Annotated in this window: 52 protein-coding genes and 1 pseudogene; 38 read left to right on the forward strand and 15 right to left on the reverse strand. The window is 70.9% G+C overall.

The genetic code is table 11. The features are described 5' to 3' along the window. Positions 1–243, forward strand: a pseudogene (locus HF999_RS16090) (hypothetical protein); the annotation flags it as partial. A gap of 89 nt (positions 244–332) precedes the next feature. Next, positions 333–1,697 (forward strand): DUF1731 domain-containing protein, encoded by a 1,365-nt coding sequence (locus tag HF999_RS16095; RefSeq protein ID WP_168546863.1) that lies wholly within the window; start codon positions 333–335, stop codon positions 1,695–1,697. 3 nt (positions 1,698–1,700) lie between these two features. Here the strand turns inward: HF999_RS16095 and HF999_RS16100 are convergent, their stop codons facing one another. From HF999_RS16100 to HF999_RS16115, 4 genes are read right to left on the reverse strand one after another with little or no spacing between them, the layout of a single operon-like run. Then, positions 1,701–2,501, reverse strand: a complete 801-nt coding sequence (locus tag HF999_RS16100) for an ABC transporter permease (RefSeq protein WP_168546864.1) — start codon at positions 2,499–2,501, stop codon at positions 1,701–1,703. A 12-nt stretch (positions 2,502–2,513) separates the two neighbouring features. Then, positions 2,514–3,434 carry an ABC transporter permease gene (locus tag HF999_RS16105; protein ID WP_168546865.1) on the reverse strand — a complete coding sequence of 307 codons (921 nt, stop codon included), beginning with the start codon at positions 3,432–3,434 and terminating at the stop codon, positions 2,514–2,516. 5 nt (positions 3,435–3,439) lie between these two features. Then, on the reverse strand, positions 3,440–4,624 hold the full coding sequence (locus HF999_RS16110) for an ABC transporter substrate-binding protein (protein ID WP_168546866.1): 1,185 nt from the start codon (positions 4,622–4,624) through the stop codon (positions 3,440–3,442). Beyond that, on the reverse strand, positions 4,621–5,664 hold the full coding sequence (locus HF999_RS16115; protein WP_168546867.1) for an ABC transporter ATP-binding protein: 1,044 nt from the start codon (positions 5,662–5,664) through the stop codon (positions 4,621–4,623). The genes HF999_RS16110 and HF999_RS16115 overlap by 4 nt, the downstream gene beginning before the upstream one ends. A gap of 147 nt (positions 5,665–5,811) precedes the next feature. On the opposite strand from HF999_RS16115, the gene HF999_RS16120 reads away from it, so the two are divergent. The 7 genes from HF999_RS16120 to dnaE all read left to right on the forward strand — a co-directional run bounded on the left by HF999_RS16120 (position 5,812) and on the right by dnaE (position 16,545). After that, positions 5,812–6,585 (forward strand): FadR/GntR family transcriptional regulator, encoded by a 774-nt coding sequence (locus HF999_RS16120; protein WP_168546868.1) that lies wholly within the window; start codon positions 5,812–5,814, stop codon positions 6,583–6,585. Continuing rightward, positions 6,582–7,289 carry a PDC sensor domain-containing protein gene (locus tag HF999_RS16125; RefSeq protein WP_168546869.1) on the forward strand — a complete coding sequence of 236 codons (708 nt, stop codon included), beginning with the start codon at positions 6,582–6,584 and terminating at the stop codon, positions 7,287–7,289. Before HF999_RS16120 ends, HF999_RS16125 begins: the two co-directional genes overlap by 4 nt. A gap of 65 nt (positions 7,290–7,354) precedes the next feature. Then, positions 7,355–7,987 carry a TetR/AcrR family transcriptional regulator gene (locus HF999_RS16130; protein ID WP_168546870.1) on the forward strand — a complete coding sequence of 211 codons (633 nt, stop codon included), beginning with the start codon at positions 7,355–7,357 and terminating at the stop codon, positions 7,985–7,987. After that, complete coding sequence (locus HF999_RS16135) at positions 7,984–9,717, forward strand: ABC transporter ATP-binding protein (protein ID WP_312854165.1); 1,734 nt, start codon at positions 7,984–7,986, stop codon at positions 9,715–9,717. Before HF999_RS16130 ends, HF999_RS16135 begins: the two co-directional genes overlap by 4 nt. Continuing rightward, positions 9,714–11,543 (forward strand): ABC transporter ATP-binding protein, encoded by a 1,830-nt coding sequence (locus HF999_RS16140; protein WP_168546871.1) that lies wholly within the window; start codon positions 9,714–9,716, stop codon positions 11,541–11,543. The genes HF999_RS16135 and HF999_RS16140 overlap by 4 nt, the downstream gene beginning before the upstream one ends. Positions 11,544–11,646: 103 nt before the next feature. Next, positions 11,647–12,903, forward strand: a complete 1,257-nt coding sequence (locus tag HF999_RS16145; protein ID WP_168546872.1) for a serine/threonine-protein kinase — start codon at positions 11,647–11,649, stop codon at positions 12,901–12,903. A 78-nt stretch (positions 12,904–12,981) separates the two neighbouring features. After that, entirely contained in the window at positions 12,982–16,545 is a 3,564-nt protein-coding gene (gene dnaE / locus HF999_RS16150) for a DNA polymerase III subunit alpha (protein WP_168546873.1), read from the forward strand. Positions 16,546–16,566: 21 nt separating this feature from the next. Here dnaE and HF999_RS16155 read toward each other — a convergent pair whose 3' ends face one another. Continuing rightward, a complete protein-coding gene (locus HF999_RS16155; RefSeq protein ID WP_168546874.1) occupies positions 16,567–16,818 on the reverse strand; it encodes a hypothetical protein in 252 nt (83 codons plus the stop codon). Positions 16,819–16,898: 80 nt separating this feature from the next. On the opposite strand from HF999_RS16155, the gene aroC reads away from it, so the two are divergent. Genes aroC through aroB form a run of 3 tightly spaced genes read left to right on the forward strand, consistent with a single transcriptional unit; the run spans position 16,899 to position 19,828 of the window. Next, the gene (aroC, locus tag HF999_RS16160) at positions 16,899–18,104 is read left to right on the forward strand and encodes a chorismate synthase (protein ID WP_376766497.1); all 1,206 of its coding nucleotides are present in this window, start codon (positions 16,899–16,901) and stop codon (positions 18,102–18,104) included. Further along, entirely contained in the window at positions 18,104–18,712 is a 609-nt protein-coding gene (locus HF999_RS16165) for a shikimate kinase (RefSeq protein WP_168546875.1), read from the forward strand. Before aroC ends, HF999_RS16165 begins: the two co-directional genes overlap by 1 nt. A 3-nt stretch (positions 18,713–18,715) precedes the next feature. Then, positions 18,716–19,828 carry a 3-dehydroquinate synthase gene (gene aroB, locus HF999_RS16170; RefSeq protein ID WP_168546876.1) on the forward strand — a complete coding sequence of 371 codons (1,113 nt, stop codon included), beginning with the start codon at positions 18,716–18,718 and terminating at the stop codon, positions 19,826–19,828. A gap of 4 nt (positions 19,829–19,832) precedes the next feature. Here aroB and HF999_RS16175 read toward each other — a convergent pair whose 3' ends face one another. Continuing rightward, on the reverse strand, positions 19,833–20,138 hold the full coding sequence (locus HF999_RS16175; RefSeq protein WP_168546877.1) for a hypothetical protein: 306 nt from the start codon (positions 20,136–20,138) through the stop codon (positions 19,833–19,835). Beyond that, positions 20,135–20,812 (reverse strand): TetR/AcrR family transcriptional regulator, encoded by a 678-nt coding sequence (locus tag HF999_RS16180; protein ID WP_168546878.1) that lies wholly within the window; start codon positions 20,810–20,812, stop codon positions 20,135–20,137. Before HF999_RS16180 ends, HF999_RS16175 begins: the two co-directional genes overlap by 4 nt. Positions 20,813–20,921: 109 nt before the next feature. Here HF999_RS16180 and HF999_RS16185 point away from each other — a divergent pair, with 109 nt between their 5' ends. From HF999_RS16185 to nusB, 5 genes are read left to right on the forward strand one after another with little or no spacing between them, the layout of a single operon-like run. Next, entirely contained in the window at positions 20,922–21,374 is a 453-nt protein-coding gene (locus HF999_RS16185) for a nitroreductase/quinone reductase family protein (RefSeq protein WP_168546879.1), read from the forward strand. A 40-nt stretch (positions 21,375–21,414) separates the two neighbouring features. Further along, positions 21,415–21,951 (forward strand): YceI family protein, encoded by a 537-nt coding sequence (locus HF999_RS16190; protein ID WP_312854166.1) that lies wholly within the window; start codon positions 21,415–21,417, stop codon positions 21,949–21,951. Positions 21,952–21,982: 31 nt separating this feature from the next. Then, complete coding sequence (locus HF999_RS16195) at positions 21,983–23,083, forward strand: M24 family metallopeptidase (RefSeq protein WP_168546881.1); 1,101 nt, start codon at positions 21,983–21,985, stop codon at positions 23,081–23,083. Positions 23,084–23,097: 14 nt separating this feature from the next. Beyond that, complete coding sequence (gene efp / locus HF999_RS16200; RefSeq protein ID WP_168546882.1) at positions 23,098–23,661, forward strand: elongation factor P; 564 nt, start codon at positions 23,098–23,100, stop codon at positions 23,659–23,661. After that, positions 23,662–24,171, forward strand: coding sequence for a transcription antitermination factor NusB (gene nusB / locus HF999_RS16205; protein ID WP_168546883.1), 510 nt, complete (start codon positions 23,662–23,664; stop codon positions 24,169–24,171). Between the two features lie 5 nt (positions 24,172–24,176). Here nusB and HF999_RS16210 read toward each other — a convergent pair whose 3' ends face one another. Then, positions 24,177–26,174, reverse strand: coding sequence for an FAD-dependent oxidoreductase (locus HF999_RS16210; protein WP_168546884.1), 1,998 nt, complete (start codon positions 26,172–26,174; stop codon positions 24,177–24,179). A 69-nt stretch (positions 26,175–26,243) separates the two neighbouring features. Here HF999_RS16210 and pyrR point away from each other — a divergent pair, with 69 nt between their 5' ends. From pyrR to HF999_RS16290, 16 genes are all read left to right on the forward strand, one after another. Next, a complete protein-coding gene (pyrR, locus tag HF999_RS16215) occupies positions 26,244–26,831 on the forward strand; it encodes a bifunctional pyr operon transcriptional regulator/uracil phosphoribosyltransferase PyrR (RefSeq protein WP_168546885.1) in 588 nt (195 codons plus the stop codon). Next, on the forward strand, positions 26,828–27,784 hold the full coding sequence (locus HF999_RS16220; protein ID WP_168546886.1) for an aspartate carbamoyltransferase catalytic subunit: 957 nt from the start codon (positions 26,828–26,830) through the stop codon (positions 27,782–27,784). The genes pyrR and HF999_RS16220 overlap by 4 nt, the downstream gene beginning before the upstream one ends. After that, positions 27,781–29,094, forward strand: coding sequence for a dihydroorotase (locus tag HF999_RS16225; protein ID WP_168546887.1), 1,314 nt, complete (start codon positions 27,781–27,783; stop codon positions 29,092–29,094). Before HF999_RS16220 ends, HF999_RS16225 begins: the two co-directional genes overlap by 4 nt. Next, complete coding sequence (locus HF999_RS16230; RefSeq protein WP_312854167.1) at positions 29,091–29,585, forward strand: PH-like domain-containing protein; 495 nt, start codon at positions 29,091–29,093, stop codon at positions 29,583–29,585. Before HF999_RS16225 ends, HF999_RS16230 begins: the two co-directional genes overlap by 4 nt. Continuing rightward, a complete protein-coding gene (gene carA / locus HF999_RS16235) occupies positions 29,582–30,733 on the forward strand; it encodes a glutamine-hydrolyzing carbamoyl-phosphate synthase small subunit (RefSeq protein ID WP_168546888.1) in 1,152 nt (383 codons plus the stop codon). Before HF999_RS16230 ends, carA begins: the two co-directional genes overlap by 4 nt. Next, positions 30,733–34,062, forward strand: coding sequence for a carbamoyl-phosphate synthase large subunit (carB, locus tag HF999_RS16240; protein WP_168546889.1), 3,330 nt, complete (start codon positions 30,733–30,735; stop codon positions 34,060–34,062). The genes carA and carB overlap by 1 nt, the downstream gene beginning before the upstream one ends. Then, entirely contained in the window at positions 34,059–34,853 is a 795-nt protein-coding gene (gene pyrF, locus HF999_RS16245; protein WP_168546890.1) for an orotidine-5'-phosphate decarboxylase, read from the forward strand. The genes carB and pyrF overlap by 4 nt, the downstream gene beginning before the upstream one ends. Before the next feature lie 24 nt (positions 34,854–34,877). After that, positions 34,878–35,360: a cation:proton antiporter regulatory subunit gene (locus HF999_RS16250; RefSeq protein WP_168546891.1), complete on the forward strand. Its 483-nt coding sequence runs from the start codon at positions 34,878–34,880 to the stop codon at positions 35,358–35,360. Further along, on the forward strand, positions 35,357–36,568 hold the full coding sequence (locus tag HF999_RS16255) for a cation:proton antiporter (protein WP_168546892.1): 1,212 nt from the start codon (positions 35,357–35,359) through the stop codon (positions 36,566–36,568). The genes HF999_RS16250 and HF999_RS16255 overlap by 4 nt, the downstream gene beginning before the upstream one ends. 316 nt (positions 36,569–36,884) lie before the next feature. After that, positions 36,885–37,199, forward strand: coding sequence for an integration host factor, actinobacterial type (gene mihF / locus HF999_RS16260; RefSeq protein WP_168546893.1), 315 nt, complete (start codon positions 36,885–36,887; stop codon positions 37,197–37,199). A 6-nt stretch (positions 37,200–37,205) separates the two neighbouring features. Next, positions 37,206–37,802 (forward strand): guanylate kinase, encoded by a 597-nt coding sequence (gene gmk / locus HF999_RS16265; protein WP_168546894.1) that lies wholly within the window; start codon positions 37,206–37,208, stop codon positions 37,800–37,802. Positions 37,803–37,872: 70 nt separating this feature from the next. Then, complete coding sequence (gene rpoZ, locus HF999_RS16270) at positions 37,873–38,145, forward strand: DNA-directed RNA polymerase subunit omega (protein WP_068520856.1); 273 nt, start codon at positions 37,873–37,875, stop codon at positions 38,143–38,145. 11 nt (positions 38,146–38,156) lie between these two features. Next, a complete protein-coding gene (coaBC, locus tag HF999_RS16275) occupies positions 38,157–39,395 on the forward strand; it encodes a bifunctional phosphopantothenoylcysteine decarboxylase/phosphopantothenate--cysteine ligase CoaBC (protein WP_168546895.1) in 1,239 nt (412 codons plus the stop codon). 43 nt (positions 39,396–39,438) lie between these two features. Then, positions 39,439–40,662 carry a methionine adenosyltransferase gene (gene metK, locus HF999_RS16280; protein WP_168546896.1) on the forward strand — a complete coding sequence of 408 codons (1,224 nt, stop codon included), beginning with the start codon at positions 39,439–39,441 and terminating at the stop codon, positions 40,660–40,662. A 14-nt stretch (positions 40,663–40,676) separates the two neighbouring features. Beyond that, a complete protein-coding gene (locus HF999_RS16285) occupies positions 40,677–42,668 on the forward strand; it encodes a primosomal protein N' (RefSeq protein WP_312854168.1) in 1,992 nt (663 codons plus the stop codon). A 70-nt stretch (positions 42,669–42,738) separates the two neighbouring features. Further along, positions 42,739–44,559, forward strand: a complete 1,821-nt coding sequence (locus HF999_RS16290) for a neutral/alkaline non-lysosomal ceramidase N-terminal domain-containing protein (protein WP_168546897.1) — start codon at positions 42,739–42,741, stop codon at positions 44,557–44,559. An 11-nt stretch (positions 44,560–44,570) separates the two neighbouring features. Here HF999_RS16290 and HF999_RS16295 read toward each other — a convergent pair whose 3' ends face one another. Genes HF999_RS16295 through pdhA form a run of 3 tightly spaced genes read right to left on the reverse strand, consistent with a single transcriptional unit; the run spans position 44,571 to position 48,004 of the window. Continuing rightward, on the reverse strand, positions 44,571–45,854 hold the full coding sequence (locus tag HF999_RS16295) for a dihydrolipoamide acetyltransferase family protein (RefSeq protein ID WP_168546898.1): 1,284 nt from the start codon (positions 45,852–45,854) through the stop codon (positions 44,571–44,573). Next, positions 45,851–46,855 carry an alpha-ketoacid dehydrogenase subunit beta gene (locus tag HF999_RS16300; RefSeq protein ID WP_168546899.1) on the reverse strand — a complete coding sequence of 335 codons (1,005 nt, stop codon included), beginning with the start codon at positions 46,853–46,855 and terminating at the stop codon, positions 45,851–45,853. Before HF999_RS16300 ends, HF999_RS16295 begins: the two co-directional genes overlap by 4 nt. A gap of 3 nt (positions 46,856–46,858) precedes the next feature. Then, entirely contained in the window at positions 46,859–48,004 is a 1,146-nt protein-coding gene (gene pdhA, locus HF999_RS16305; protein ID WP_168546900.1) for a pyruvate dehydrogenase (acetyl-transferring) E1 component subunit alpha, read from the reverse strand. 131 nt (positions 48,005–48,135) lie between these two features. Here pdhA and HF999_RS16310 point away from each other — a divergent pair, with 131 nt between their 5' ends. Beyond that, entirely contained in the window at positions 48,136–48,624 is a 489-nt protein-coding gene (locus tag HF999_RS16310) for an Lrp/AsnC family transcriptional regulator (protein ID WP_168546901.1), read from the forward strand. 49 nt (positions 48,625–48,673) lie between these two features. Here the strand turns inward: HF999_RS16310 and HF999_RS16315 are convergent, their stop codons facing one another. Then, complete coding sequence (locus HF999_RS16315) at positions 48,674–49,558, reverse strand: LysR family transcriptional regulator (protein ID WP_312854169.1); 885 nt, start codon at positions 49,556–49,558, stop codon at positions 48,674–48,676. Positions 49,559–49,729: 171 nt separating this feature from the next. On the opposite strand from HF999_RS16315, the gene HF999_RS16320 reads away from it, so the two are divergent. Continuing rightward, positions 49,730–50,380, forward strand: a complete 651-nt coding sequence (locus HF999_RS16320) for a hypothetical protein (RefSeq protein ID WP_168546903.1) — start codon at positions 49,730–49,732, stop codon at positions 50,378–50,380. Positions 50,381–50,457: 77 nt separating this feature from the next. Here HF999_RS16320 and gdhA read toward each other — a convergent pair whose 3' ends face one another. Both gdhA and HF999_RS22645 read right to left on the reverse strand, forming a co-directional pair. Then, positions 50,458–51,801, reverse strand: coding sequence for an NADP-specific glutamate dehydrogenase (gene gdhA / locus HF999_RS16325; protein ID WP_168546904.1), 1,344 nt, complete (start codon positions 51,799–51,801; stop codon positions 50,458–50,460). Between the two features lie 52 nt (positions 51,802–51,853). Next, positions 51,854–52,912 carry an alpha/beta hydrolase family protein gene (locus HF999_RS22645; RefSeq protein WP_168546905.1) on the reverse strand — a complete coding sequence of 353 codons (1,059 nt, stop codon included), beginning with the start codon at positions 52,910–52,912 and terminating at the stop codon, positions 51,854–51,856. 149 nt (positions 52,913–53,061) lie between these two features. Here HF999_RS22645 and def point away from each other — a divergent pair, with 149 nt between their 5' ends. Genes def through HF999_RS16345 form a run of 3 tightly spaced genes read left to right on the forward strand, consistent with a single transcriptional unit; the run spans position 53,062 to position 55,891 of the window. Continuing rightward, complete coding sequence (gene def, locus HF999_RS16335; RefSeq protein WP_168546906.1) at positions 53,062–53,601, forward strand: peptide deformylase; 540 nt, start codon at positions 53,062–53,064, stop codon at positions 53,599–53,601. Then, the gene (locus HF999_RS16340; protein WP_168546907.1) at positions 53,601–54,536 is read left to right on the forward strand and encodes a methionyl-tRNA formyltransferase; all 936 of its coding nucleotides are present in this window, start codon (positions 53,601–53,603) and stop codon (positions 54,534–54,536) included. The genes def and HF999_RS16340 overlap by 1 nt, the downstream gene beginning before the upstream one ends. Next, positions 54,533–55,891: an RsmB/NOP family class I SAM-dependent RNA methyltransferase gene (locus tag HF999_RS16345; protein WP_312854170.1), complete on the forward strand. Its 1,359-nt coding sequence runs from the start codon at positions 54,533–54,535 to the stop codon at positions 55,889–55,891. Before HF999_RS16340 ends, HF999_RS16345 begins: the two co-directional genes overlap by 4 nt. Positions 55,892–56,448: 557 nt before the next feature. Here HF999_RS16345 and HF999_RS16350 read toward each other — a convergent pair. Then, positions 56,449–57,402, reverse strand: coding sequence for an LGFP repeat-containing protein (locus HF999_RS16350; RefSeq protein ID WP_210733876.1), 954 nt, complete (start codon positions 57,400–57,402; stop codon positions 56,449–56,451). Positions 57,403–57,541 lie beyond the last annotated feature (139 nt).

The raw sequence follows: 57,541 nt of genomic DNA on the forward strand, positions 1-57,541 counted from the left end.
CCGCGCGGCGCGGCAGTGGCCCGCGTGAGCGCCGCGCGCCTGCGGGCCGGCGTCCCCGCGGTGGTCGGCGCGGTGGTGCTCGGCACGGGTGACGCGCTGCGCGCCGTCGCCGGGCGCCCCGGGGTTCGGTCCGTGCAGGTCATGCCGAGCGACGGTGCCCGCTTCGGGGTCTCCGCCCTGCTCCCGTCCTCCATCGACACCGCGGCCCCCGGCCCCGACGACCGGCCGGTGCCGCGGGCGTGACACCCGAACCTGCGACCGATCTCACCATGTGAGAGTTCTCTCCGTCGTCGTGCATTGCTTCCGCGCCATCGCGAACTAGCGTCGTCGGTATGGGAACAGTGCATCGCAGCAGTGGATTCATCGCCCTTCCGGCCCGCGTGTTGTGGGACGTGCTCGTCGATCCGGAGCGTCTCCCGCGCTGGCAGCCCTTCGTCGTCTCGGCGGCGCTGCGCGACCCCGTCGCGCTCGGCGCCCGTCTCGACTGGATGCCGGACCTGCGCGCCGCGTGGATCCATCGCCGCTTCGCGGCACCCGCGACGGTGGCGGAGTTCGTGCCGGAGCGTTCCCTCGCGATCAGCCAGCCCGAGCCGGCCGGGACCACCGTGCTCCGCTGGACGCTGACACCGCGGGACGGCGGCACCGTCGTCGAGCAGACCGTCACGGCCGACGGCGTCTCCGGGCCGTTCTTCGGCCGCCTGGTGGCCCGACGGTTCGCCGCCGATGCCGACACGGCCCTGGCGCGGCTGGCGATGCTCGCCGGTCCGCCGCGCGCCGAGGATCCGCTCCACGTAGTCATCGCGGGCGGCACGGGCGCGCTCGGTCGCAGGGTCGCGGCCGACCTGGTGCGCCGCGGTCACGCCGTGACGATCCTCACCCGGTCGATCCGCGCCGACGTCCCGTACCCGCAGGTCACGTGGGATGGGCGCACCGTCGGCGCCTGGGCCGCGGTGCTCGACGCACCGAACACCGCCGTGATCAACCTCGCCGGCAAGCTCGTCGACTGCCGGCCGACGGCGGCCAACATCGCCGCGCTGACGGCCAGCCGCGTCGACGCCACGCGGGCCCTCGTCGACGCGGCCCGCGGCCGCGGCGTCCGGCGGTGGGTGCAGGCGAGCACCACCGCGATCTGGAGCGACGCGGGGGAGCGCCGGTGCACCGAGGACACCCCGCTGCCCGAGCCCGGCCTGCCGCAGATGACCGGCGTCGCGCGAGCGTGGGAGGAAGCGGCCGCCGATGCCGATACCGCACACCTGACCGTCCTGCGAACCTCGATCGTGCTCGATACCGACTCGCCGGCGATGGCGAAGATGGTCGGCGTCACCCGCGCCTTCCTCGGCGGCAGTCTCGGCGACGGACGGCAGTGGTTCAGCTGGATCCACCGCGACGACTGGCTCGCCATCGTCCGCGCGGGTCTCGGCATCGAGCCGGGCGTCGTCCTGCCCGACGGGGTGGTCGTCGCGGCGGCGCCGCACCCGGTCCGCAACGCCGACCTCATGGCGGCGCTCCGCCGGCACCTGCACCGTCCGGCCGCGCCGCCGACGCCCGCCCCGATGCTCGCGCTCGGCGCGATCGGGATGCGTAGCGACCCGGCCCTCGGCTTGACGGGCCGGCACGCCACCTCGACGGTGCTCCCCGGCGCGGGATTCGCCTTCCGGTATCCCGAGCTCGACGGTGCGCTGTCCGACCTGTTCTGACGCTCAGCGGCTCACGGAGGTCTCGCCGGACAGCTTCTGCGCCAGGTAGATCGGGATCACGGAGACCAGGATCAACACGACCGCGACGACGTTGACGATCGGCGCCTGGTTCGGCCGGAACAGGTTCTCCAGGATCCACACGGGCAGGGTCTGATCCGACGCGCCGATGGTGAACGTGGTCACGATGATCTCGTCGAAGCTCAGCGCGAACGAGAGCAGCGCGCCGGCGAGCAGGGCGGACCGCAGCTGCGGCAGCGTGACGGACCAGAAGGTCCGGAAGACGCCCGCCCCGAGGTCCGCCGAGGCCTCCTCGAGCCGCCCGTTCATCTGCGCCAGCCGGGCCTGTGCGTTGTTGAGCACGGTGATCATGCAGAAGGTGGCGTGCGCGACGATCACCGTCCAGATGCTGAGCGGGATGCCGAGTGCGGTCGTGAACATGTTGTTGAGCGCGATGCCGGTGACGATGCCCGGCAGGGCGATCGGCAGGATCGACAGCAGGTTGACGGTGCTCCTGCCGAAGAAGCTGTACCGCTGCAGGGCCAGCGCGAGCATGGTGCCGAGGACGAGCGCGATCACCGTCGCGCTGAGCCCCACCTTCACCGACGTGCCCAACGCCGTCAGGACGCTGTCGTTGTGCGCGGCCCGGCGCCACCATTCGAGCGTGAAGCCGCGCGGCGGCCACCCGAAGGCCTTGTCGGCGTTGAAGGAATTGACCAGGACGAGGAGCAGCGGCACGTAGATGAATGCCAGGACCAGGCCGGTGACGATGCCCAGGAACCACTTGGAGGCGCGGGAGAGGTGCATGACGATTCCTTGTCAGACGTTCTTGAGGGCGCCGGTGCGTCGCACCAGGAGGAGGTAGGCGAAGATCACCACGATCGGTATGAACGACACCGAGGCGGCGAGCGGAAGATTGTTCGCCGCACCGACATTGGTGTAGACGATGTTGCCGAGCATCTGCGTGGTGCCGCCCACGATCTGGGCGGTGATGTAGTCGCCCATGGACAGCGAGAACGTGAAGATGGTGCCCGCGATGATCGACGGGACGAGCAGCGGCAGCAGGACGGACCGGAAGGTGCGCCACGGGCGCGCCCCGAGGTCGCCGGACGCCTCGAGGAGGGATCCGGGGATCCGCTCGAAGCCGGCGTGGATCGGCAGGATCATGTACGGCAACCACACGTAGGCCAGGGTGATGATCACCGCCGTGAGGCTGTAGCCGGGGGAGTCCAGACCGAAGGGCTTGGCCAGCCAGGAGAACAGGCCGCCGTCGGAGACGATGGTGCGCCACGCGTAGACCTTCACGAGGTACGAGGCCCACAGCGGCATGAGCACCGCCGCCACCAGGATCTTCTGCCAGCGCCGCGGCGCGATCTTGGCGATGAAGAAGGCGATCGGCACCGCCAGCACGATGTCGATCACGGTGACCGCGAGCGCGACGGCGATCGTGCGCAGCGCGACCTTCTGGTAGACCCAGGTGCTCAGCACCGTCTGCAGGTTGTGCAGCGTCCAGTAGCGGGAGATGGTCCCGGTGAAGGCGTCCACGGTCCACAGCGCGGTCACGAGCAGAGCCACCAGGGCCGCCACGTAGACCAGCACCAGCCACAGCGAGGGCAGTGTGAGCAGGCCGGCCAGACGCAGGCCGGGGCGCCGGTAGAGCAGCGCGGACACCGGGTGGGAGCGTAGCGCGGGCGGCCGTGCGGTGGGATCCTCGGCGCGCTCGGGGGTTTCGACGGTCATATCAATCAGCCCTTGATCTCGATCCAAGCCTCGGTCCACGCCGAGTAGTCGATGCACGTGACGTCCGTGCGGCCGTCCAGACAGGCCGCGATCGGGGTGCGCCAGTACCAGATGCGGTCGGCGAACTGCTCGTCCTCGGCGCGGTAGGTGGTACAGAAGTCCTTGTCGCTGGTCTCGGCGCAGGCCTTCGAGTTCGCCGGCGCCTCGCCGAAGTACTCGGCCACCTGGGCGTTGACCTTGGGGCTCACGATGTAGTCGAGCCACTTGTAGGCACAGGTCTTGTGCTTGGACTTCGAGCTCACCATCCAGGTGTCCGACCATCCGGTGGCGCCCTCGCTCGGGAGGACGGTGTTCACCGGGGTCTTGTTCTCCTGGGCCAGATTCGCGCCCACCTGCCACGTGGTGCCGATGACCGAGGAGCCGCTGCCGAAGGCCTGCACCTCCTTGGTGACGTCCGACCAGTACTCGCCGACGTGCTTGCGCTGCTGCTTGAGCAGATCCACGGCCGCGTCGAACTGGGTCCTGTCGAGCGCGTACGGATTCGTGATCTTCAGGTCCGGGCGGTGCGCCATCAGGTAGAGCGCGGCGTCCGCGATGTAGATCGGCGAGTCGTACGCGGTGACCTTGCCGTTGTACTGCGCGGCGTCCTCGAAGACCGAGCGCCAGGAGGTCGGCGCCGGCGTGACCGCATCGGTGCGGTACATGAGCAGATTCGCGCCCCAGCCGTGCGGCACACCGTAGTTCAGGCCCTCGTAGGAGTTCCACGGCTTGTTCTTCAGGTAGCCGAAGACGTCCGCGTAGTTGGGTACGAGCGCGGTGTTGATCGGGTCCACGTTGCCCCCGCCGATGAGCCGCAGCGCCGCGTCGCCCGAGGCGGAGACCACGTCGTACTGGCCCGAACGCATCAGGGTCACGGCCTCGTCCGAGGTGCCGAAGGGCTTGAACTCGACCTTGCAGCCCGTCTGCTGTTCGAAGGGCGTCACCCAGTTGACCGCGGGGTCGTTGCCGCCGTCCTCGACGTAGCCGGGCCAGCCCAGGATCGAGACCTTCCCTTCGGGTTGACCGAGGGCCGCGAGCGGAGTGGTGGACCGGGTCGGAGGGGTGGTGCCGCAGGCGGAGGTGACCACGGCGAGCGCGCAGGCCGCGGCGGCGGCCCCGATGCGGATCGACCCGCGGAGCGTGCCGGTCACGCCGCGGTCTCCGGCAGCCAGACCACGTCATCGTCGGACCAGGAGACGAAGACCCGGTCGCCGGTCGTGAAGGACTCGGCGGCCTCCCGGGCGAGGGCGACGACCTCCGTGCCGTCCTGGAGTGCGACGTGGACGTGCGTGGCCGGACCGAGGTAGACGACGGAGGTGATCGCACCCTCGAGCGCGCGGCCCGAGCCGGCCGGACCCGCGCCGACCGAGAGGTTCTCCGGGCGCAGGCTGAACGCCTCGGAGCGCTGGTACATCGATTCCGCGGCCGCGGGCGCGAACAGGTTCGAGGTGCCGACGAAGTCGGCGACGAAGCGGCCCCTCGGGTTCCGGTACAGCTCGCGCGGGGTGTCCAACTGCACGAGGTGTCCGTCGTTGAAGACGCCGACCCGGTCGCTCATGGTCAGCGCCTCCTCCTGGTCGTGCGTGACGAACACGAAGGTGATGCCGAGGGAGCGCTGCAGTTCCTTCAGTTCCACCTGCATCTGCCGGCGCAGCTTGAGGTCGAGCGCGCCCAGTGGCTCGTCGAGGAGGAGGACCTGCGGGTCGACCACGAGGGCCCGCGCGATGGCGACGCGCTGCTTCTGCCCGCCCGACAGCTGGTCCGGGCGACGGTCCGCGAACGCTCCGAGCTGCACCCGGTCCAGCACTGCCCGCGCTCGCTCGCGGCGCTCGGAGCGCCCCACGCCGCGCACGCGCAGTCCGTACGCCACGTTGTCCAGGACCGACATGTGCGGGAACAGTGCGTAGTCCTGGAAGACCGTGTTGACCGCGCGCTCGAAGGGGGCCGTCGTCGTGACGTCGACGCCGCCCAGCTCGATGGTGCCCGAGGTGACGGCCTCGAACCCGCCGATCAGGCGCAGCACCGTCGTCTTGCCCGAGCCCGACGGGCCCAGCATCGAGAAGAACTCGCCGGCACGGATATCGAGGTCGAGGCGGTCGACCGCGAGGGTGTCGTCGTACTTCTTGACCACATCGCGCAGCCGGATCGCGGGGGCGTCGGGCGCGGCGCCGTCGGGGGTGGGGGTCGTCATGGGCGTTCCTTCGCGGGAGTCGATGTGATGGGCGTCATATCGCAAAACATATAAGACCATAGGTATGAAGTAAATGTTTTCCAGGAATCTGTCCGGTAATGTCCGAGTCCGGGTGTCCGACCGGGCGCGATGCGACGAGGAGGTGCGATGACGGTGCAGGTACGACCGCCGCGCAGCCTCGTCGGCGTGTTCTCGCCGGTGCGCACGACCGGCCTCGCCGACGAGGTCGCGGCCCGCATCTCGGGCGCCGTCGACTCGGGGCTGCTCGTTGCGGGCCAACGCCTGCCGACCGAGTCCGAACTGGCGGCCGTGCTCGGCGTCTCCGCGGTCACCGTGCGGGAGGCGCTCGCCCGGCTCCGCGCTGAAGGCGTGATCACCACGACGCGAGGTCGAACCGGCGGGAGTTTCGTCGCGGCCGACCCCGTGGGCGCGCTCGCGCGTGCCCAGGAGCGGCTCGCGGGTATGAGCAAGGTGGGACTGTCGGACCTCGGTCAGCACTACGAGGCGGTGACGGCGCACTGCGCCCGCCTCGCGGCCCGGCGCGCGGGTCCCGCCGACCTCGCCGAGCTGCGCGCGGTCATCGGACCCACGCCGGACGAGGGCGGGGGCGCGGCCGCGCTCGCCGTCGCCGCCCGGCGTGCGGAGTCCGAATTCGCGATCGAGGTCGCGACGATCGGGCGGTCCGCCCGGCTCGCGCACGAGGTGGTCCTGTTGCAGTCGGAGCTCGGTCCGCTCGCGTTGTTGCCCAACGACGACGAGGAGTACCGCCGCGCGGCGGAGGTCGCCCGCGGCGCCGTGTCGACGGCGCTCGCCGCGCGAGACCCCGACCGTGCCGGGGCCGCGATGCGGGCCCTCGTCGGACACGAGTTCGCATGGTTGATCGCCCATCGGGCCGAGGCGGAGGAGGCGAGTGGCACGTGACGGATCACGATCAGGGTGAGGTCGAGGCCCTCGCCGACTACTTCACGCACTTGGACAGGAGCCTGTCGGAGTTCCGCGCCGCGGTCTCGCGCGGCATCGGCGGGGCCGCCCGGGCGGGCGTGCCCGGCGCCGCGATCGACAAGCTCGTCCGGCCCGGTGCCGAGGCGCTGCTGCGGGCGGATGAGCTGGGCGTGGTGGGCGCCGGATTCGTCTCGGGCGACCGGCTCTTCGGTGACGGCCGTGGCTACATCGCCTGGTGGCAGGTCGTTCGCGAGAGCCGGGTCGACGCCATCGGCGACGCGGGCTTCGGCCCCGCCGACCGGTACGCGCGGTACGACTGGTTCCAGGCCGCGGTCGCGAACCCGGACGACCTCGCGGTCACCGGGCCGTACATCGATCTGCTCTGTACGGACGACTTCATCCTCACGCTGACGCGGGCCGTCGTGGCGGCGGAGCCGGACGGCGGTGCTGGACCGGTGGGCGTCGTCGGGCTCGATGTCACGATCGAGGGCGTCGAACGCCGTGCGCGTACCGCGCTGCGGCGCCTGGGGGAGCGGTCCGCGCTGCTCCGTGCGGATGGGAGGGTCGTCGCCGCCCGCTCACCGCTGTTGCTCGCCGGCGATTTCGCCGAGGTCGACGCCGGATCGGAACGGATCGCGGTGGGGCCGCAGCTGGTGCTCGTCTCCAGTGCGCGCCCGGCGTGAACGGGGTGGTTCGCGCTCCGCGAAAAGCATTGTGAGTGGGCGCTCATTTCTGTAGCCTCAAAGTCGTGCACGCGGCTAACGGTTCTCGGACGCGCGCGCCGCACCTGCCACAGGACGAGCGGCGCGCGGCGCTGATCGATGCGACCCGGGACGCGCTGCTCGAGTACGGCGCCGTTCCCACCACCAAGCAGATCGCGCAGCACGCCGGCGTCGCGGAGGGAACGATCTTCCGCGTCTTCGAGTCCAAGGAGGCGCTCCTCGACGCGGTCGTGCGCGAGTCCTTCGTGACGGGGGAGCTGTTCGACCGGATCGACGCGATCGAACCGGGCCTCCCGCTGCGCGAACGGCTGTACGCGTTCGTCGAGATCGTCCAGAACCGGTTCCAGCACATCTTCGGACTGATGGCCGCGCTCGGCATGGTCTCGCCGCCCCACGTCCAGGACGAGGACTCGCGGCTGCGGGTCCAGGAGGAGGGGCCCGCCCTGGTCGAGCGTCTCGCCGGGGTGATCGCCGGCGACGCCGACCAGCTCAGCGTTCCGCCGCAGGAGGCGATCCACCTGCTGCGGCTGCTCACCTTCTCCGGCAGCCACCCGCACATCAGCCACGGGCACGTGCTCTCGCCCCGCACCATCGTCGACGTTCTGCTCGACGGAATCTCAGCCCCCGCAGCCCCCGCCGCCGGAAGGACCATTCCGTGACCCTGATCCGCCTCATCGCCGCGCACCTGCGGCCCTATCGGCCCTGGCTCCTCGCAGTGGCCGTGTTCCAACTCGTCAGCGTCATCGCGAACCTGGTGCTGCCCAGCATCAATGCCAAGATCATCGACCTCGGCGTCACGCCCGGCGACACCGGCTACATCTGGCGCATGGGTGCGGTCATGCTGGGGATCACGCTGATCCAAGTGATCGCGGCGGGCGGCGCCACCTACTTCGCCGCCCGCAGCTCTATGGCCTTCGGCCGGGACACCCGCCGCTCCCTCTTCGGCGCGGTCGGCCGGTTCTCGGGGCGCGAGGTGTCGAAATTCGGTGCGGCGTCACTGATCACGCGCACCACCAACGATGTGCAGCAGGTGCAGCTGCTGGTCCTGATGTCGCTGTCGATGATGATCCAAGCGCCCTTCATGGCGGTCGGCGGCGTCTTCATGGCCATCCGGGAGGAACCTGGCCTGGCCTGGCTGATGGTGGTGGCCGTGCCCGTCCTCGGCGCCGTTCTGGGCGTGGTGATCGCGAAGATGATCCCCGGCTTCCGGCTCGTCCAGACCCGGCTCGATGCCGTGAACCGTGTTCTCCGGGAACAGCTCACGGGCGTCCGAGTGATCCGGGCCTTCGTCCGTGAGCCCGTGGAGCGTGACCGGTTCGACGGTGCCAACACCTCCCTCACGGACGCCTCGGTGCGCGTGATGCGGCTGATGGCGATCATGTTCCCGTGGGTCATGCTGGTGCTCAACCTCTCCACGGTCGCGGTCTGGTGGTTCGGCGCGCATCTCATCGCCGACGGTTCCGCGCAGATCGGCTCCGTCACCGCCTACATGCAGTACATGATGCAGATCCTCATGTCGGTGATGATGGCCACGTTCATGGTGATGATGGTGCCGCGCGCCTCGGTCGCCGCGGACCGGATCACCGAGGTCCTGTCCACCCCGCCCACCGTCGCGCCGCCGGAGCATCCGGCTCCGCTCCGGACGATCACGGGCGCCGTCGAACTGGACGCGGTGACGATGTGTTACCCGGGTGCGGCGCAGCCCGTGCTGCGCGATGTGGATCTGGCCGCGCGGCCGGGGGAGACGGTGGCGATCATCGGGTCGACCGGCTCGGGCAAGACCACCCTGATCAACCTGCTGGCGCGGCTGTTCGACGCCACGGGGGGCGCGGTCCGCTACGACGGCGTGGACGTGCGTGAACTGCGGTCGGATGCGCTGTGGGGCCACGTCGGCCTCGTGCCGCAGCGGGCGTACCTGTTCAGCGGCACCGTCGCCTCGAACCTGCGGTTCGGCAATCCCGACGCGACCGACGACGAGCTCGCGGAGGCGCTGCGGATCGCGCAGGCCACCGACTTCGTCGCCGAGCTCGGCGGTCTCGATGCGCCGATCGCGCAGGGCGGGACCAATGTCTCGGGCGGGCAGCGCCAGCGGCTCGCGATCGCCCGCGCGCTCGTCGCGAAGCCGGCGATCTACCTGTTCGACGACAGCTTCTCGGCGCTCGACCTCACGACCGACGCGAAGCTGCGCGCGGCCCTGCGGCCCTACACCCGTGAGGCGACCGTTTTCATCGTGGCGCAACGCATCTCGACCATCGCGAGCGCCGATCAGATCATCGTTCTCGAGGACGGCGAGGTCGTCGGCCACGGCACCCACGCGGAGCTCCTCGAGACCTGCCCGACCTATCAGGAGATAGCGGGCAGCCAGGCGAGCGCGGGGAGTGCGGCATGACACGGCCAGGAGGGCGGACGGCGGCCGCCGCGGCGGCGGGGGCGCCCAACCAGAAAGCCATGACCTTCTGGCCGTCGCTGAAGCGGCTGCTGGGGCGGATGCGTGAGCAGCGGGTGGCGATGATGGCGGCGATCGTGCTCTCGATCGGCTCGGTCACCGCCGCCGTGCTCGCGCCCAAGGTCGTGGGCACGGCCGTCGATGCGATCTACGACGGTTTCCGCTCGCAGCTGCGGCACGGTCCGGGCATCGACTTCCACCGCGTGGGGACGATCCTGCTCTGGGTGGTCGTGCTGTTCGTGGCGAGCGCGGCCCTGCAGTACGTGCAGGGCTACCTCCTCAACGGGGCCGTGCAGCGGGTCATGTACTCGCTGCGCCGGGAGGTGGAGGAGAAGCTGAACCGGCTGCCGCTCAGCTATTTCGACAAGCAACCCCGCGGCGAGCTGCTCTCGCGGGTGACCAACGACATCGACAACCTGGGCCAGTCGCTGACCCAGGCCCTGAGCCAGCTGATCGTCTCCGCGTTCACGGTGATCGGCGTGCTCGTCATGATGCTCGTCGTCTCGCCGCTGCTGACGGCCGTCGCGGTCGTCGTCATCCCGCTGATCGTGGTCTTCGCGGGCCAGATCATGAAACGCAGCCAGAAGCACTTCGTGGCGCAGTGGAAGTCGACGGGCTCGCTCAACGCCCAGGTGGAGGAGGCCTTCACCGGACACGACCTGGTCACCGTCTACGGCCGCGGAGCCGCGCTGGAGGAGCGGTTCGCCGCCGAGAACGACGCCCTGATGCACGCGAGCTACCGGGCGCAGTTCCTCTCCGGCCTCGTGATGCCGATCAGCATGTTCGTCGGCAACCTGCAGTACGTGGCGGTGTGCGTGGTCGGCGGGCTGCGGGTCGCCGGCGGCGGAATGAGTCTCGGCGATGTCATCGCCTTCATCCAGTACTCCCGGCAGTTCACCCAGCCGGTCACGCAGATGGCGTCGATGGTGAACATGCTCCAATCCGGAGTCGCGTCCGCCGAGCGGGTCTTCTCGATCCTCGACGCGGAGGAACAGGTCGCCGGGCGGCCGGGCACGTTGCCGGAGCCGACGCGCGGCCGCGTCGCCTTCGAGAACGTCTCCTTCGGCTACAAGCCCGACGAGCCGCTCATCGAGGGCATGAATCTCGTCGCGGAGCCCGGGCGGACCGTCGCGATCGTCGGGCACACGGGCGCCGGCAAGACGACCCTGGTCAACCTGATCATGCGGTTCTACGAGCTCAGCGGCGGGCGGATCACGATCGACGGCGTCGACATCGCGGAGGTCGAGCGCGCCGACCTGCGTCACAGGATGGGCATGGTGCTGCAGGACACCTGGCTGTTCGAGGGCACCATCATGGACAACATCCGGTACGGGCGTCTCGATGCGACCGATGAGGAGGTGTACGAGGCCGCACGGGCCACCTTCGTCGACCGGTTCGTCCACTCCTTGCCGGACGGGTACCAGACGGTGCTCGACGACGAGTCGGGCAGCGTCTCGGCGGGCGAGCGACAGCTGATCACCATCGCCCGCGCCTTCCTCGCGGAGCCGGCGATCCTGATCCTCGACGAGGCGACCAGTTCCGTGGACACGCGCACCGAGGTGATGCTGCAGCAGGCCATGCACGCACTCCGCGCCGACCGGACCAGTTTCGTCATCGCGCACCGGCTCTCGACCATCCGGGACGCGGACGTCATCGTCGTGATGGACCACGGGCGCATCGTCGAGCAGGGTTCGCACGAGGAGCTCCTCGCCGCCGGCGGGCACTACGCCGATCTGTACCGGGCGCAATTCGAGGGCGTCGAGATCTGACGACGCGCCGGTCCGCGGGCAGGTCGTTGCCAAGGTTGTGACAAGTGCGCGCGATAGGCTGGTGGCCGAGAAGAACGGACGAAGAGGGACAGAAGCGGCGGACATGAGCGATGAACTCGCACCCGGGACGGTGATCGGCGGCTACCGGATCGAGCGGCGCCTCGGCTCCGGCGGCATGGGCTCCGTCTACCTGGCCAAGCATCCCGAGCTGCCGCGCTACGACGCGCTCAAGGTCCTGGGCGCGGGCTACTCGGGCGACGACGCCTTCCGCAAGCGGTTCCTCCGCGAGGCGGAGCTCGCGGCGCGGCTCGATCATCCGAACGTGGTCACCATCTACAACCGCGGCACCGAGGGCACCCGCCTGTGGATCGCCATGCAGTACGTCGAGGGCGACGACTGCTCCGTGCTGCTCAAGCGCACGCCCACGGGGCTCGCGCCCGCGGTCGCGGTGGAGATCGTCGGCCAGATCGGGCGGGGCCTGGATCGCGCGCACCGCGCCGGGCTCCTGCACCGCGACATCAAGCCCGCCAACATCCTGGTCACCGCTATCGATGACGACGGTGACGACGGGGACGAGCGTCGCGCGCTGCTGACCGATTTCGGCGTGGCCAAGGGCGGCGAGGACACCTCGCAGCTGACGGCGGTCGGCACCGTCCTCGCGACGCTGGCCTACGCCTCGCCGGAGCAGCTGTGCGGAGAGGAGCTGGACCCGCGGTCGGACCAGTACTCGCTGGCGGCCACCTTCTTCCACCTGGTCACGGGCAAGGTTCCGTACACGGGTGCCAGTACCGATGCGGTGATCGACGCGCACTTCAACGCCCCGCCGCCGCGGATCTCACAGATCCGCGACGGGGTGCCGCCCGCGGTCGACGCCGTGGTCGCCCGCGGCCTGGCCAAGACTCCCGCCGAGCGGTTCGCGACGTGCCGGGAGTTCGCGAACGCCCTGAAGTCCGCGCTGGCGGCGCCGGTCGCACGGCCTGCGCCGCGGCAGGTCCAGCGGCCCGCGTCCGGGTACGTTCCGGGCCCGGGGCACCCGTCCGGCCCGCAGCAGCCCGCGAGCGCGCCGCGTCCGTCCCAGCCGGTGCAGCGCACCGTCGCACCGGGCATCCGGGGGCAGGCGAACCGGCCGAGCTACCCGATGGCGCGTCCGCAGCAGCCCGTGGCGCCGCAGCCGCTGTACGGCGCGGGTGTGCCCTCCGGGGCCGTTCCCCGGCAGCCGGCGCCGCGCCCGCCCGCCCCGCGCGGCCGGCCCGCGAAGGCCCCGAGTTCGGGTGTGATGTCGCCCGGCGTGCTGGTGCTCGTGGGAGTGGCGGTAGTGGCGTTGCTGGTGTTGATCCTGGTCATCGTTCTCGCCGCGTGATCCGTCCGGACCTGTCGGAGGGACGGCCTACACTGCCTAATGACAGCGATGAGATTCTCCACCGGAGGTGAACAACCCATGACGTCCGCCGCCGGCTCGTTCGTCCATCTGCACAACCACACCGAGTACTCGATGCTCGACGGTGCGGCCAAGGTCGATCCGCTGTTCGCGGAGGCCCAACGGCTGGGGATGACGGCGGTCGGCATGTCCGACCACGGGAACATGTTCGGTGCCTCGGACTTCTACAACACGGCGCGCAAGTACGACATCAAGCCCATCATCGGGATCGAGGCGTACATCGCGCCGGAGTCGCGGTTCAACACCAAGCGCGTCAAGTGGGGCGATCCGTCGCAGAAGGGTGATGACGTCTCGGGCTCGGGCGCCTACACCCACATGACGATGGTGGCGGAGAACGCCACGGGCCTGCGGAACCTGTTCAAGCTGAGTTCGCTCGCGTCGATCGAGGGCCAGCTGGGCAAGTGGTCCCGGATGGACGCGGAGATCATCGCCGAGCACGCGGCCGGCATCATCGCCACCACGGGCTGCCCGTCGGGTGAGGTGCAGACGCGGCTGCGGCTCGGGCACGAGCGGGAGGCCCTGGAGGCCGCGGCGAAGTGGCAGGAGATCTTCGGCAAGGAGAACTTCTACCTGGAGCTGATGGACCACGGCATCGACATCGAGCGCCGGGTCCGCGAGGGCCTGCTGGAGATCGGCCGCAAGCTCGGGATCAAACCACTCGCCACCAACGACTGCCACTACGTCACCAAGGACAAGGCGGAGTCGCACGGCGCGTTGCTGTGTATCCAGACCGGTAAGACCCTGTCCGATCCCACCCGGTTCCAGTTCGACGGCGACGGCTACTACCTGAAGTCGGCGCAGGAGATGCGCGAGCTGTGGGATGCACAGGTGCCGGGCGCCTGCGATTCCACCGTCGAGATCGGCGAGCGCGTCCAGTCCTACGCGGAGGTCTGGGAGCACAAGGACCGCATGCCGCGGTTCCCGGTGCCCGAGAACCACACGCAGGAGTCCTTCCTCGAGTCGGAGGTCATGGACGGCCTGAACCGTCGTTTCCCCGACGGTCCCCCGGCGGACTACGTCGAGCGCGCGAAGTACGAGCTGTCGGTCATCAACGAGATGGGTTTCCCGGCCTACTTCCTCGTCGTCGGCGACCTGATCGCGCACGCGCACGAGGTCGGCATCCGAGTTGGCCCGGGCCGTGGTTCCGCGGCCGGCTCACTGGTGGCGTGGGCGCTGGGCATCACCAACATCGACCCGATCCCGCACGGCCTGCTGTTCGAGCGGTTCCTCAACCCCGAGCGCGTGTCGATGCCCGATATCGATATCGACTTCGACGATCGTCGCCGTGGCGAGATGATCACCTATGCGTCGGAGAAGTGGGGCTCGGACAAGGTGGCCCAGGTCATCACGTTCGGCACCATCAAGACGAAGGCCGCCATCAAGGACTCGGCCCGCGTCATCTACGGGCAGCCCGGCTATTCGATCGCCGACCGCATCACCAAGGCGCTGCCGCCGCCCATCATGGCCAAGGACATCTCGGTCAAGGGCATCACGGACCCCTCGCACGAGCGGTACAAGGAGGCCGTCGAGGTCCGGCAGTTGATCGAGACGGACCCGGACGTCAAGAAGATCTACGACATGGCGCTCGGGCTCGAGGGCCTGATCCGCAATGCCGGCGTGCACGCCTGCGCGGTGATCATGTCCTGTGATCCGCTCACCGACGCGATCCCCGTGTGGAAGCGGGCGCAGGACGGCGCGATCATCACCGGCTGGGACTACCCGTCGTGCGAGGCCATCGGCCTGCTGAAGATGGACTTCCTGGGCCTGCGCAACCTCACCGTGATCGGTGACGCGCTGGGCAACATCAAGCACAACCGCGGTGTCGACCTCGACATGGACCAGCTCCCGCTGGACGACGAGGTCACCTACGAGCTGCTGCAGAGGGGCAACACCCTCGGCGTGTTCCAGCTCGACGGCGGCCCCATGCGGGATCTGCTGCGCCGCATGCAGCCCACCAAGTTCGAGGACATCGTGGCCGTGGGCGCCCTGTACCGCCCGGGCCCGATGGGCATGAACGCGCACAACGACTACGCGGATCGCAAGAACGGCCGGCAGCAGGTCAAGCCGATCCACCCGGAGCTCGAGGAGCCGCTCAAGGACATCCTCGCGGACACGTTCGGCCTGATCGTGTACCAGGAGCAGATCATGCACATCGCGCAGAAGGTCGCCGGGTACAGCCTCGGCCAGGCCGACATCCTGCGCCGCGCGATGGGTAAGAAGAAGAAAGAGGTCCTCGACGAGGCCTACGGCGGGTTCCAGCAGGGCATGCTCGACAACGGCTTCTCGCAGGCCGCGATCACCGCGCTGTGGGAGACGGTGCTGCCCTTCGCCGGCTACGCGTTCAACAAGTCGCACGCCGCCGCGTACGGCCTGGTCTCCTACTGGACGGCGTACCTCAAGGCGAACTACCCGGCCGAGTACATGGCGGCGCTGCTCACCTCCGTCGGTGACGACAAGGACAAGGCGGCCATCTACCTCGGCGACTGCCGCCGCCTGGGAATCACCGTTCTCCCGCCGGATGTCAACGAGTCCTTCCACGCCTTCACCTCGGTCGGTCAGGACATCCGCTTCGGCATGGGCTCGGTCCGCAACGTGGGCGAGGGTGTGGTCGCCTCCATCGTCCGGACGCGTGAGGAGAAGGGCGCCTACACCTCCTTCTCCGACTACCTCGCCAAGATCGAGGTCGCGGCCTGTTCCAAGAAGGTCACCGAATCCCTCATCAAGGCGGGCGGTTTCGACTCGCTCGACCATCCCCGCAAGGGCCTGCTCCTGGTGCACGCCGACGCGATCGAGTCGGTGCTGTCGACGAAGAAGGCCGAGGCCGTGGGCCAGTTCGACCTGTTCGGGTCGATGGGGGAGGAAGACGGTGCCGCCGGCCCCATCGACGATGTCTTCACCATCAAGGTTCCCGAGGAGGAGTGGGAGGGCAAGCACAAGCTGGCTCTCGAACGCGAGATGCTCGGCCTGTACGTCTCCGCGCACCCGCTCGACGGGGTGGAGCACGTGATCGGCGCGCAGACGGACACCGCGATCCCCGCGATCGTCGAGGGTGACGTCAAGGACGGGACCCAGGTCACCGTCGGCGGCATCCTGCAGTCCGTGAACCGGCGCGTGAACAAGAACGGCGCGCCCTTCGCCTCCGCCCAGATCGAGGACCTCTCCGGCGGCATCGAGGTCTTCTTCTTCCCGCAGGCGTACGCGGCCTACGGCGCGGAGGTCGTCGAGGACGCGGTGGTGCTGATCAAGGCCCGGGTGAACTTCCGCGACGACAAGGTCACCCTCATCGCGAACGACATCGCGCCGATCGACCTGTCCCAGATCGGTGTCGCGAAGCCGCTCTCCCTCACGATGCAGACCAGGGTGTGCACGCAGGACAAGGTCTCCGCCCTCAAGCAGGTCCTGCAGCGCCACCCCGGCGTCTCGGACGTGCACGTCAAGCTCGTCGGCGGTGACGGCGACGGGAAGAGCACCACGCTCAAGCTGGCCGACACGCTCCGGGTGAACCCGTCGTCGTCGCTGATGGGCGACCTGAAGGCGCTGCTGGGCCCCCACTGCCTGGCCTGAACCCGGTACGTCGCCGTGCGATCAGGCGCGGGTGTGCACCGCGCGGGCGGCCCACCACACCGCGACGCCGACGCCGGTGGCGGCGAGCACGGCGGGCGCGAACGAGGCCGCACCGGTGGCGAGCGTGAGCATCGCGCCGAAGGCGAGGACGACCAGCGCCGCGAGCAGTGCCTCGGCCTTGTGCCGGGGCCAGGCGATGCCGAACACGTCGACGGTGCGCCGCAGCGCGCCGGCGCGGCGGGCGGAAGTCGAGAATGCGGCACTGGTGGTCATGGTGTTCATCGTAGCCTGTGACTGAGGTTTCGGCTACCCGAACTCGCAGTCCGGCGGGTCGATCTGGGATGATGGAACGCGTGTTGCGCTGGATAACCGCTGGAGAATCGCACGGCCCCGCCCTCGTGGCCCTCGTGGAGGGCATGGTCGCGGGCGTCGAGGTCACGTCGTCGGACATCGCCGCCCAGTTGGCGCGGCGTCGACTGGGCTACGGGCGTGGCGCGCGCATGAAGTTCGAGGCCGACAAGGTGACCATCCTCGGCGGCGTCCGGCACGGCCTGACCCAGGCGGGCCCCGTCGCCATCGAGATCGGCAACACCGAATGGCCCAAGTGGGAGCAGGTCATGTCGGCCGACCCCGTCGATCAGGAGCTGCTGGACGGCGTGGCGCGCAACGCGCCCCTCACGCGTCCCCGGCCCGGCCACGCCGACTACTCGGGCATGCTCAAGTTCGGCTTCGACGATGCGCGCCCCGTGCTCGAGCGCGCGAGCGCCCGCGAGACCGCGGCCCGGGTGGCCGCCGGCACCGTCGCCCGCAACTTCCTGCGCCAGGCCCTCGGGGCCGAGGTGATCAGCCATGTCATCTCGATCGGTGCGTCGGAGCCCTATGTCGGGTCCACGCCGTCGGCGGCCGACCTGGAGCGGATCGACGCCTCGCCCGTGCGCGCCTTCGACGAGGCCGCTGAGCAGTCGATGATCACCGAGATCGAGGCCGCCAAGAAGGACGGGGACACCCTCGGTGGCGTCGTCGAGGTCGTGGTCACCGGCCTGCCGGTGGGCATCGGCTCCGTCGCGTCGGGGGAGAGCCGGCTCGACGCGCGGCTCGCGTTCGCGCTCATGGGAATTCAGGCGATCAAGGGCGTCGAGGTCGGCGACGGCTTCGAAACGGCCCGTCGGCGCGGCAGCGAGGCGCACGACGAGATGCTGCCCGACAAGGGCGGCGTGTTGCGCTCGACCAACCGCGCGGGCGGCGTCGAGGGCGGTATGACCAACGGTGAGGAACTGCGCGTGCGCGTGGCGATGAAGCCGATCTCCACGGTGCCCCGCGCCCTGCGCACCATCGATATGCAGACCGGCACCGAGGCCGTCGCGATCCACCAGCGCAGCGATGTCTGCGCGGTACCCGCGGCGGGCGTGGTGGCCGAGGCCATGGTGGCCCTCGTGGTCGCGCAGGCGGCTCTCGAGAAGTTCGGTGGCGACTCCTTGGCGGAGACGCGCAGCAACATCGAGCGGTACTCCGAGCAGGTGGCGGCGCGGTTGCATCGGGTGACGCCCGGGGCGGTCTGATGGCTGCCGCGCCCGCGCGCGCAGGCGGACCCGTCGCGATCCTCATCGGCCCGCCCGGCGCCGGGAAGACCACCATCGGTCGGCGCTTGGCGCGGGCTCTCCGGGTGGACTTCATCGATATCGACGAGGAGATCGAGCAGCGCGAGGGCCGGCCGATCGGACAGATCTTCGCCACGGACGGTGAGCCCGCGTTCCGCGCCATCGAGGAGACGGTCACGGCGGAGGTGATCGCCACGCATCCGGGTGTGATCTCGCTCGGCGGTGGTGCGGTCATGTCGGTCGCGACCCGTGAACTCCTGAAACGACATCAGGTCGTCTATCTGGAACTCACCGACGAGGAGGGGATCCGGCGCACCATCGGGTCCGCCCGTCCACTCCTCAAGAGCGACGATCCGGCGGCCGCGTACCGGGCCCTCATGGCCCGGCGGACCCCGGTCTACCGCGAACTCGCGACGATCCGCGTCTCCACGGTGGGTCGCGCACCGTCGTCCGTCGTCCGGCAGGTGCAGCGCCGCCTGAAGGACACCGCCCCCGGGCGGGAACGCCGCGGCCCCTGGCCGAAGCTGCCCGCCGTCCTGCGTACGTCCGCCAAGAATCGATCGGAGTAGTAGATGAGCGAGAACCCCGTGCAGGTCCGCGTCGACGCGGGCAGCCCCTACGACGTGGTGATCGGCCGCGGGCTGCTCGACGAGACCGTCGCGGCGGCCGGCGAGGCGACCAAGGCCGCGATCTTCTACCAGCCGACTCTCGCCGAGACCGCGGAGGCTCTGCGTCAGGCGTTGGCGGACAAGGGGATCGACGCGCATCGTATCGAGCTGCCCGATGCCGAGGCCGGCAAGGACCTGCAGGTCGCGGGCTTCTGCTGGGAGGTGCTCGGTCGAATCGGCCTGAGCCGCCAGGACGTGATCTACAGCTTGGGCGGTGGGGCGGCGACCGATGTCACGGGTTTCGTGGCCGCCACCTGGATGCGCGGCGTCCCGGTCGTGCACATCCCGACCACGCTGCTGGCCATGGTCGACGCGGCAGTCGGCGGCAAGACCGGCATCAACACCGACGCCGGGAAGAACCTGGTGGGTTCCTTCCACGAGCCGCGGGCCGTGATCGTCGACCTGGTGACGCTGGAAACGGTGCCGCGCAACGAGATCGTGGCCGGCATGGCCGAGGTGATCAAGACCGGGTTCATCGCCGACCCGGTGATCCTCGAGCTCGTCGAGAAGGACCCGGAGGCCGCGCTCGACCCCACCGGCGACGTGCTGCCCGAGCTGGTCCGCCGCTCCATCGAGGTCAAGGCGAAGGTCGTCTCCGCCGACCTCAAGGAGTCCTCGCTGCGCGAGATCCTCAACTACGGCCACACCCTGGCGCACGCCCTCGAGCGTCGCGAGCGCTACCGCTGGCGCCACGGCGCCGCCGTGTCCGTCGGCCTGATCTACGCCGCCGAGCTCGGCCGTCTCGCGGGCCGGCTCGACGACGAGACCGCGGACCGGCACCGTCGGGTCCTGGAGTCCGTCGGCCTGCCCACGTCCTACGACGCCGACGCCTTCGGCCAGCTCCTCGAGTACATGGGTACGGACAAGAAGAACCGCGCCGGCATGCTCCGGTTCGTCGTGCTCGACGGCCTGGCCCGCCCGGGCCGGCTCGAAGCACCGGACCCGTCGCTCCTGGTCGCCGCCTACTCCGCGGTCGCCAAGGAGGGCCCGCAGCCGAGCGGCTCGGTGCTCCTGTAGAGCACTACCAGCAGAGCTTCCCCGGCTCGACGTACGTGTGGACGGCCAACGCCCACCCGGCGCAGAGCATGAGCGCTGCGGCGATGCCGAACCACGGGTTGCGGCGCAGCGCTGCGTACGCGCCGAGCGGCGCGGCCCAGAGCGCTCCGGCGGCGGCGGTGGTCGCGACGCCGCCGAGTCCTCCGCGCGTGCCGGCGCTGCACGTCGTATCGATCGCCGACCACGCGCCCCACCAGGCCAGCCACGCGCACAGCACCGTCCACGCGGCGTAGCCGACCACGGCCAGTGCGGCGCGCGCCTGGCCGCTCACGGCGCCTCCGGGAGGCCGAGAAGGTCCGCAGAGCGGGTCAGTGTGTATTCGAACAACGCGTCCGCGGGCTCGAGTGTGTTCGCGAACTGCCCGAACAACTCGAAGCTCACGGCGCCGAACAGCTGGGTCCAGGCGATGATGCCGAGGGCGAGCTGGGCGGGGTCGCCGCCCGGGGCGACCGCCTCGGCGACGGCGCGCAGCTGTTCGTCGAGCACGCCCGACGGTGCCGGTGCCCCGCCGTGCCCGGTCGCCGCGATCCGGGCGAGGGTCCCCGAGGTGCGGATCGCCGCGGCGGTCGTCTCCGCCGGTGCGTGATAGCCGGGCACGGGGGAGCCGTAGAGCAGCGTGTACTCGTGCGGGTGGTCCAGGGCCCAGCGACGGACAGCCCGGGCCGCGGCGATCCAGCGGTCGCGGGGCTCCGCAGCGGCCGAGTCGGCGGCCACCACCGCATCGCCGAGGGACTCGTAGGCCTCGGTGATGAGCGTGGTGAGCAGCGCATCGCGGCTCGGGAAATACCGGTACACGGCCGACGAGGCGAGCCCCAGGTCCCGGGCCACGGCGCGTAGCGAGAGCGCCGCGGCGCCCACCTCGCGGAGCTGCTCCCGCGCGCTGCGGATGATCTCGGCGGTCAGTTCGGCGCGGGCGCGCTCGCGGGCGGTCAGGGAGGCGTTCACCTCTCGATCATTGCACTGATCGGAAACGCGAGCACTGCTCTTGACAAAGCTGCACAGCAGACGGAGCATAGATCTAATACAAGAGCAATGCTCACAGTTGGAGGATCTCATGACCGCACCCGCCGCCACCGTCCGCCCCGGCCGGACCGCCACCGCGTTCAACAACACCGTCGCCTGGCTCGCCCGCCGCGGCGTGTCGGTCTACGGCAGTAGGGAACTCGCCGTCCGTGGGCGGAAGTCGGGCGAGTGGCGGACGGTACCCGTCAACGTCCTCGTCGTCGACGGCGCCGAGTACCTCGTCGCGGCGCGGGGCCTCACGCAGTGGGTGCGCAACATGCGGGCCGCGGGCGCGGGCGAACTGCGGCTGGGGCGCACCGTCGAACCGATCATCGCGACCGAGGTCGTCGACGCGGCGGCGAAGGTGCCGGTCCTGCGCGCGTACCTCCGCAAGTGGGCGTGGGAGGTCGGTGCGTTCTTCCCGGGCCTGAGTGCCGACAGCACCGATGACGAGCTCGCCGCGGCAGCGGACCGCTACCCGGTCTTCGCGATCCGGCGCGCGTGATGCGACCTGCCGACCCGATCGCGCCGGTACCGTCGCAGGGGTGAAGGCGACGAGGTCGATCGATCAGGACACGGGCGAGCTGGAGGTACACACCGGCGTCGCCGGTCGATCGGCGCGGCTCGGGCATCGCCTGGTGCTCGCGGCCCGCTCCTGGCAGGCGGTCGTGCAGCTCGACGACGAGCGTCCGGTCGCGCTCACCGTGACGGTCCGCGCCGGATCGCTCGAGGTGACCTCCGGCGAGGGTGGCCTCACGCCGCTCAGCGCGCCGGAGCGGGCCGTCGCCACGGCGAACGCGCACCGCTCGCTCCAGGTGAAGAAGTACCCCGCGATCGAATTCCGATCGGATTCGATCGAGCCCTCGGAGAACGGCTTCCGTGTGCGGGGCGGACTCACGATCTGCGGGGCGGAGCGGCCGTGCGAATTCCCGCTCGACTACGAGGCGGGTGCGCCGGCCCCCACGCTCGCTGTGGCGGTGCCGGTGCGCCAGACGGATTTCGGGGTCAAGCCCTTCTCGCTCATGATGGGCACCCTGCAGGTGGCCGACGAGGTCACGGTCGTCGCGCGCGCGACGGTGTGACCGCGCGTACCTCCGCGATACCGTGGGAGGCATGCCGCAGACGACCACCGACCACTCCCGCCGGCGCGACACCCTCCGCGCCGCGCTCGCGAGCCACGACCCCGCGCTCGACGCGATTCTCGTCACCAACCTCGACAACGTGCGCTACCTCGCCGGTTTCACCGGATCCAATGCCGCACTGCTGGTCGCCGCGGACCCGGCCGCCGACGCCATCGCCACGGACGGTCGCTACCTCACCCAGGTCGCCGAGCAGTCCGGCGATCTCCCGGCCGTCATCGAGCGCGACGTGGCGAAGGCCCTGCTCGCCCGGGCGCGCGCGGCGGGCACGGGCACCGTCGGCTTCGAGGCCACTGCGCTGAGCTATGCCGACCACGCCCGCCTCTCCGGCGACGACGTCCCGGACCTGGTGCCCACGACCCGGCTCGTCGAGAGGCTCCGCGAGGTCAAGGACGAGGGCGAGATCGAGCTCCTGCGCCGCGCCTGCGCGATCACCGATCAGGCGCTCGCCGCCCTCGTCGAGGAGGGGGCGATCCGCGCGGGCGCCACGGAGTCGCAGGTGGCGCGGCGGCTCGAGAACCTCATGTACGAGTTCGGCGCCGAGGCCGTCGCCTTCGAGACGATCGTGGCCGCGGGCGCCAACTCGGCGATCCCGCACCACCGGCCGACCGACGCCGTGCTGGCGGCGGGCGATTTCGTCAAGATCGACTTCGGCGCCCGGTACGGCGGCTATCACGCCGACGAGACCCGGACCTTCGTCCTCGGCGCGCCCGCCGACTGGCAGCGCGAGATCTACGACCTGGTGGCGCGTGCTCAGGCGGCGGGTCGGGCCGCGCTGGTCCCGGGCGCGGACGTGCGCGACATCGACGCCGCGGCCCGGTCGGTCATCGAGGCCGCGGGGTACGGCGAGCAGTTCGTGCACGGCCTCGGCCACGGCGTCGGGGTGGAGATCCACGAAGCCCCGACGCTGGGCAAACTCGGCAGCGGTACACTGTCCGACGGTGCTGTGGTCACCGTGGAGCCGGGTGTGTACCTCCCGGGCCGCGGTGGAGTCCGCATCGAGGACACCCTTGTGGTCCGTGCGGACGGGCCGGAATTGCTGACCCGCACCACCAAGGACTTGATCGCACTCTAGGAGAATTGACACCCGTGGCATCGACTGCTGATTTCAAGAACGGACTGGTCCTCAACCAGGAGGGCCAGCTCTGGCAGATCATCGAGTTCCAGCACGTCAAGCCGGGCAAGGGGCCCGCCTTCGTGCGTACCAAGCTCAAGAACGTGGTCTCCGGCAAGACGGTCGACAAGACCTTCAACGCCGGCGTCAAGGTCGAGGTCGCCACCGTCGATCGTCGTGACTTCAGCTACCTGTACCACGACGGCACCGACTACGTGTTCATGGACGCCGAGACCTACGACCAGATCAACCTGGACGAGAGCAAGGTCGGCGACGGCGCGAAGTTCCTGCTGGAGAACATGCAGGTCCAGATCTCGATGCACGAGGGCGAGGCGCTGTTCGTCGAGCTTCCGCTCTCGGCCGAGTTCGTCGTCCAGCACACCGACCCGGGCCTGCAGGGCGACCGCTCCACCGGCGGCACCAAGCCCGCCACGCTGGAGACCGGTGCCGAGATCAACGTCCCGCTGTTCATCAACACGGGCGACAAGCTCAAGGTCGACACGCGCGACGGCAGCTACCTGGGGCGCGTGAACTCCTAAGTGCCCGAGCAGTCTGAGAACTCCCGCTCCACCAAGGGGCCGAAGAAGTCCGGCGCCCGCCACCGTGCGCGCAAGCGCGCCGTCGACCTGCTGTTCGAGGCGGAGGCGCGCGGCGTCACCGACCTCGACGGCATGCTGGCCGAGCGCCGGCAGCTCGCGGCCGAGGACGCCGCGGTCGCGCCCGTGTCGGAGTACACGGCGACCCTGGTCACCGGGGTCGGGCTCGACCTCGGCCAGCTCGACTCGGTGATCTCCTCGCACCTGACCGGCTGGACGCTCACGCGCCTCCCGGCGGTGGATCGCGCCATCATGCGCATCGCCGTGTGGGAGCTGTTCAACGCCGTCGACGTGCCCCCGGCCGTGGTGGTCGACGAGGCGGTCGAGCTCGCGAAGGAACTGTCGACCGACGAGTCGCCGACCTACCTCAACGGCGTGCTCGGCAAGGTCGCCACGCTCGCTCCGCAGGTGCGATCCGCGGCCGCGGCCCAGCCCGCCGACCGCGCGGAGTAGTCCCGCTACCCCTTCAGGCGCGCGGCCAGGGCCCGTGCATTGCGGAGCGCGAGGGCCTGCACGACCCCGATCGGGTGCACCCCGCTCGCGGTGGGCAGCATCGATGCGTCGGCGATGACGACGTTCGGCACATCCCACAGCGCGCCCTCGGGGTTCGCCGCGCCGCGGCGCTCCGACGAGGCCATCCGGGCGGTGCTCATCGGGTCGGTCGCGCCGAGCGCGATCTCACCCACCCCGTAGCCCGCGGCGTGCGAGCGCTGGAGGAACTCCTCCAGCGGCCGGTCGCCGGGCACGTAGTCGCCGCCGCGCTGCTGCCCGGTGAAGATCCTCCGCGCGCCCGCCGCCTCGAGGATCCGCACCGCCGTGTCGACGCCCGTCCGCAGGTGCGCACGGTCGGCCTCCGCCAACTCGTACCGCACGGAGGGCTCACCGGCGGCGTCCATGACGACCTCGCCGGCGCCGCGGTCGCGGAGCATCACCCGCACCATCGACAGGTGCGGGAGCTGGCGCATCACGTTCAGGTGCTCGACGGGGTTGCGCCAGGGTACGAAGCTGGACGCCAGCACCGGCGTCAACGGGATGGTCTCGTAGCGGACGCCGAAGCCCTTTCCGTCGAGGTCCGCGTGCGCATCGCTGAATCTCGTGGAGGGCGGGCCCGACCACGGGGCGATCAGGTCGCCGAACAGGCCCAACGCCGTCGCCGTGGGGTGCAGGTGCAGGTGCTTGCCCACGTGTGAGCCGCCGATCCCGGACCGGCTCAGCAGGGCCGGGGTCTCGAAGCCGCCGGCGGCCACGACGACGGCGCTGCACTTGACGGTGAGCCACGAGCCGCCGGACGTCCGCGCGATCACCGTCCGGGCCCGACCGCCCTGCGTCTCGATGGACCGGGCCTGCGCGCCCGTCACGATGCGCGCGCCGCGCTTCTCCGCGTCGCGCAGCCACGTCCGTCCCGCGTCCTGCTTCGCTGCGATCCGGCTGGCCGGCCCCCACCGGCCGTCGGCCTCGCCGTCGTCCGCCAGGCCGACGGTGCGCACGGGCAGGCCGAGTTCCAGGCAGCCCCGCTCGAGCAGCACGTCCCGGTGCGACGGTGCGCCGGCTCCCTCGGTGACCCCCGAGCGCCGCCAGACCTCGTCCAGAACGGCGTCGAGCGAGGGCCCGGTGTCCACGCCGCGGGCGGCCCAGTCGGTCCGCACCTCGTCCGGGATCCGGTAGTACCCGCCGTGGGAGACGACGGTGCCGCCGCCGAGGCAGCGCGCCGCGAGGAGATAGGACTGCGCGTTCTCGGTCCAGAAGGGTCCGGGCGCGTAGAGCCGGGAGAGGTTGTCGTGATCGGAATCGCCCGCCTCCGTGGGGGAGACGTAGTCGCCGCGTTCGAGGACGAGGACGTCGAGCCCGGCCTCGGCGAGCGCGGCGGCGGCGACGGCGCCGCCCGCGCCGGAACCGATCACGACCACATCGCACGCCGTGGACGCGTCGATCTCGTACCGGGTGGGGGAGAGCGGGCGCAGTGCCCGCATGGCGCGGGCCCGCGGCTTCTTCATCGGCGCCTGCCGCGGGTAGCCGATCGCGGCCATCAGTTCGGCGCCCGGCCCGTGCTGGCCGTCGGCGCCGCCGGCCGCGTAGTACGCGAGGAGCGCGACGTTGCGCAGCCGTTTGAACAGCATCCGCTTCTGGACGAACCGCGACCGGGACAGATCGACCAGGACCCGCTCGCGCTCCGCCGCCGGCAGGTCCACGAAACGCTGACCGCGGGTGCCCAGGACCGTGGCGCAGAACACCCGGTTGTCGAAGAGGGACAGCGACTGCGAGAGCGTGTTGCCGTCGCTGTCGCGGGGGCTGCGATCGGCGTAGGAGGCGGCCACGTCACCGGCGCGCAGATCGCTCGCCGAAGGGATGGCCACACCGTCTCCCGGGGCGAACGTGTCGACGATCGCGGAGAGCGTCGCGCGCTGCCTGGTCGACAATTCCATGACCTGAACGTACTGGTATGCTTCGTGGTGCATCAAGGCATCCTTTGAAGTCCGTCCGGAGAGGCGGAGCGAGCCGTCCGGAGAGGCGGAGAAGGAGGTCACGTGGCTCGGGAACTCATGTCCGCGGCCGATGTCACCAGGACGGTGGCACGGATCGCGCATCAGATCATCGAGAAGACGGCCTTAGACACCGATTCGGGTGACGGCACCCCGAATCCCCGCGTCGTCATCTTCGGCATCCCTACGCGCGGTGCGGTTCTCGCGGCGCGGTTGGCCGCGCACATCGAGGAGTTCTCCGGCGTGGCGGTACCCGTCGGCCACCTCGACATCACCCTCTACCGCGACGATCTGCGGCACAAGCCGCACCGTCCCCTTGAGCGCACCACGGTGCCGCCGCAGGGGGTCGACGGTGCCCTCGTCGTCCTCGTCGACGACGTGCTGTTCTCGGGCCGGACGGTGCGCGCCGCACTGGACTCGTTGCGCGACATCGGGCGCCCCGCCGCCGTGCAGCTCGCGGTCCTCGTGGACCGCGGGCACCGGCAGCTGCCGATCCGCGCCGACTACGTCGGCAAGAACATCCCCACCTCCCGCCAGGAGGACGTCCAGGTCCGGCTGCTGGAGAAGGACGGTGAGGACTCCGTGCTGATCTCGGAGCTGCCCGAGACGGGTTCGACGGAGGTCGACCGGTGACCAAGCACCTGTTGTCCGCGGCGGATCTGTCGCGCGCGGAGGCCGAGGAGATCCTCGACGAGGCCGACCGGTTGCAGCAGGCGCTGCTCGGTCGCGAGGTCAAGAAGCTGCCCACCCTGCGGGGCCGCACCGTGATGACGGTGTTCTACGAGAACTCCACCCGCACCCGCGTCTCCTTCGAGGTCGCGGGCAAGTGGATGAGCGCGGACGTGATCAACGTCTCCGCCTCCGGCAGCTCGGTCGCCAAGGGCGAGTCGCTGCGCGATACCGCGTTGACCCTGCACGCGGCCGGCGCCGACGCGCTGATCGTCCGGCACCCGGCATCGGGTGCGGCGCAACAGATCGCGTCGTGGACGAACTCGGCGGCCGCCCTCGGCGGTCTGCCCGGACCGGTCGTCATCAACGCCGGCGACGGCATGCACGAGCACCCCACGCAGGCCCTGCTCGACGCGCTCACGCTGCGGCAGCGGCTCGGTCATCTCGAGGGGCGCCGCGTCGTCATCGTCGGTGACGTCCTGCACAGCCGGGTCGCCCGGTCGAACGCGCTGCTGCTGTCCACCCTCGGTGCCGAGGTGGTCCTGGTGGCGCCCCGCACGCTGGTGCCGGTGGGCGTGGAGACCTGGCCGGTCACCGTCGCCGATTCGCTCGAGGCCGAGCTGCCCGGCGCCGACGCGGTGATGATGCTGCGGGTGCAGGCAGAGCGGATGAACGGTGGCTTCTTCCCGAGCGAACGCGAGTACTCGGTCCGCTTCGGACTGAACGCGCAGCGCGCCGCGCTGCTGCCCGAGCACGCTGTCGTGCTGCACCCCGGTCCGATGCTCCGCGGCATGGAGATCGGCTACTCGGTCGCGGATTCCGCGCAGGCCGCGATCCTGCAGCAGGTCAACAACGGCGTGCACGTCCGCATGGCGGTGCTCTTCCACCTGCTGGCGAAGGAAGGATCCCCCGAATGAGCCTGCTGCTCACCAATGTCCGCCCCTACGGCGAGGGCGATCCGGTCGACGTCGCGATCGCCGGCGGCGAGATCACCGCCATCGGAACCGGCCTCGCGCCGGCCGACGACGCCGAGGTCATCGACGGCGGCGGCCGAATCCTGCTGCCCGGCTTCGTCGATCTGCACACGCACCTGCGCGAGCCCGGCCGCGAGGACACCGAGACCATCGAGTCCGGTTCCGCCGCAGCCGCGCTCGGCGGGTACACCGCCGTCTTCGCGATGGCCAACACGAACCCGGTCGCCGACTCCGCCGTGGTCACCGACCACGTGTACCGGCGCGGCCAGGAGGTGGGCCTCGTCGACGTCCACCCCGTGGGTGCCGTGACCGTGGGCCTCAAGGGCGAGAAGCTGGCCGAGATGGGCATGATGGCCGCCGGACCGGGGCGCGTCCGGGTGTTCTCGGACGACGGTGTGTGCGTGTCGGATCCACTGCTCATGCGGCGGGCGCTGGAGTACTCCGCCTCGCTCGGCGTGGTGATCGCGCAGCACGCGGAGGAACCGCGCCTGACGAAGGGCGCGGTGGCGCACGAGGGTCCCGAGGCGGCGCGGCTCGGCCTCACCGGATGGCCGCGCGCCGCGGAGGAGGCGATCGTCGCCCGCGATGCGCTGCTCGCCCGCGACGCGGGCGCCCGCGTGCACATCTGCCACGCCTCGACCGCGGGCACCGTCGAACTGCTCAAGTGGGCCAAGGGGCAGGGCGTGGCGATCACCGCCGAGGTCACCCCGCACCACCTGCTGCTCGACGATTCGCGGCTGGCCACCTACGACGCCGTGAATCGGGTCAACCCGCCGCTGCGCGAGGCATCCGATGTGGCCGCGCTGCGGCAGGCGCTGTGCGACGGCGTGATCGACTGCGTCGCCACCGATCACGCCCCGCACGCGGACCAGGACAAGTGCTGCGAGTTCGCCGCGGCCCGCCCCGGCATGCTGGGCCTGGAGACGGCGCTGGCGATCGTCGCGCAGGTCTCGGTGGAGACCGGCGATCTGACCTGGCGCGATATCGCGCGGGTGATGAGCGAACGGCCCGCGGAGATCGCGCGCCTGGACGATCAGGGCCGGCCGATCGGGGTGGGGGAGCCCGCGAACCTGACGCTGGTCGACCCCGACCTGGGCTGGACGGTGCGGGCGGACGAGCTCGCGAGCCGTTCGCGCAACACGCCCTTCGCGGACCTGAGCTTCCGCGCGAAGCCGGTCCTCACCGTGCTGCGCGGCCGGATCACGGCCCGCGACGGGGTGACGGCGCGGCCCGGGACCGAGGTGCGGGCGTGATCCTCAGCGACATCGTGACGCTCCTGATCGTGCTCCTGGTGCTCGCGGTGCTGTTCTCGCTGATGATGCTGGGCTGGCGCCGCCGCGGGCAGCGGCAGGCAGCGGCGGTCGGTGAGATCCCGACCACCCCCGAGCAACTGCGCGAGCTGGTCTTCGGGCCGGTGTCGGGCGTGTACGTGGGCAGCACCGTGGCGCCGCACTGGCAGGACCGGGTCGCGGTGGGCGACTGGGGTTACCGCGCCACCGTGAACCTGAGCCGGTACGCCGACGGCTACCTGATGGAGCGCGGCCGAGGCAATCCGATGTGGATCGCGGACGACCGGATCGTGGAGGTCCGCCGCGCCTCGAAGCTCGCGGGCAAGGTGATGCCCGGCGACGGCCTGCTGGTGCTCCGCTGGGAGCTGCCCACCGGCACCGTCATCGACACCGGGTTCCGCGCCGACGACAAGACGACCTATCGAAGACTGATGGACAAGAGGGAAACGGAATGACTGCTCACCTTTCGCCCGCGCTACTGGTTCTGGAGGACGGCACCGTCCACCGCGGGGTCGAGTTCGGCGCGGTCGGCCAGACCCTCGGCGAGGCGGTCTTCTGCACGGCCATGACCGGGTACCAGGAGACGCTGACCGACCCGTCGTACGCACGCCAGATCGTGGTGGCGACGGCCCCGCAGATCGGCAACACGGGCTGGAACGACGAGGACGACGAGAGCCGGGGCGACCGCATCTGGGTCGCCGGGTACGCCGTCCGCAACCCCACCCGGCGGGTGAGCAACTGGCGCGCCAGCGGCACCCTCGAGGGCGAGCTGGTGGACCAGGGCGTCGTCGGAATCGGCGGCATCGACACCCGCGCGCTGGTGCGCCGGCTGCGCGACAACGGCTCCATGCGGGCCGGCATCTTCTCCGGCGATGCGCTGGCGCCCGAGGCCGAGCTGCTCGACCGGGTCCGCAGCCAGCCGGAGATGAAGGGCCGCAACCTGATCGGCGAGGTCTCCACGGGTGAGGCCTACACCATCGATCCGGTCCTGTCGGGCGGGGCCGAGCCCCGGTTCACCGTCGTGGCCGTGGATCTGGGCATCAAGACCAACACGCCGCGGATGTTCGCCGAGCGCGGCATGCGGGTGCACGTCGTGCCCTCGACCATCACGCTCGACGAGGTGCGCTCGTTCAACCCGGACGGCTTCTTCCTCTCCAACGGCCCCGGCGACCCGGCGACCGCGGAGCACGAGGTCGAGCTGACCCGCGGAGTGCTGGACGCCGGCCTGCCGCTGTTCGGCATCTGCCTGGGCAACCAGCTGCTGGGCCGCGCCCTCGGCCTGCAGACCTACAAGATGAAGTTCGGTCACCGCGGCATCAACATCCCGGTGGTCGAGGACTCGACCGGCCGGATCTCGATCACCGCGCAGAACCACGGCTTCGCCCTCGAAGGGGAGCGCGGCGACGAGTTCGACACCCCGTTCGGCCGCGGGCGCGTGAGCCATGTCTGCGCCAACGACGGGGTCGTGGAGGGCGTCGAGCTGCTCGGCGGCCGCGCCTTCTCCGTGCAGTACCACCCGGAGGCCGCGGCGGGTCCGCACGACGCCGCCTACCTCTTCGACAAGTTCGCCACCGTCATGGGCACCACCTCAGGAGACAAGTAATGCCGCGCCGCACAGACATCCAGCACGTCCTGGTGATCGGCTCGGGCCCGATCGTGATCGGCCAGGCCTGCGAGTTCGACTACTCCGGCACCCAGGCCTGCCGCGTGCTGCGGGCCGAGGGCCTGCGCGTCTCGCTGGTGAACTCGAACCCGGCCACGATCATGACGGACCCCGAGTTCGCCGACGCCACCTACATCGAGCCCATCACGCCCGAGTACATCGAGAAGGTCATCGTCGCCGAGCGCGACAAGGGTTTCCCGATCGACGCGGTGCTCGCCACGCTCGGTGGCCAGACCGCGCTCAACGCGGCCGTGGGCCTGCATGAGCAGGGCATCCTCGCCAGGTACGGCATCAGCCTCATCGGGGCCGACTTCGACGCCATCCAGCGCGGCGAGGACCGGCAGATGTTCAAGGACATCGTCGCCAAGATCGGCGGTGAATCCGCCCGCTCCAAGGTCTGTTTCACGCTCGACGAGTGCAAGGAGACGGTCGCCGAGCTCGGCTACCCCGTCGTGGTGCGGCCCTCGTTCACCATGGGCGGCCTGGGCTCCGGCATGGCCTACGACGAGCAGGACCTCCTCCGCATCGCCGGCGCCGGCCTGGCCGCGTCGCCGACCGCGAACGTGCTCATCGAGGAGTCGATCCTCGGCTGGAAGGAGTACGAGCTCGAGCTCATGCGCGACGGCCGCGACAACGTGGTGGTCGTCTGCTCCATCGAGAACGTCGACCCCGTCGGCGTGCACACGGGTGACTCGGTCACCGTGGCCCCGGCGATGACGCTCACCGACCGCGAGTACCAGATCATGCGCGACCAGTCGATCGCGATCCTGCGCGAGGTCGGCGTCGACACCGGCGGCTGCAACATCCAGTTCGCGCAGGACCCGCGCGACGGCCGGCTCGTCACCATCGAGATGAACCCCCGCGTCTCGCGGAGCTCCGCCCTGGCGTCGAAGGCCACCGGCTTCCCGATCGCCAAGATCGCCGCGAAGCTCGCCGTGGGCTACACGCTGGACGAGATCCTCAACGACATCACGGGCGAGACCCCGGCGTGCTTCGAGCCGACACTCGACTACGTCGTGGTCAAGGCGCCGCGCTTCGCGTTCGAGAAGTTCCCCGGCGCCGACGACACCCTGACCACCACCATGAAGTCGGTGGGCGAGGCGATGAGCCTGGGCCGCAGCTTCGCGGAGGCCTTCGGCAAGGTGATGCGCTCGCTGGAGACCAAGCGTCACGGCTTCTGGACCGGCGCGCCGATCGAGGGCACCCTCGAGGAGCTGCTCGAGGAGATCAAGATCCCCAAGGACGGCCGCTACTACCTGGTCGGCCGCGCCTTCGAGCTGGGCGCCACCGTGGAGCAGGTCTTCGACTCGACCGCGATCGACCCGTGGTTCCTCGAGGAGATCAAGGCCGTCGTCGAGCTCGGCGCCGAGGTCCGCACGGCGGACCTCACGCCCGGCCTGATCCGCGTCGCGAAGACCCACGGTCTCTCGGACCTGCAGATCGCGGACCTGCGCGGCGTCTCCGAGGACGAGATCCGCGCCTACCGGCACGAGCACGGCGTCCGTCCGGTGTACAAGACCGTCGACACCTGCGCCGCGGAGTTCGAGGCGAAGACGCCGTACCACTACAGCAGCTACGAGCTCGACCCGTCGGCGACCAGCGAGGTCGCGCCGCAGACCGAGCGACCCAAGGTGCTCATCCTCGGCTCGGGCCCCAACCGCATCGGTCAGGGCATCGAGTTCGACTACTCGTGCGTCCACGCCGCGCTCACCCTCAGCGAGGCCGGCTACGAGACCGTGATGATCAACTGCAACCCCGAGACGGTCTCCACCGACTACGACACCGCCGACCGGCTCTACTTCGAGCCGCTGACCTTCGAGGACGTCCTGGAGGTCTACCACTCGGAGCAGCGCTCCGGCGAGGGCGGCCCGGGCGTCGTCGGTGTCATCGTGCAGCTGGGCGGGCAGACCCCGCTCGGCCTCGCCGCCCGCCTCAAGGCGGCGGGCCTGCCGATCGTCGGTACCTCGCCCGAGGCCATCGACCTCGCCGAGGACCGCGGCGAGTTCGGCCGCGTGCTCACCGAGGCGGGGCTCCCGGCGCCCAAGTTCGGCACCGCCACCACCGCGGAGGGTGCGCGCGAGGTCGCGTCCGGCATCGGCTACCCGGTGCTCGTGCGCCCCTCGTACGTGCTCGGCGGCCGCGGCATGGAGATCGTTTACGACGAGCAGGCGCTGCTCGACTACATCTCGCGTGCGACCGAACTCGCGCCCGATCGCCCCGTCCTCGTCGACCGCTTCCTCGAGGACGCCGTCGAGATCGACGTCGACGCACTGTGCGACGCCACCGGCGAGGTCTTCATCGGCGGCATCATGGAGCACATCGAGGAGGCCGGCATCCACTCCGGCGACTCGGCGTGCTCGCTGCCGCCCACGACGCTCGGCCGCGCCGACATCGACGCGGTGCGCACCGCCACCGAGGCGCTCGCCCACGGCATCGGCGTGCACGGCCTGATGAACGTGCAGTACGCCCTCAAGGACGACGTGCTCTACGTCCTCGAGGCGAACCCGCGGGCCTCCCGCACCGTGCCCTTCGTCTCGAAGGCCACGGCCGTGCAGCTGGCCAAGGCCTGCGCGCGGGTCATGCTGGGGCAGACCATCGCCGAGCTCCGCGAGCAGCGGATCCTGCCCGCGGAGGGCGACGGCTCGCAGATGCCGATCGACGCGCCGGTCTCGGTCAAGGAGGCCGTGCTCCCGTTCAACCGTTTCCGCCGCGCGGACGGCACCGGCGTCGACTCGCTGCTCTCGCCCGAGATGAAGTCCACCGGCGAGGTGATGGGCGTGGACCGGGATTTCGGTACGGCCTTCGCCAAGTCGCAGACCGCGATCAGCGGCTCGCTGCCCGCCACCGGCAAGGTCTTCGTCTCGGTCGCGAACAAGGACAAGCGCTCGCTGATCTTCCCGGTCAAGCGCCTCGCCGACCTGGGCTTCACGATCGTCGCCACCGAGGGCACCGCGGACGTGCTGCGCCGCAACGGCGTCCAGGCGGAGACGGTGCTCAAGCACTCCGACGTGATCCCCGAGGGGGAGCAGTCCATCGTCGAGAAGATCAAGACGGGCGAGATCGGCCTGATCATCAACACGCCCTACGGCAATGCCGGACCTCGCGTGGACGGCTACGAGATCCGGACCGCGGCCGTCCAGGCGTCGGTGCCCTGCGTGACCACGGTGCAGGGCGCCTCCGCGGCAGTCCAGGGCATCGAGGCCGCCCTGCGCGGCGGCATCGGCGTCAAGAGCCTGCAGGACATGCACGCCGCCCTGGTGAACCGGTGACCTTCGCCGAGCGGGTCGCCACCGCGGCCGCCGGACGCGGCCGGCTGGTGGTGGGCATCGACCCGCACCCGCCGCTGCTCGCGGCATGGGGTCTGCCCGACGACGCCGCAGGTGTCCGCGCGTTCGGCCTGCGGTGCGCGGAGGCCTTCGCGGGCGAGGTCGGCTTCGTCAAGCCCCAGGTCGCCTTCTTCGAGCAGTTCGGCGCCGCCGGCATGCTCGCGCTGGAGGAGGTCATCGCGGCGTGCCGGGAGGCGGGCACCGTCGTCATCGCGGACGCCAAGCGCGGCGACATCGGCTCCACCATGGCCGGCTACGCCCGGGCCTGGCTGCAGGACTCGCCGCTGGCGGCCGACGCGGTCACCCTGTCGCCGTACCTCGGCTACGGCTCGCTCGCGCCGGCGATCGACGCGGCCCGCGCCGCCGGGCGCGGCGTGTTCGTGCTCGCCCGCACCTCGAACCCCGAGGGGGCGCAGGTCCAGGCCGACGGGGTCGCGCAGCGCATCGTCGACGATGCCCGGGCCGACAACGCGGACGGGACCGGCACCGTCGGGCTGGTCGTGGGCGCCACCCGCCAGCACGGCCTGCACCTGGACGGCCTGGGCGGCCCGGTCCTGGCGCCCGGCCTCGGGGCGCAGGGCGCGACGCCGGCGGACCTGGCGGCGATCTTCGGCACCGGAACGACGGTGCTGCCCAACTCGTCTCGGCAGGTGCTCGCCGCGGGGCCCGATGCCGGTGCGCTGCGCTCGGCCGCGCTGTCGGTGCGGGATGAGGTGGAGCGCGCCCTGGCCTGACCGATCGGGTCTATGGTCGGTTCCGTGAACGTCGATGTGACACCGCTGCCCGGCATCGGAGTGCGTAAGGACTTCGAGCTGACCACGGGTAGGCGAGTAGGAGTCGTGGCGCACCGGGACGGCAGCGTCGAACTGTTCCTATCGGAACGGGACGATCCCGACAGCTGTGCGGCCCAGGTCCCGCTGACCGGCGAAGAGGCGAGTGTCCTCGCCAATCTGCTGGGTGCGCCGCAGCTGGTCAACCAGTTGCGCGAGGAGCAGCGCGAGCTCGAGGGCATCAACACCCGGCAGCTGCCGATCCTCGCCGGTTCGCCCTACGACGGGCGCACCCTGGGGGAGACCCAGATGCGGACGCGGACGAAGGTCTCGCTCGTCGCGGTGATGCGCGCCGGCGAGGTGCAGGCCTCGCCCGGGCCGGAGTTCGTGTTCACCGCGGGTGACCTCCTGGTCGTGGTCGGAACCACGCAGGGCATCGAGGCCGCCGCGCAGATCCTGACGAACGGGTGACCCTCCACCTCGACGAGAACACGGTCGCCCTGATCGAGCTCGGCGCGATCTTCTTCGCCCTGGGGTTCCTGGGCCGCGCCGCGAGCCGGTTCGGGATCTCGCCCATCCCGCTCTACCTGATCGGGGGCCTCGCCTTCGGCGTGGGCGGTGTGATCCCGCTGGGGGAGGCATCCGACTTCAGCCACGTCGCCGGCGAGATCGGCGTGGTCCTGTTGCTGCTCATGCTGGGGCTGGAGTACACCGCCACCGAGCTGATCACCGGGATGCGGCAGTCCTGGCTGGCCGGCGTGCTCGACATCGTGCTCAACGCGACCCCCGGCGCGATCGTCGCGCTGGTGCTCGGCTGGGGCCCCACCGGGGCGTTGGTCCTGGCCGGCGTCACCTACATCTCGTCGTCGGGCATCGCGGCCAAGGTGCTCAGCGACCTCGGGCGGCTGGGCAACCGCGAGACGCCGGTGGTGCTGTCGGTCCTGGTCTTCGAGGACCTGGCGATGGCGGTCTACCTGCCGGTCCTCACGGCGATCCTGGCCGGCCTCGGTCTCGCGGGCGAGGCGGAGGCGGTGACGATCGCGGTGGTCGTCGTGGGGGTCGTGCTGATCTCGGCGGTGCGCTACGGGCATCGGGTGTCCGCGCTGGTCTACAGCGAGGACCGCGAGGTCTTCCTGCTGGGCTTGATCGGCGCGGCGCTCCTGGTGGCGGGCCTCGCGTCGGCACTGCAGGTGTCCGCGGCCGTGGGGGCCTTCCTCCTCGGTATCGCGATCTCGGGCTCGATCGCGCACGAGGCGACGCGGCTTCTGGAGCCGCTGCGGGACCTGTTCGCGGCGCTGTTCTTCGTGGTCTTCGGCCTGAACACCGATCCGCGGTCGATCCCGCCCGTGCTGGGGTGGGCCGTGCTGCTCGCGGTGGTCACCACCGTGACGAAGATCGCCACCGGGTGGTGGGCCGCCGGCCGCATCGGCGTCCGGCGCATGGGCCGGGCCCGCGCGGGCGCTGCGCTCGTCGCCCGCGGCGAGTTCTCGATCGTCATCGCCGGGCTGGCCGTGTCCGCGGGTGCCGTGGACGGACGGCTGGCGGCACTCGCGACCACCTACGTGCTGATCATGGCGGTGCTCGGGCCGATCATCGCGCGGGTGGTCGAGCCGGCCGTGCGGCTCGGCGAACGGACGGTCCGGCGGGTCCGCCCGGGCGCGGCATCGTCGACGAGGTGACCGGGAACCGTCCGACACGCCCGGGCACGCCGGGAAATACAGGTATTTTCGCAGGTCACATGAGTTTCACCCGTCACACCGATACGCGCCGCTCGACGCGGTCCTGGCGTTCTGAAAGTATTGCGGGGCAACGGTTTTCGATTGCAACACCGGTCGCCGGGCGGTGTCCGCGCCGTGGCGCAGGCGTGTTGCCTACATCACGGCCAAACCGCAGGTGAGAGGGGGGTGGGGTTCCCATCGCGAGCGAAACGTGGGTACCGTCGCAGGAGTCGCAAGTACGCGGCAAAGACGTACGTACATCGAAGACGGAGGAATCGTGGCCCTTCCCCAGTTGACCGACGAGCAGCGTGCCGCTGCTCTGGAGAAGGCAGCTGCCGCTCGCCGTGCCCGCGCTGAGCTGAAGAACCGGCTCAAGAGTGGCACCACCACCCTGCAGCAGGTGCTGAAGGATGCGGAGTCCGACGAGGTCATCGGCAAGATGAAGGTCTCGGCTCTGCTCGAGGCCCTGCCCAAGGTGGGCAAGGTCAAGGCGCAGGAGCTGATGACCGAGCTGGAGATCGCCCCCACGCGCCGCGTGCGCGGTCTGGGCGACCGGCAGCGCAAGGCGCTGCTCGAGAAGTTCTCCGCCTGACACGTAGTGTCCGGAGTAGTTCCCGCAGGCCGGAGGGGTCGACTGGTTGTACTGGTCGGCCCCTCCGCCGTCGGTAAGTCATCAGTGGTCGGCAGGCTCCGCAGCGAGGTGCCCGACCTGTTCTTCTCGGTGTCCGCCACCACGCGCGATCCGCGCCCCGGTGAAGTGGACGGCCGTGACTACCATTTCGTCGGCGACCACGGTTTCGACCGGCTGATCGCCGACGGCGATCTGCTCGAGTGGGCGGAGATCCACGGCGGCCTGCAGCGGTCCGGTACCCCCGCGGGCCCCGTGTACGAGGCGCTCGACGCCGGACGCCCCGTCCTCGTCGAGGTGGATCTCGCCGGCGCGGCCAGCGTGAAGGCGGCGTTGCCGGAGGCGCTGACGGTGTTCCTGAGCCCGCCCAGTTGGGACGAGCTGGAGCGCCGGCTGCGCGGACGGGGCACCGAGAGCCCGGAGAAGATCGCGCGGCGGCTCGAGACCGCGAGGGCCGAGATGGCCACCCGCGACGACTACGACGCCGTCGTCATCAACGACGACTTGGACCGGGCGGTGTCGGATTTGGTATCCTTGCTGGTCGGCCCTGCGGCCCCGAGGGCGTAGGTCCCCCGTTCCGGGGGCGTAGACTGGTCGGAACCAGCGACAATAGTGAAGTTCGTGACGTAGGAGAAGCGTGAGCACCACCACTGAGACCGTGTACGACCAGCCGCTCGGCATCACCAACCCGCCGATCGACGAGCTGCTCGAGCGCACCTCCTCGAAGTACGCCCTGGTGATCTACGCGGCCAAGCGCGCGCGGCAGATCAACGACTACTACAACAGCCTCTCGGACGGCATCCTCGAGTACGTCGGCCCGCTCGTCGAGCCCGGCCTGCACGAGAAGCCGCTGTCGATCGCGATGCGCGAGATCCACGAGGATCTCCTGGAGCACACCGAGGGCGAGTGAACTAACAGCCCATGATCATCGTCGGCGTCGGCGGCGGCATCGCCGCCTACAAGGCGTGCGCACTGGTCCGGCACTTCACGGAACGCGGGCACGAGGTGCGGGTCATCCCCACCGAGTCCGCGCTCAAGTTCGTGGGCGCGGCGACCTTCGAGGCGCTGTCCGGCAACCCGGTGCAGACCTCGGTTTTCGAGTCCGTCCCCGAGGTGCCGCACGTGCGCCTCGGCCAGGAGGCCGACCTCGTCGTGATCGCGCCGGCGACCGCAGACCTGATGGCGCGGGCCGCGCAGGGCCGCGCCGACGACCTGCTCACCGGCACGCTGCTCACCGCGCGGTGCCCGGTGGTCTTCGCCCCGGCGATGCACACCGAGATGTGGGAGCACCCGGCCACCCGCGCCAATGTCGCCACCCTGCGGGAGCGGGGCGCAGTCGTCATCGAGCCCGCGTCCGGTCGGCTGACCGGTAAGGACACGGGAGCCGGAAGGCTGCCAGAGCCCGACGAGATCGGCGCGCTCGCGGACGTCCTCCTGGAGCATCCGGGCGCGCTGAACCGGGACCTCGAGGGGCGCACGGTCGTCGTCTCCGCGGGCGGCACCAAGGAAGCGCTCGATCCGGTCCGCTATCTCACCAATCGCAGCTCGGGCAAGCAGGGCTATGCGCTGGCCCGGCTCGCGGCCCAGCGCGGCGCCCGCGTCGTCCTGGTCGCGGGCAACACCATCGGCCTGGCGGATCCGCCCGCGGTCGAGGTGGTGCGCATCACCTCCGCTCTCGACCTGCAGGCCGCGATGGCCGAGCACGCCGCCGCGGCCGATCTCGTCATCATGGCCGCCGCGGTCGCGGACTACCGCCCGGCAGAGGTCGCCACGACGAAGCTCAAGAAGGGCGCGGACGGCAAGAGCGAGGCGCTCGAATCGATCACCATGGTCGAAAACCCGGACGTGCTCGCCGGGCTGGTCGCCGCGCGCCGGGACGGCGCCTTGCGGTCCGACGCGGTCATCGTCGGATTCGCGGCCGAGACGGGTGACGCCCGCGGCACGGTCCTGGACTACGGCCGGGCCAAGCTGCAGCGCAAGGGGTGCGAACTCCTGGTCCTCAACGCGGTGGGCGACGGCCGAGCGTTCGAGGTCGACGAGAACTCGGGCTGGCTCCTGGGGGCGGACGGCGGCGAGAGCGCGCTACCGCTCGGATCGAAGTCCGCCATGGCCGCGCGCATACTGGACGCGGCGTCCGCACGACTGGGCCCCGCCCGCTAGATTTCTTATTACATCGCAAACTCCATCGAGAGGACCTTCGACAGTGGCTTCCGGATTCGCCAATTCCGCCCATCGCCTGTTCACCAGCGAGTCCGTCACCGAGGGGCACCCGGACAAGATCTGTGACGCGATCTCGGACTCGATCCTCGACGCGCTGCTGGCGGAGGATCCGACATCGCGCGTCGCCGTCGAGACCCTGGTGACCACGGGGCAGGTGCATGTCGCGGGCGAGGTCACCACCTCGGCGTACGCGGACATCCCGCACATCGTGCGCGACAAGGTGCTGGAGATCGGGTACGACAGCTCGGCCAAGGGCTTCGACGGCAACTCCTGCGGCGTGAACATCGCGATCGGCGCGCAGAGCCCCGAGATCGCGCAGGGCGTGGACCACGCCTACGAGCACCGCGTCGACGGTGCCGTGGACGAGATCGACGCCCAGGGCGCGGGCGATCAGGGCCTGATGTTCGGCTACGCGTGCTCGGACACGCCCGAACTGATGCCGCTCCCGATCTCGCTGGCGCACCGCCTCTCGCGTCGGCTCACCGAGGTCCGCAAGAACGGCACGCTTCCCTACCTGCGGCCCGACGGCAAGACCCAGGTCACCATCGAGTACGTCGGCGAGCAGCCGGTCCGGCTCGACACCGTGGTCATCTCCAGCCAGCACGCCGCGGACATCGACATCGATGCGATGCTGGCCCCGGACCTGCGCAGCCATGTGCTCGACTCGGTGATCGCCGAGCTGAACCTGCCCACCCTGGACACCTCCGACGTGCGGCTGCTGGTGAACCCCACCGGCAAGTTCGTGCTGGGCGGGCCGATGGGCGACGCTGGTCTGACGGGCCGCAAGATCATCGTCGACACCTACGGCGGCATGGCCCGGCACGGCGGCGGCGCGTTCTCCGGCAAGGATCCGTCGAAGGTGGACCGGTCCGCCGCGTACGCGATGCGGTGGGTGGCGAAGAACGCCGTCGCCGCGGAGCTCGCGGAGCGCGTCGAGGTTCAGGTCGCGTACGCGATCGGCAAGGCGGCCCCGGTCGGCCTGTTCGTCGAGACCTTCGGCACCGAGAAGGTCGACCCGGCCACGATCCAGCGGGCGATCACCGAGGTGTTCGACCTGCGCCCGCGCGCGATCATCAACGAGCTGGACCTGCTGCGGCCGATCTACGCGCCGACGGCGGCGTACGGTCACTTCGGCCGCACCGACATCGACCTGCCGTGGGAGCACACCGACCGGGTGGACGCGCTGCGCGCCGCGGCGGGCCTCTGACAGAGCCCACCGGCGTGAGCGGACTCGGCCCGGCCGAGGCGGCTCAGGCCGCCGTCGAACTCCCGATCGCTCGGGTGCTGCCCCTCCTGCAGGTCAGTCACCTCGATCGGGAGTTCGACTATCTGGTCCCGCCCGAGCTGGCAGAGGCGGCGCAGCCGGGGGTCCGCGTCCGCGTGCGCTTCTCCGGCCGGCTCGTCGACGGCTACTTGCTCGAACGGCTGCCGCGCACCGAGCACGAGGGCAGGCTCGCCCCGCTGGTGCGGGTCATCTCGCCGCTGCCGGTACTGACGCCGGCGGTGCTGCGTCTGGTCACGGAGGTCGCCGCACGGTACGCGGGCACCCGCGCCGACGTGCTGCGGCTCGCGATCCCGCCCCGGCACGCGCGCGTCGAGAAGGCGCTCCTGGAGCAGGACCCCGTCGAAGCCGCGCCCCCCGCGCCGCCGGACGGTGCTCTCACCGAGTACGCCCACGGCGCGCAGTTCGCCGCGGCGGCGGTCGGCGGCAGGTCGCCCCGGGCGATCTGGCAGGCGCTCCCCGGGGAGGCGTGGGCGGTGCGGCTCGCCGAACTCGCGGCCACCGTCGTGGCCTCCGGCCGTACGGCTCTGCTCATCGTCCCGGATCAGGCGGACCTCGACCGGCTGGCGGCGGCGTGCGCGGATCTGGACCCCGCGGTGCTGGCGGCGGGGCTCGGGCCGTCGGCGCGGTACCGGCGTTGGCTCCTCGCGCGGCTCGGCCGCGCCCGGGTGGTGATCGGTACTCGCAGCGCAGCTTTCGCGCCGCTACCCGATCTGGGTCTCGTGGCGCTGTGGGACGACGGAGACGAGTCACTGGTCGAGCCCCGCGCGCCCTATCCGCACACCCGCGAGGTGCTCGCGCTGCGCGCCCACCAGGAGAGTGCGGCGCTGGTGATCGGCGGTTTCGCCCGGACCCCGGAGTCGCAGGCCCTGGTGGACGCGGGCTGGGCCGCGGAGATCACGGCGCCGCGGGAACTGGTGCGGCAACGCTCGCCGCGCATCGTGGGCGTGGCGGACTCCGATACGGCGCTCGCGCGCGATCCGCTGGCCCGCTCCGCGCGGCTGCCCGCGGCCGCGTTCGCCGCGGCGCGTGCGGCGCTGGACGCCGACCGTCCGGTGCTGGTGCAGGTGCCCCGGCGGGGCTACGCGCCGGCGCTGTCCTGCGAACGGTGTCGGACGCCCGCGCGGTGCCGACGATGCCACGGCCCGCTGGAGCAGGCGTCCGGCCGGGTGCTCCGCTGCCGTTGGTGCGCGCAGGTCGACGCCGCGTACCGGTGTCCGACGTGCGGCGGGACCACGATGCGGGCGGTGATCGTGGGTGCGATGCGGACGGCCGAGGAGCTGGGGCGCGCGTTCCCGGGCGCGGTCGTGACGACCTCGGGCGGGGAGTCCGTGCTGACCGAGACGGCGGCGGGCCGTCGGATCGTGGTGGCCACGCCGGGCGCCGAGCCGGTGGTGGAGGGTGGCTACGGGGCGGCGCTGCTGCTCGACGGCTGGCTGCTGCTGGGCCGGGCCGATCTGCGGGCGGGGGAGGAGACGCTGCGCCGCTGGATGAATGCCACGGCGCTGGTGGCCGCGGACGGCACGGTGGTGTGCGGTGCGGACGCGGGCATTCCCGCTGTGCAGGCACTGATCCGTTGGGATGCCGCAGGTTTCGCCGCGTCCGAGCTCGCCGAGCGAGCGGAGGTGGGCTTCCCGCCCGCGACGCACCTCGCGGCGCTCGACGGTGTCGAGGCCGACGTGCGCGCCCTTGCGGACGCGGCCGCCCTGCCCGACGGTGCGGAGGTGCTGGGCCCCGTCGACCTGCCGCCCGGCGTGCGGGTCCCGGGCGTGCCCGACGACGGTCCGCCCCCGTGTCGGCTCCTGGTCCGGGTCGCGAGGCGGGACGGGCGAGCGCTCGCGCGGGCACTGTTCCTGGCCCAGGTGGGCCGGAGCCTGCGGCGGGAGGGCGATCCCGTGCGGATCCAGATCGATCCGCTCCGGATCGGGTAGATGTGGTTCCGCCGGATCGGATGGATCCGGGCGGGCGGTCCGCCGCCGGCCGACAACTAGCCTTGCTGTCATGAGCGGAACGGGGCTGCGCGCGGGCTGGGCGAAGACGGACATCACCGGCGAGCCCTGGGGTGTGGGCCTGATGGGGTACGGAATGCCGGGCCAGCGCGGCCGGGGCCTGCTCACCCGGCAGTGGGCCCGGGCCTTCGTCGTGGCCGCGCCCGCGCACCGCGTGGCCTACGTCGTCGCGGACATCGGCATGTTCTTCCAGGCGGCGGTCGATGAGATCACCGACCGCCTGGCGATCGCGACCGGGGGCCGGTTGACCGCCGAGAACGTCGTCCTCACGGCGACGCACACGCACTGCGGTCCCGGCGGCCACGGACGCCACCGCCTGTACAACATCACGACCCTCGGGCATCATCGTCGGACTTTCCACCGCCTGGTCGACGGCGTGGTCCGGGCCGTCCTCGAGGCCGAGGCCGCGCTCGCGCCCGCGGACCTGTCGGTCGCCCGCGGTGAGCTGCACGACGCCTCGGCCAACCGCAGCGCGAGCTCGTTCGACCGCAACCCCGATCGTGCTCGGCTCCCCGGGCGCATCGACCCCGCGGTCACCCTGGTGCGGATCGAGCGCGGCGGCGAGCTCCGCGCGGCGATCGACTGGTTCGCGGTGCACTGCACGTCCATGGGCAACGGCAACCGCCTGATCAGTTCCGACAACAAGGGCCGGGCGGCGTCGGCGTGGGAGGCGCTGGAGCGCGATCGCCTGCCGGATTTCGTGAGCGCGTTCGCCCAGACCAACGCCGGCGACATGTCGCCGAATCTCGGTGGCAGCGCCGGGCACGGGCCGACCGACGACGAGCGCGAGAACACCGAGGAGATCGCCAGTCGGCAGCTCGACGCGGCCCGGGCCCTGGCCGCGGCACCGGGCCGCCCGCTCGCGCCGGTCGTCGACCACCGGCTCACCTACGTCGATTTCGGTACCGCGCAGACCGTTTCGGGACCCACGGGGCGTGCCGTGCTCGGCGCCGCCTTCGCCGCGGGCACCTCCGACGGGCTGGGCGCGACGGTCTTCCATCAGGGGCTGGGCAACCGGGTCGGCGCGATCAGCCGGGCGCTGTACCGGCGCGACCGGGTCCTCGCGGTCCAGCAGGCGCCGAAGGAGATGCTGCTGCCCGTCGGCACGCTGGGTTGGGTGCAGGAACGCCTGCCGGTGCAGCTGATCCGGTTGGGCGAGCTGCATCTGCTGTGCCTGCCGATGGAGGTCACGGTCACGGCGGGCGCGCGGCTGCGGGATGCGGTCGCCGCGGCGGCGGGCATCGCCGCCGGCGATGTCCTGGTCCAGGGCTACGCGAACGGGTACTGCCACTACCTGACGACGCCCGAGGAGTACGACGCGCAGCGCTACGAGGCCGGTTCCACCGTGTTCGGCCGCAACCAGCTGGCCGCCGTGAGCGAGACGGCGTCCCGGCTCGCCGCGGACCTGGCCGCCGGTCGGCCCAGCGAGCCCGGGACGCCGCCGGCGCGGCAGCGCCCCGGGCGGTTCGGGTCACCGTCGGGTTCGACGGTGCTCAGTGGGCCCCGCCCGGTCCGGGTCGCGGCCGTGCGGTCGCCGGAGCCGGGCGGACGGCTCACCGTCGACTTCGAGTGCCCGCACCCGAACCGGGTGATCCCGGACAGCTACGCCCGCGTCGAGGAGCGGGTCGGCGGGCGCTGGATCGCGATCGCCGACGACGACTCGCCCGAGACGGAGATCTCCTGGAGGCGAACCGGAACCGCGTTCACGGCGACGGTGGCGGTCGATCTCGGCGGGCGCGCCGGTCGGTACCGGGTGGGCTACGCCGATGCCGTTCCCGGCCGGTACACGTGGGCACCGGTGCGGGTGGGCTGAGCGGGGCCGACTCAGAGGTGGGCCAGTGCTCTGACCGGGTCCTCGATGTAGTCTGCGAACAGCCGCAGGAAGCCGCCGGCCTCGCCGCCGTCGCACACGCGGTGGTCGAAGGACAGCGACACCTGAGCGACCTTGCGGACGGCGATCTCGCCGCCGACGACCCACGGCCGGTCGATGATCCGGCCGATCCCCAGGATCGCCGCCTCGGGGTGGTTGATGATCGGCGTGGAGCCGTCGACGCCGAACACGCCGTAGTTGTTGAGCGTGAAGGTGCCGCCGGTGAGCCGGCCCGGCGGCAGCTTGCCGTCGCGGGCGAGCGCGGTGGTCTCCGAGAGTCGCTGCGCGAGTTCGACCGTGGTCATGGTGTCCGCGTCGGCGAGCACGGGCACCACCAGTCCGCGCGGGGTCTGTGCGGCGATCCCGAGGTGCACGCGACCGTACTGCACGATCTGCCTGCGCCCGAGATCGACGGACGCGTTGAGCTGCGGATAGCGCCGCAGGGCAGCCAGGGTGAGCCGGGCCAGCAGGGCGAGCAGGCTCACCCGGTCGGACTCGGGCAGTGCCGCGTTCATCGCCGTCCGTGCCGCCAGTAGTTCGGTGGCGTCCACGTCGACCCAGGTGGTGGCGTCGGGGATCTCACGCCGGCTGGTGCTCAGCTTGTCCGCCACGGCCTTCCGGATGCCGTTGAGCGGGATGTGGACATCGCTACGGGACCCGGTGGCCGGGGCCGCGGCGGCCCCGGGGGCGGGGGCGCCGCGCTCGGCGAGGGCCGCGTCGACGTCCGCGCGCCGGATCACGCCGCCCACGCCCGAGGGGCGGACCGTCGCCAGGTCGAGGCCGTGCTCGCGTGCCAGCGCGCGCACCACGGGGGAGATCACCCGCACGGCCGAGGGCGACGGCGATGGTGCCGGGGGCGCGGCCGCCGGGCCCGGCGGTACCGGTTCGACGGTGCTCCGGCGGGCCGTGGCCCGACGGCGCCGGACGGGCTGGTCCGCGCTGGTGCCGTACCCGATGAGGACATTGCCGGAGGCGCCCGCGTGATCGCCGCTGTCGCTGCCGCTGCCGACGGCGATCAGTGGCTCGCCGACACGCAGCACGTCCCCGGGCGCACCGTGCAGGGCCACCACGGTGCCCGCGTACGGGACCGGCACCTCGACCGCTGCCTTGGCGGTCTCCACCTCGACCACCACCTGGTCGACGGTCACGGTGTCGCCCACCGCGACCCGCCATGACAGGATCTCGGCCTCGGCCAGTCCCTCGCCGAGATCGGGGAGCCGGAACACCTTCTCGCTCATGCGGTCACCGCCCATCGAGGGTCCACGGAATCGTCCCACTGCAGCCGGTCCACCGTGTCGAGGATCCGGTCCACGCCGGGCAGGTGCAGGCGCTCGAGCTTCGGCGGGGGATACGGGATGTCGAGGCTCGCTACGCGCAGCACCGGTGCGTGCAGATGGTGGAAGCAGCGCTCCTGCACGCGGGCCGCGATCTCGGCGCCGACGCCGGCGAACGCCTGCGCCTCCTGGACCACCACACACCGGCCCGTGCGCCGGACCGAGGCGGCCACGGTCTCGTCGTCGAAGGGCACGAGCGTTCGGAGATCGACCACCTCGAGCGAGCGCCCGTCCTCGGCGGCCGCCGCAGCGGCGTCGAGGGCGACGCCGACCGAGGGGCCGTAGGAGATCAGTGTCGCGTCGGTCCCGGGGCGGCGCACCACCGCCCGGCCGAAGGGTTCGCCGATCGCGAGATCGGTCTCCTCCGAGGAGAAGTAGAGCCGCTTGGGTTCGAGGAAGACGACGGGGTCGGGGTCGTCGATGGCCCGGCGCAGCAGCGTGTAGGCGTCGGCGACCGTCGCGGGCGCGGCCACCTTCAGCCCGGGCGTGTGGACGTAGTAGGCCTCGCTCGAGTCGCAGTGGTGCTCGACGCCGCCGATGCCGCCCGCGTACGGCACCCGGATCACCATCGGCACGGCGAGCGCGCCACGAGTCCGATTGCGCAGCTTCGCGACGTGGGAGACGATCTGTTCGAACGCGGGGTAGGCGAAGGCGTCGAACTGCATCTCGACGACGGGTTTGAAGCCCGCCATGGTCATGCCGACGGCGAACCCGACGATCCCCGACTCGGCCAGCGGGGTGTCGAAGCAGCGGTCGGCGCCGAACTCGCGGGTCAGGCCGTCGGTCACGCGGAAGACGCCGCCGAGCGTGCCGACGTCCTCGCCGAACACGACCACGTTCGGATCGGCGGCGATCGCATCCCGCAGGGCGGTGTTGAGCGCCTGGGCCATGGTGTGACGCGGCATGTTTCAGTCCTCCCGGGAAGCGTGGGCGGCGGCGAGTTCCGCCTCGACGAGTGCCTGCTGCTCGCGCAGTTGGGGCGTGGGCTCGGCGTACACGTGCCGGAACAGGTCCGCGGGATCGACGGGGCGGTCCGCGTTCATCCGCTCGCGCAGGTCCGCGGCGGCGGCCTCGGCCTCGTCGGCGACCGCGGCGACGAAGGCGTCGTCGATGCGGCCCCGTGCCCGCAGGTGGGTCTCCAGCCGCGTGATCGGGTCGCGGCGGATCCACTCCTCGACCTCGGCGGGGGTGCGGTAGCGGGTCGCGTCGTCGGCGTTGGTGTGCGCGTCGATCCGGTACGTGTGGGCCTCCACGATGACGGGCCCGTTGCCCGAGCGGACGAAGTGCGCGGCCTCCTGCATCACGCCGAGCATCGCGATCGGGTCGTTCCCGTCGACCTGCTCCGAGCCGATGCCGTAGCCGACGCCCTTATGCGCCAGGCTCGGTGCGGCGGTCTGCCGCGAGAGCGGAACGCTGATCGCGAAACCGTTGTTCTGCACCAGGAACACCACCGGCGCCTGGAACACCGCCGCGAAGTTGAGGGCCTCGTGGAAGTCGCCCTCACTGGTGCCGCCGTCGCCGCACAGTGCGAGCGCGATGGTGTCGGTGCCGCGTAGGTGCTCGCCGTGCGCCACGCCCGCGGCGTGCAGCAGCTGGGTCGCGAGCGGTGTGCACTGGGGCGCGGTGCGCAGCGCCACGGGGTCGTAGCCGCAATGCCAGTCACCGGCGAGCAGGGTCAGGACCTGGACCGGGTCCACGCCGCGGGCGGTGAGCGCCACGGAATCGCGGTAGGTCGGGAACAGCCAGTCGGTGGGCCGCAGGCACATCGCCGCCGCGATCTGGCAGGCGTCCTGCCCGTGCGAGGACGGGTACACCGCGAGCCGGCCCTGTTTGGTCAGCGCCGTGGCCTGCGTGTCGAACCGTCGCCCGTGGACCATGCGCCGGTACATCTCGACCATGCGGTCCTCGTCGGGGTGGGGATATCGCGCGTGCGAGTCGGTGAGCGCTCCCGCCTCATCGAGGTACTGGACGGGCGTGTCCGCCGGCAGGAACTTCCGGTATCTCGGCTCGCCCACGACGTCGGTGGTGGTCACATCGTCCTCCGTTCTCGGCATGTGACGAGGGTCTCACCGACGGACGAAGATCTCGGACGCAACAGGAAGTGCAAGACAGATGTCGTAGATTGAGGAGAGAAGTGAGCCAAATGTCCGGCCTGATGGGTGCCGGACGGGACGGAGATGGACGGATGGCGGACGATTCCCCGGAGCCCCGGCTGGACGAGTACGACCGGCGCATCCTGCACGTCCTCGCAGCGGACGGACGGATCTCCATGCGCGCCCTCGCGGAGCGCGTCCACGTCTCCCGCGCCAACGCCTACGTTCGGGTCGAACGCCTCGAACGCGTGGGTGTCATCCGCGGCTACGGCGTCCGAATCGACCACGGCCGGGCCGGTTTCGGTACCTCCGCGTACATCGGGCTCTCGATCCGGCAGGACGCGTGGAAGCAGGTCGCCGAGCACCTGCGCGAGCTGCCCTACGTGGAGCACTTCGCACTCGTGGGCGGCGATTTCGATGTGCTGGTCCTGGTCCGGACCCCGGACAACGCCGCCCTTCGGGACGTCGTGCTCGTCGGGCTGCAGGCACTCGGCGGGGTGCGTGCCACCCGTACCTGGCTCGTCTTCGACGAGGCCGATGGTGCCGGCGCGCCGGGGTCCGGGGACGGCACCGTCGGGTAGGTTTTCGCGACCGACTGCCGCCGGCGACGTGAACCGTTCGGCTAAGGCGCTACTCGCGGGAGCGGACCGCGCGCCTGAGTGCGACGACGAGCGTGGAACGGTCGCCCGTCCGCGTGCACAGCGACAACGCGCATGGGGCGACATCGGTCACAGGAACGAACACCACATCGGGACGCCGATAGATGTCGGCGACGAACTCACCGGTCAGGGCGATGGCCTCACCGCTCGCGACCGCTTCGAGCAGTTCGTCGATAGTCCGCACCGACGGGCCGTACTGCACCGGTACGCCGCTCGGGCGCGGGTCACATGCCCACCATCGGACCCACGCCGGGTCGGCCTCGTCGTCGTCGACGAAGACTTCGCCGTCCAGGTCACCGATCGCGATCGCGGACCGACCGGCCAACCGATGGTCCGCAGGGAGCACCGCGACGCGGTTCTCCGGCCGCAGCACGTCGAATTCGAGGCCTTCCGTGTCGGCGACCGGCGGCCTGACGAGAGAGGCGTCGACACTGCCGTCGCGGACGGCCGAGCTTTGCTGAGGCCACGGCAGCTCCACCAGATTCACGACGGCCTCCGGCATCCGTGCGCGCAGCGCCGCGATCATCGATCGGGAGTGCTGGCCCGTCGAGGCGGTCATGAACCCGAGTCGCAGCGTCCGCTTCTCCTCGCGCAGATGGGCGTCCACCGCAGCCACTGCGCGGTCCGCAGCTGCGAGCGCAACTCTGGCGTCGTCGAGGAAGCGCCGGCCCACCGGGGTCGGCCGCAGCGGGTGCGCCGACCTGTCGATCAACTCCGCGCCGACTGCGCGTTCGAGCTTGCGGATCTGCTGGCTCAGCGACGGCGCACTGATGTAGAGCCGTGCGGCGGCGCGTCCGAAGTGACCGTCGTCGACGACCGCGATGAGGTAACGCACGTGGTGCAGGTTGAGGTCCACGACCGGCAACTGTAGTGGACTGTGATGCACAGCACTCGCAGGCAGGGTGTTTGACCAGTGGTATTAGCTGATCGGTTCATGATGTGACCGGTTTCGGACATGGACCGACTCGTCGTGATCGGGTCAGGATCAGGGCGACAGCGAACCAGCGGATCGAGAAGGACCACCACCATGCAGCCCACCCCCACGATCACGGCCCTGGCCTCCTATGAGAAGGAGTTCGTGGCGATGATGGACGACGTCGACGTGATGATCGAATCGCTCACCGACCCGGCCCACCGCCGGATCCTCGTCAACTATCGGCGCCACGCGCTCCTCGAGGTGTCCGGGCGGTACGAGGAACTGCTCATGCCGACCATGACGGTGGAGCATCCGCACTACCGTCTGTTCGAAGGCGGGCAGGGCCTGATCCTCGACGGCATGGCCGCCGTGCGCGCGTTCTACCAGCAACTCGCGGACCTCGACATGCTCGTCATGTGGACCGGTAAGCAGCGGATGGCGGTGCACGACTGGGGATTCGCCGGTGAGGCGGAGTTCAGTCAGTTCGTTCCCGGGGCGTTGCTCGGCGACAACGTCTTCCAATCCGTGAACGCCGACCCGGAGGCGGAGTCTCCGTACGACAAGGAGGCGTTCTACCTCGTCCGTCGCCGATTGTCGTTCGTCTGGCCCTATGCCGAGGACGGCCGGATGATCGGCGAGCACGTCTACGAGGACACCGAATCCAAGTCGGTCGAGAAGGTGGCCGACGAGGACGTCATCACCGCCGCGCGGGCCGCGGAGCTACTCGCGCCGCTCATCGACAAGTACGGCGTGCCGGCGTGAGGGCATGAACCGAGAGAAGACCTCGGGCCGGTACTGCGTGGAGCAGTACCGGCCCGAGGGCGTTTCCGGAGCAGGATCTAGACGACGCCCATCGCGAGCATCGCGTCCGCGACGCGGATGAAGCCGGCGATGTTCGCGCCGGTGACGTAGTCGCCGGGGGAGCCGTACTCGTCGGCGGTCTCGAGGCAGCGGTCGTGGATGCCCCGCATGATGTGCGCGAGGCGGTCCTCGGTGTAGTCGAAGGACCACGAGTCGCGCGACGCGTTCTGCTGCATCTCCAGCGCGCTGGTGGCCACGCCGCCGGCGTTCGCGGCCTTGCCGGGCGCGAACGCCACGCCGGCGTCGGAGAACAGCCGCACGGCGTCCGGGGTGCACGGCATGTTGGCGCCTTCTGCCACGTACGACGTGCCGTTCTTGATCAGCCGGTCGGCGGCGTCACCGTCGAGCTCGTTTTGCGTGGCGCAGGGGAGCGCGATGTCGCAGGGCACGTCCCAGACCGAACCGCCCGGCACGAAGATCGCACCGCGCTCGGCGGCGTAGACGTCGATGCGCTCCCGGCGGCGTTCCTTGACGTCCTTGAGCAGCGAGAGGTCGATGCCCTTCTCGTCCACCACGTAGCCCGAGGAGTCGGAGCAGGCCACGACGGTGCCGCCGAGTTGCTCGACCTTCTCGGTGGCGTACACGGCCACGTTGCCCGAACCCGACACCACGACGCGCTTGCCCTCGAAGCTCTGGCCGCGGGTCTTGAGCATCTCGTCGAGGAAGAAGACCGCGCCGTAGCCGGTCGCCTCGGTCCGCACCTGCGAGCCGCCCCAGGTCAGGCCCTTGCCGGTGAGGACGCCGGACTCGTAGCGGTTGGTGATGCGCTTGTACTGGCCGAACAGGTAGCCGATCTCCCGGCCGCCCACGCCGATGTCGCCGGCGGGGACGTCGGTGTACTCGCCGATGTGGCGGTACAGCTCGGTCATGAACGACTGGCAGAAGCGCATGATCTCGCCGTCGCTGCGGCCCTTCGGATCGAAGTCCGAACCGCCCTTGCCGCCGCCGATGGGCAGGCCGGTCAGCGAGTTCTTGAAGATCTGTTCGAACCCCAGGAACTTGACGATGCCGAGGTACACCGACGGGTGGAACCGCAGTCCGCCCTTGTACGGGCCCAGCGCCGAGTTGAACTCGACGCGGAAGCCGCGGTTGAGCTGGACGTTGCCGTTGTCGTCCTGCCACGGCACCCGGAAGATGATCTGGCGTTCCGGCTCGCAGAGTCGGCGGATGACGGCCGCGTCGACGTACTCGGGGTGCTTGGTGACCACCGGCGCGAGGCTCTCGAGGACCTCCCTCGCGGCCTGGTGGAACTCGGTCTCGCCTGGATTCCGACGCAGCACTTCGCTGTACAGCTCGTCCAAGGTGGTTTCAGCGTGCGCCATCACACGTCCCTTCTCCCCGTTGTCCGAATTGTCGGACAATCGCCCGGACAGTCTATTTGCCCCCGCGTGGGCGGAACTCATCGGTGTAGGCCAGGATCGACTTCTGCACCACGGGCCAGTAGCGGTTCTGGGACTGCGAGGGCAGGTAGATGTTGTGGCCCGCGCCGGGGAGCAGCACCGCGGTGCCGCGCCCGCCCTTGGCGGTGAGGGCGCTGATGAATCCTTCGCAGCCGGTCGGCCGGACGATGCGGTCCGCGGTGCCGTTGTAGCAGGTCACCGGCACCTTCGGGTTGAGGTTCTGGATCGGATCGGCCACCGCGAACTGCTGCGGGAACTCATCGGGCAGGCCCAGGAACAGGCGGGTGTTGACGTTGCCGTCGGCCACCGCCCGGCGCATGTCGAGGACGCCGCCCATGGACACTACCGCCGCGGGCGTCACCGCGGGCACGCTGCCCATGGCGCCGGGCGTCAGGATGGACCGGGCGGCCGCCCACACCGCGAGCTGACCGCCCGCGGAGTGTCCGGCGACGACGACATCGTTCAGGTCGAGGTTCGGGGCGTGCTGCGCCTTGACGGTCTGGAGGAAGTCGATGGCCGCAGCGGTGTCGGTGAGGGTGGTCGGGTAGCCGCCGCCCGCGCCGATCCGCCGGTACTCGACGTTCCACACCGCCACGCCGTGTGAGACGAGGGAGCGTGCCATCTCCGCCATCGACGACGCCGCGGACGGGGTCCGCCAGCCGCCGCCGTGCAGCAGGACCACCACGGGGATCTGCGGGGGCAGCTCGATCGTGGTGCGGGCGCTGAGCGGGCCGCCGGAGGGGTTCTGCTGGATCGCCGGGTTCGCGGGCAGGTACAGCTCGCCGTAGTTCTGCTCGGGGTCCGACACGCCGTCCGGCACCGTGTAGACGATGCGCTGCGGTTGCGTGACTGGAAACTTCCCGACCAGCGACGCGGTGGGCATCGGGGGGTACGTGGTCGACGGTGCCGCCGGCGCGGTCGACCGCGGGGCGGCCCCTCCGCCCTCATGGGTAGGGGTGCAACCCGTGCCGATCAGCACGGAAAGGCATACGGCGGCGCCGATCAGCGGCCGCCGGGCGCGCGCGAACTGCACGTCGACCCTCTCTCGCCCGGCGGGGCGGTTGGTGTGGCGTTTCTACCGTCGAATCCTAAGGCAACCCTGGCGCAAGTCCTAGCACGCACGCGTGCGTGTGACCTTCGGGCCGCCCACCCGCGGCCCGGTCCGGGCTGGATAATGGGGGAATGAGCGTGCTTCCCATCCGCATCTATCCGGACCCGGTCCTGCGTACCCCCGCGGACGAGGTGACGGTCTTCGACGCCGATCTCGCCCGGTTGGTGGACGACATGATCGACACGATGCATCACCACAGCGGTGCGGGCCTGGCGGCGCCCCAGGTCGGGGTGAGCAAGCGCGTGTTCGTCTACGGCTGCGGTGGCCGGGAGGGGCACATCGTCAATCCCGTGTGGCGCGCCGTCGGCGAGGAGATGCAGACGGCGGCCGAGGGCTGCCTGTCGATCCCCGAGGTCCGCGGAGAGTGCACGCGCCACATGAACGTGATCGCCGAGGGGGTCGACGTCACCGGTGCCCCCGTCGTCCTGGAGGGCACCGAGATCCTCGCGCGCTGCATCCAGCACGAGAGCGACCACCTCGACGGCGTGCTCTACCTGAGCAGGCTCGCGCCGGACGAGCGCAAGGCCGTCATGCGGGTGATCCGCAGCTCGCCGTGGTTCACCGACCCCGCCGCGACCCTCGCTGCCGGGGCGGCGGGAGGCCGCGCCTGATGCGGCTGCTGTTCGCGGGAACGCCGGAGCCCGCCGTCCCGGCGCTGCGAGCCCTGCTCGATTCGGAGCACGAGGTGGTGGGCGTGCTGACCCGCCCCGATGCCCGCTCGGGGCGTGGCCGCGGCGTCCGGCGCTCGCCGGTCGGACAGGTGGCCGACGAGGCGGGGATCCCCGTCCTGACCCCCGCGACGCTCCGCGATCCGGAGGCGCGCGCCGCGATCGTCGCGCTCGCACCGGACTGCTGCCCCGTCGTCGCCTACGGCGGGATGATCCCGCCGGACCTGCTCGACGTTCCCACGCACGGGTGGATCAACCTGCACTTCTCGCTGCTGCCGGCGTGGCGCGGCGCCGCGCCGGTGCAGGCGGCTCTGGAAGCGGGAGACGAGCTGACCGGAGCGTCCACCTTCCGCATCGAGGAGGGGCTCGACACCGGCCCCGTCTTCGGGGTGCTCACCGAGCGGATCCGCCCGGACGACACCGCGACGGTGCTCCTCGCGCGCCTGGCCGAGTACGGCGCGGAGCTGCTCACGCGGACCGTCGACGGGGTGGGTGCGGGTGCGCTGCAGGCCCAGCCCCAGTCGCCCGACGGGGTCTCGCACGCCGCGAAGGTCACCGTCGACGGTGCCCGGGTGCGGTTCGACCGTCCCGCCGGCGCCGTGGACCGGCACATCCGGGCGATGACCGACGCGCCCGGCGCGTGGGTGCCGCTCGGCGATGCGCGGCTCAAGTTGGGCCCGGCCACCGTCGACGGGGAGACGGAGGGCCTGGCGCCCGGCGAGCTGCGGGTGACCAAGCGCGCCGTGTTCGTGGGCACCGCGACCGCCGCGCTGCGGCTCGGCACCGTCCAGCCGCCCGGTCGTAAGCCCATGCCCGCCGCCGACTGGGCGCGCGGTGCGCGCGTCGAGGACGGCACGATCATCGGAGTGGACCAGTGACCGATCCCGCCCGCCGCGCCGCGCTGCAGACCCTCGCCGCCGTGCGGGAGCGCGGCGCGTACGCGAACCTCGTGCTCCCGGGGTTGCTGCGCGATGCCCGGCTCAAGGGGCGCGACGCCGCCTTCGCGACCGAGCTGACCTACGGCACCTGCCGGGCGCAGGGCCTGCTCGACGCCGTGATCGAGAGCGCCTCGGGGCGATCCGTTTCCGATATCGACGGGCCGGTGCTGGACGCCCTGCGGCTGGGCGTGTACCAGCTGCTGCGCACTCGTGTCGGCGCGCACGCCGCGGTCTCCGAGACCGTGGATTCGGTGAAGGAGAGTGCGGGACGCGGCGCATCGGGGTTCGCGAATGCGGTGCTGCGCAAGGTGGCCCGCGACGATGAGGATACCTGGGTCGCCCGCGTGGCGCCGTCAGCCGCGGACGACCTGCTGGGGCACCTGGCGATGCAGTACGCGCACCCGCGGTGGATCGCGGAGGCGTTCTGGGAGTCGCTGCGTGCGAACGGGATCAGGTCGATGGGGCAGCTGCAGGCGTTGCTGGCCTCCGACGATGCCCGGCCGCCCGTGCACCTCGTGGCGCGGCCGGGGGAGATCTCCGCCGATGAGCTGGCGCTCATCGTCGAGGGCGAGGTCGGCAGGCTGTCGCCGTACGCGGTGTACCTGCCCGGCGGCGATCCGGGTGCGCTCGAACCGGTCCGGGACGGCCTCGCGGGCGTGCAGGACGAGGGCTCGCAGTTGGTGGCCCGGGCCGCGGCGGTGGCGCCGCTGGACGGGCCCGACGGCGGCCGCTGGCTGGATCTGTGTGCCGGCCCGGGCGGCAAGGCCGCGCTGCTCGGCTCGCTCGCCGCGATCGACGGTGCGCGCGTCGACGCGGTGGAACCCGCCGAGCATCGCGCCGAGCTGGTTCGCAAGGCGGTCAAGGGACTCCCCGTGGACGTGCACGTGGCCGACGGCCGGAGGTCCGGCCTCGAGCCCGGATACGACCGGGTGCTCGTGGACGCGCCGTGCTCGGGCATCGGCGCGCTGCGCCGCCGCCCGGAGGCGCGCTGGCGCAAGCAGCCCGCCGACGTGAAGCAACTCACGGTTCTGCAGCGCGAGCTGCTCTCGGCCGCTGCGGAACTCACCCGGCCGGGCGGCGTGGTGCTTTACGCGACCTGCTCCCCGCACGTGGCCGAGACCCTTGGCATCGTCGGCGACGACGAGGTGCTCGCTGCCGCCGGACTGGAGCGGATCGACACCCGCCCGCTGGTCCCGGCCACCGACCTGCCCCTCGGCGACGGCCCGCACGTCCAGCTCTGGCCCCACCTGCACGGCACCGACGGCATGTTCTTCCAGGCCCTCCGCAAGCGCTAACCGAATTGCCGCGCCAGCCTCGCTTCCGCAGCTCGCGGGCGACGCGGTACCGGGCCGAGCCGAGGTCGACGTGGAACGGGTGCCGGGCACGGGTTGCTGGGGCGGAAGAAGTCGAGGCCCGACCGGTGCTGGCCTCGTCGAGTACCTCCCGGACGCGGTTCGCGCCGTACAGACGCGGGTGCGCGTCGAGGTACGCCAGGACCGCCTGCGTGGTCGTGAGTGATCGCCCCTGCCTGTCGATTCGGATGAACTGGTCGAGGCCGACGATCTTCTCGTCGCCCTCGGCGAATCGCGCCAGGTCGACGGCGGAGCGGATCGCGGATGTCGTCGACGGACGGCGTCGAGCCACCGTCGTGGCGAATGCCGCGAATCACAGACGTGGACTCTTCTCGCACCGCGTGCTCGGTCCGTCCGACGAGCAGATCACCCTTGCGTCCCATCACATCAATTGGACGCACCAGCTCTGCGATCGGATCCCTACCCCACGAATTGAACACCGTTAGGAGAACCCGACCTGCGGTTTTGCTCTCCATAACGGTGTTCAATTGGGAACGGGGTCAGGCCTTGAGGACGCCGCCCTTGGTGAACTCCTGGGTCAGCGCGCCGCCGGGGCCGGGCTTGGCGTCGCCCTTCGGGTAGCCCATGCCGAAGGCGCCGCCGCCCTTGACCCACTGGTCCTTGATCTTGCCGGAGACGACGTGGGCGCCGTTCTCGGGTGACCACACGATCGAGCCGTTCTGGAAGTCGTTGTACGCACCCGCGACCGAGCCGGCGGTGGGGCCGCCGACGGCCAGCTCGCTCATGAGCGGTGCGCCGAGCTTGCCGGTGGGGCCGCCCTCCTTGAGGTAGAGGTCGCGGATCGCGCCGGTGACGCCGGCGGCCTTGCCGCCGTTGACCTTCGGATTCCAGTAGATGGTGCCGTTGGTGAACTCCTGCACCTTGCCGCCGGCCGCATCCTTCTCGACGCCGAGGGGCTGGCCGTACTTCTTCTGGCCGCCGTCCTTGGTGAAGGTGTCGTTGATCGCGCCGGTGACGGCGAACTTCAGCGGCTCATCGGGCTTGGTGTCGGTCGCCGCTGTCGTGGACGTCGCGGCCTGGCCGGACAGGAGCTGACCGAGGAGCTTCTGCGCATTCGGATCGCTGCCGAACATCTTGACCAGCGTCGCGACATCGGTGGTGGGCAGTTGCCCGGTGGCCATGATCTGCTGAACGCCGGGGATCTTGGCGAGTTCGGTGAGCGCGGGCTGCGCCGAAGCGGGAACAGCATTGGCGGTCGAGACGAGCGGGGCGGTGCCGGCAGCAGGAGCCGCGGCAGCAGGAGCAGCGGCGGGAACCGCAGCCGCGGGTGCAGCGGGAACGGCCGGCGCGGCGGGTACAGCGGGTGCGGCGGGCGCAGCGGGGGTCACGGGGACGGCCGGGACGGCGGGTTCGGCGAGGGCGGGCCCCGCGGCGAGGAACGTGGCGGCGGCGACGGCCACGAACGTGGTCAAGGTGGTGCGTGCGATCCGCATGACGACCTCTCAACAATCGACGGCACGAGAGTTACCCGTGTGACTAATGGTGCTGATGTTACTAAAGTGATCAGTCGAATTCAATGAGGCCGACGATGGCGCGCCGCGCCGTGCCCCCGCGCCGGCCCCGTGCCTACGA

It is taken from the genome of Tsukamurella spumae (assembly GCF_012396015.1).
In the GTDB taxonomy this organism is placed as follows: Bacteria; Actinomycetota; Actinomycetes; order Mycobacteriales; family Mycobacteriaceae; genus Tsukamurella; species Tsukamurella spumae.

What these genes read in the sequence shown, in the direction of transcription:
- pdhA (WP_168546900.1), bottom strand. Translation starts at nt 48,004, where the DNA reads ATGCCGAGAACGGAGGACGATGTGACCACCACCGACGTCGTGGGCGAG.
- carB (WP_168546889.1), top strand. Translation starts at nt 30,733, where the DNA reads ATGCCGCGCCGCACAGACATCCAGCACGTCCTGGTGATCGGCTCGGGC.
- HF999_RS16350 (WP_210733876.1), bottom strand. Translation starts at nt 57,402, where the DNA reads ATGCGGATCGCACGCACCACCTTGACCACGTTCGTGGCCGTCGCCGCC.
- HF999_RS16295 (WP_168546898.1), bottom strand. Translation starts at nt 45,854, where the DNA reads ATGAGCGAGAAGGTGTTCCGGCTCCCCGATCTCGGCGAGGGACTGGCC.
- HF999_RS16310 (WP_168546901.1), top strand. Translation starts at nt 48,136, where the DNA reads ATGGCGGACGATTCCCCGGAGCCCCGGCTGGACGAGTACGACCGGCGC.
- HF999_RS16320 (WP_168546903.1), top strand. Translation starts at nt 49,730, where the DNA reads ATGCAGCCCACCCCCACGATCACGGCCCTGGCCTCCTATGAGAAGGAG.
- def (WP_168546906.1), top strand. Translation starts at nt 53,062, where the DNA reads ATGAGCGTGCTTCCCATCCGCATCTATCCGGACCCGGTCCTGCGTACC.
- HF999_RS16300 (WP_168546899.1), bottom strand. Translation starts at nt 46,855, where the DNA reads ATGCCGCGTCACACCATGGCCCAGGCGCTCAACACCGCCCTGCGGGAT.
- HF999_RS16115 (WP_168546867.1), bottom strand. Translation starts at nt 5,664, where the DNA reads ATGACGACCCCCACCCCCGACGGCGCCGCGCCCGACGCCCCCGCGATC.
- coaBC (WP_168546895.1), top strand. Translation starts at nt 38,157, where the DNA reads ATGATCATCGTCGGCGTCGGCGGCGGCATCGCCGCCTACAAGGCGTGC.
- HF999_RS16145 (WP_168546872.1), top strand. Translation starts at nt 11,647, where the DNA reads ATGAGCGATGAACTCGCACCCGGGACGGTGATCGGCGGCTACCGGATC.
- HF999_RS16095 (WP_168546863.1), top strand. Translation starts at nt 333, where the DNA reads ATGGGAACAGTGCATCGCAGCAGTGGATTCATCGCCCTTCCGGCCCGC.
- HF999_RS16195 (WP_168546881.1), top strand. Translation starts at nt 21,983, where the DNA reads ATGCCGCAGACGACCACCGACCACTCCCGCCGGCGCGACACCCTCCGC.
- HF999_RS16120 (WP_168546868.1), top strand. Translation starts at nt 5,812, where the DNA reads ATGACGGTGCAGGTACGACCGCCGCGCAGCCTCGTCGGCGTGTTCTCG.
- aroB (WP_168546876.1), top strand. Translation starts at nt 18,716, where the DNA reads ATGAGCGAGAACCCCGTGCAGGTCCGCGTCGACGCGGGCAGCCCCTAC.
- HF999_RS16290 (WP_168546897.1), top strand. Translation starts at nt 42,739, where the DNA reads ATGAGCGGAACGGGGCTGCGCGCGGGCTGGGCGAAGACGGACATCACC.
- HF999_RS16225 (WP_168546887.1), top strand. Translation starts at nt 27,781, where the DNA reads ATGAGCCTGCTGCTCACCAATGTCCGCCCCTACGGCGAGGGCGATCCG.
- HF999_RS16210 (WP_168546884.1), bottom strand. Translation starts at nt 26,174, where the DNA reads ATGCACCACGAAGCATACCAGTACGTTCAGGTCATGGAATTGTCGACC.
- gdhA (WP_168546904.1), bottom strand. Translation starts at nt 51,801, where the DNA reads ATGGCGCACGCTGAAACCACCTTGGACGAGCTGTACAGCGAAGTGCTG.
- HF999_RS16100 (WP_168546864.1), bottom strand. Translation starts at nt 2,501, where the DNA reads ATGCACCTCTCCCGCGCCTCCAAGTGGTTCCTGGGCATCGTCACCGGC.
- HF999_RS16165 (WP_168546875.1), top strand. Translation starts at nt 18,104, where the DNA reads ATGGCTGCCGCGCCCGCGCGCGCAGGCGGACCCGTCGCGATCCTCATC.
- HF999_RS16340 (WP_168546907.1), top strand. Translation starts at nt 53,601, where the DNA reads ATGCGGCTGCTGTTCGCGGGAACGCCGGAGCCCGCCGTCCCGGCGCTG.
- carA (WP_168546888.1), top strand. Translation starts at nt 29,582, where the DNA reads ATGACTGCTCACCTTTCGCCCGCGCTACTGGTTCTGGAGGACGGCACC.
- HF999_RS16155 (WP_168546874.1), bottom strand. Translation starts at nt 16,818, where the DNA reads ATGACCACCAGTGCCGCATTCTCGACTTCCGCCCGCCGCGCCGGCGCG.
- HF999_RS16185 (WP_168546879.1), top strand. Translation starts at nt 20,922, where the DNA reads ATGACCGCACCCGCCGCCACCGTCCGCCCCGGCCGGACCGCCACCGCG.
- HF999_RS16140 (WP_168546871.1), top strand. Translation starts at nt 9,714, where the DNA reads ATGACACGGCCAGGAGGGCGGACGGCGGCCGCCGCGGCGGCGGGGGCG.
- dnaE (WP_168546873.1), top strand. Translation starts at nt 12,982, where the DNA reads ATGACGTCCGCCGCCGGCTCGTTCGTCCATCTGCACAACCACACCGAG.
- HF999_RS16105 (WP_168546865.1), bottom strand. Translation starts at nt 3,434, where the DNA reads ATGACCGTCGAAACCCCCGAGCGCGCCGAGGATCCCACCGCACGGCCG.